Consider the following 54,663-nt stretch of genomic DNA (forward strand, 5'->3'; position numbering starts at 1 on the left):
TCTTCTTCCTTCTCTCAATTGCTAAGCGTTCAACTAAGTCATCCGCATTTGGTTTCAATTTCCAGCGCTGGAAGGTTGGAGGCCGCGGTTGCGATTGAAATGTTCAATGAAGAAAAAAGCTTCTATTGGCCTTCCTGCTACGAACGCGGACTTCGTCGCGTTATTCTCGCAGCGGGATGGCTTCACAAACGACATTGTATCCGTTTGTAAAGTTGACCAACCGGGAGATGCAGCCATAGAGGTGCTTCGGATTTCGATCTCGGGACAAGGGTGGAAGCGAGCCAAAAGATGATGCGAACCACGTTGCGCCTATTCTTCCTTCTCATGGCTTGCCTTTGGGCCTCCATGGGCTTTGCTGCATCGAGCGATACCTACGAGAATTCAACAATCACGGCCCGGCTCATCTCCGTTGAAAATGGGGTCGCGGAAACCTCCAGAACCCTTTCCCTTGGCCTGGATGTCGAGCTGGCCGAGGGCTGGAAAGCCTATTGGCGTTCGCCCGGCGAGGTGGGTCTGCCGCCTGAAATTTCATGGGATGGATCGGAAAATCTGGTGAGCGCACAGATGCTCTGGCCCGCGCCTGAGCGCTTCACGGCATTCGGCATCGAGAATTTTGGCTACAAGACCCGTGTCGTCCTGCCCATTCAGGCAGTTCTCGAAACTGCGGGCCAGTCCGCAACATTGCAGGCGCGTGTTTCATTGCTGGCGTGCTCGACTGTCTGTGTGCCGCATGATTTCGATCTCGCACTGACAATTCCGGCGGGCACCGGGATTGACGCGAAGGCGGCGGGCCTGATTTCGGAGTATGCCCAGCGGGTGCCGCTTGGTCCCGAAGAGAGCGACATCATTGTCGAAACGGCGGTGATCGCGGATGATGCGCTTTATGTGACGGCGCGCAGTGCGAATGCCTTTGTGAAGCCGGATATCTTTCCGGAACTGGGGCCGGAATTCACCTTTGGCAAACCGGACATCCGAACCGATGATGCGGGAACAGCCCTTTGGGCCAAGCTGCCTCTTCTCGCGCAAGGGGAGGATCCGCCGCCCCTGCAACTGACTTTGACCGATGGATCACGCGCGGTGACAGCGCAGCCCGCTTGGTCAGACCGCATCCCGGGTGCACCATTCGAGGTTATGGCGAACCTGCCGGATCTGACGCAAATCCTGGCGATTGCGGCCTTTGCCTTTCTTGGCGGTCTGATCCTGAATGTCATGCCCTGTGTTCTGCCTGTCCTGTCCATCAAGCTGACATCGGTTCTCAATCATGGAAACAAGCCAGCGCACGAGGTCCGGAATGGGTTCCTGATGTCGGCGCTTGGCGTTCTGGTGTTCATGTGGGCCCTCGCCGCAATCATTCTGGTTCTGCAATCCGTCGGCGTCACCGTTGGGTGGGGCCTGCAATTCCAAAGCCCTGTTTTCCTGACCGTCATGTTTCTGGTGCTTGCCGTGTTCTCTGCCAATCTGTTCGGGGTGTTCGAAGTTTCATTGCCCTCCGGGTTGCAGTCACGGCTGGCCAGATCAAGCGGTCGCGACGGGTATGGCGGAGATTTTGCAACAGGCGCCTTCGCGGCGGTGCTGGCCACGCCCTGCTCGGCCCCGTTTTTGGGGACAGCGGTTGCCTTTGCCCTGTCCGGGCGCCCGATTGATGTCATTCTCGTTTTCACGGCTCTGGGGCTTGGGCTCTCCCTGCCCTATCTGGTTCTGGCGGGGAAGCCTGGTCTGGTCCGGTTGTTGCCCAGGCCGGGACGTTGGATGGTTGTCGTCAAATGGGTGCTTGCCGGTCTTCTGGCCGGGACCGCGATCTGGCTGCTCTGGGTACTGATAGGGGTGGCGGGTGGCCGGGTGGCCATGACCGTGCTGCTTATGACGAGCCTTTTCATTCTTCTCGCAACAATACGTTTGCCGGGCAGATTGACGCGCCCGACAGCGCTGGTGGTGGTTGCTGTTCTCAGCCTTCTGGTGCCGACGGCGCTGACAATCCCGCCGCAGACGAGAGCGGTGGGCCAGGACTGGGTCGCGTTCGATCGCTCCGAGATACCGAAACTGGTGTCGCAGGGAAAAACCGTCTTTGTCGACGTGACCGCAGACTGGTGCCTGACGTGCAAGGCCAACAAGACGCTGGTGCTGGACCGTGCGCCCGTGGTCGACCAACTGCGGGGTGATAATGTCGTTGCGATGCGGGCAGACTGGACTAGGTCCAGCACTGACATTTCCCGGTATCTGGAAAGCCACAACAGGTTTGGCATCCCGTTCAACATCGTCTACGGGCCAAACGCGCCAGACGGGATCATCCTGTCCGAGGTTCTGACGTCCGAAGCCGTTCTCGACGCGCTGAGCAGGGCTGCACTTGGCGACCCTGTGACCGCTTTGAAAACGGATGGTTAGGCCTAAAAGAGGCCCATCGCACGCGCCGACATCCAGACGCCCATGAATATCATCATCAGGTTTTCGGTCAGGGACACGAAACCCAGCGGCACGTTTGAACCGCCGCCCACGCAGGCGCACTTGATCTCGCGCTTATCGATGTAGACGGCCTTGAAAACTGAAGCCGCTCCGACCGTACCGATGAACAGTGCAACAGGCGCGCTGATCCAGACCAAGGCACCGGCGACCATGAGAATACCGGCAAGTGCTTCGCCGAAGGGATAGACATAGCCATAGCGCACCCATTTCTGGGCAAGCAGATCGTAGTTCAGAAACATCGTGGAAAACGTCTCGACGTCCTGCAGTTTTTGAACAGCAAGAAAGCTCATCGAGATCGCGATGAACCACTCGAATGCCCGCAGCGTCAGGATCGAACCGTAAAACGCCCAACTGAGACCAAGCGCCATAAGGAATGCGACCGCGAATATCGCAATGACGGGTTGATAAGTCGTCTCGTCGTCATCCTTTACGTCCTGGCCGAAAAATTCCCTCAGCGCGTCATAGCCACCAATTCTTTCATTGCCGATAAAGGTCTGCGGAGTCGTTTCGACACCGTGTTCTTCCATGAAAGCATCCGTTTCCTCGCGGGTGTTCAGAGGCCGGTCCTCAATCGAATACCCCTCCCGCTCAAGCAGGTCCTTCGATTTTCAGCCCATAGGGACAAACATGCTCCTCCATCACCATTCGGTACAAAACCGCCGTCTTCGGGGTGGATTTTGCCTCTCTCGTCATGACGCGTTCCTTTAAATCCTTTAACCGTTGCAGGTCCAATACCCGGTAAATCCGACAGTCAGAGGCGTCTCTCCCGTCAATTCAAACAGCAGGGTGGCGTCTTCACCGTCCGCGTCACCCGGCGCCAGCGTGAATTGGCCACCATCGGCAGACAGGACGCCACCGGACGTCACTGTGTCTTGCGACGTGAAGTTGACCAGCGATCCGGATATCTTGGCGACGCCGTTCCCCGCCCCGTCCGTGACCAGAATGGGATCGGCGTTCACGGCGCGAATGAAACGGCATTGTCCGTCGGACCCCAGTGCGCGTGTTATTTCTTCGGCTTTGAGCGGTGCAGGACGGATTCCGGCAATCACCGGGGTTGCAATCGCTTCTTGAAGCCCCTCCATTTCAGCCGGACCGTCCGCTTCACCAAGTGGCCATTCAGGACCGGCTTCGCCATTTGCCTCAATGTCATCTATGAGGAAACGCATTTCGGAAATTTCGCGGTTTTGCGCCGTCACAATTTCCGAAGCCAGCGCCTCGACCCTTGGATCTGTCAGCTCGGCCCGTTCGCTTGTCATGATCGCAATGGAGTGGTGCGGAATCATCGCGCTCATCCAGCTTTCGTCCTGAATGGTCTCCTGGCTTCTCACGAGCCAGAGCGCGCCGGCGAACATCACGACAGACCCGAGAATGATCGCGGCGTTGACGCCCTTGTTCTTGTACATGTTCAACATGAAAAGGAGCATCACGGTCGCCATCGTCGCGCCCATGATGAACGTCATGTAAAATCGGGTTTCGCTCCAGTAGACATGTTCGAAGGAGTACGAGTTGATGTACATCAGGCCGAACATGATCGCAGTCGATGTGCCGACCATCGCCAGAAACCGGCCATAGGATGAACCTGAATGGCCTCCCGAATGTGCTGCACCTTCACTTGAACGGGTATCGGACCCGCCACGAGATTTCCCGATCGCATCTTCAGACATCTGATCTCTCCATCATGGATTCTATTTGTGGAGGAACAACATTCCAGCGCTGGAGGGTTTCAAGACGATATATCGAAACGGCATGAAACCCCATAAATGTCTGGCCCAGGCATCGTGCGTTACGGGTCTTTGGCCAGATCTTTCAGGATTGGACAATCGGGGCGGTGATCGCCCTGGCAGGCGTCAACGAGGTGAGCCAGGGTCTCTCGCATCGACTTGAGCTGGGCGATTTTTTCGTCAACGGCGGCCAGATGCTCTTGAGCGACAGCCTTGACCTGTGCACTTTCCCGCGTCTCATCTTCATAGAGATCAAGCAGCGTGCGGCAGTCTTCGATCGAGAACCCGAACGTCCTGGCGCGACCGAGAAATGCGAGCTTGTGGATGTCGCTGTCGCGAAAGGCGCGATAGCCGTTGTCGCTGCGCAAAGGCCGGACAAGGCCGATGTCTTCGTAGTAGCGGATTGTCTTCGCTGGCAAACCCGCGCGTTCTGATACTTCTCCGATGTTCACACCTGTCTCCTATTCTGCGGGCTGCGTTGCGAATTTCGTCTCCGCGTCGTGGGGCGGATCCTGTTCCGACATCGTCGCCTTGATCCGTCGCAGCCGCAGCGCGTTGGTCAGAACCGACACGGAGGACAGCGCCATGGCCCCGGCGGCAAACACCGGCGACAGGAGCAATCCAAAGGCCGGGTAAAGCGCGCCCGCCGCCACAGGGATCAGCGCGACGTTATAGCCAAAGGCCCAGATAAGGTTCTGCCGTATGTTGCGCATGGTCTTGCGCGACACGTCGATGGCATTCACCACGCCGCGCAGGTCGCCCGACATCAACACCACGTCGGCGCTTTCGATTGCGACATCCGTGCCGGTTCCGATGGCGATGCCGACATCGGCATGGGCCAGCGCTGGCGCGTCGTTGATGCCGTCTCCGACAAAGGCGATCTTGCTGTTCCCTTGCCGCAATTCGTCCAGGGCGGCGACTTTTCCATCCGGCAACACCCCTGCAATGACATGGTCGATCCCGACCTCGCGGGCGATGGCATCTGCCGTGGCCTTCTTGTCTCCGGTGATCATCGCGACCTTGATCCCTCGATCATGCAGAGCTGCGATCACTTCGGCGCTGGAGGATTTGACCGGGTCTGCCACGGCAATCACGGCCGCCAGGGATCCGTCCACCGCAGCATAAAGCGCGGTGCGTCCCTTTTCGGCCAAGGCCCTTTCGCGGTCTTCCAGCGGGCTGGTGTCAATGCCCTGCTGCACCATGAAGCGATCCGCACCGACATGAACCTTGCGGCCCTGGACAAGCGCCTCGGCACCGTAGCCGGTCACGGACCGGAATTCCGTCGCATCGGGCCAGGACAGGCCTTCGCTCTTTGCGGACTGCACAATGGCCTCTGCCACCGGGTGCTCAGACTGCGCCTCGACAGATGCGATGAGGGCGAGTGTCTCTGCCCGGTCAAAGCCGTCGGCCGTGATGAGGTCTGTCAAACTGGGTTGCCCTTGCGTGACCGTCCCGGTCTTGTCCAATGCGACAACGCCAACTTCATCCAGATGTTGCAGCGCATCTCCCTTGCGGAAGAACACCCCCATCTCAGCCGCGCGTCCTGTCCCCACCATGATCGAGGTGGGCGTGGCCAACCCCATGGCGCAGGGGCACGCAATGATCAGAACGGAGACACCCGCCACAAGCGCAAAGGTCAGAGCCGGATCGGGACCGACCAGCAGCCAGACAACCACAGTCGCAAGCGCCAGAACCAGAACGGCAGGCACGAACCACATGGTCACGCGATCCACTAGGCCTTGGATCGGCAGCTTGGCCCCCTGAGCATCTTCGACCATGCGGATAATCTGCGCCAGCGTGGTATCCGCCCCGACTCGCGTCGCCGTTATGGTCAGGCTCCCGGTGCCGTTCACCGTGCCGCCGGTCACCGGTTCGCCAGCAGCCTTTGGCACGGCGAGGGGTTCACCGGTGATCATGCTTTCATCGACGTTGCTTGATCCTTCTGTGACCTCGCCATCGACAGGCAGCCTTTCACCGGGACGCACGAGGATCTGATCGCCGATCCGCAGTTCCTTGATGTCAACCTCGGTCGCCTGCCCGTCACGCAGGACCCTGGCTGTCTTTGCCTGCAGACCAAGAAGGGCCTGAATGGCTGCACCGGTCTTGCCCTTGGCCCGCGCTTCAAGCCAGCGACCCAACAAGATCAGAACGACAATAACCGCCGCTGCTTCGAAATAGACGGCGCGCACACCGTCAGGCAGCACCTGAGGCAGGAAGGTCGCGACTACGGAATAAGTCCACGCCGCCCCGGTTCCCAGTGCGACAAGGCTGTTCATATCCGGGGCACGCTTGATCAACGCCGGAATGCCCTTCGCAAAGAACCCCCAACCCGGTCCGAAAAGAACCACCGTGGCAAGCGCGAATTGGATCAGCCATGACGTTTGAATGCCGATTGTGCTCTCAATCAGGCCCTCAAAGCCGGGTATGGTATGTTTTCCCATTTCCAGAACGAACACCGGCACGGTCAGGATCGCGGCAAGGATGACACGGCGCGCCAGCGCGTCGGCTTCTTCTGCCTTGCGGTCCGATCGGTCCTCGTGCGCATCGCTCTGCGCAATCTCGGCCGGGTACCCCGCCTCCGTACTGATCCGGGCAATCTTTTCCGGGGTGATGGCATCTGGCAGATACTCTACCACAGCCGTTTCGGTTGCCAGATTGACCGCCGCATTCAATACGCCGGGTGTCCGTACAAGCGCCTTTTCAACCCGACCGACACAGGACGCGCAGGACATGGCGTCTACGTTCAATGTTACGCGCCCCGTCCGTGCCGGGTATCCGGCGTTCGAGAGGGCCGTGACCGCCACGCCCGTGGTGGCCGGATTATCCATCTGAAATTGAGCCGTTTCGTTCACAAGGTTGACACTGACGTTCGAAAGGCCCGGAACCTCGTTCAAAGCCTTCTCAACCCTGCCCACACAAGACGCACAGTTCATGCCGGAAACGGATAGACGTATCGTATTGGGGTCGGTCATGAGGGCCTCCTCGGTTGAACTTACCCTGATATAGGGCTTCCAGTTGCTGGAAGCTCAAGAGAGTATCTAATTTTTTTTGATATTTGCTTGACCTTCCTCCCGATGGAACGACCAAGTCTGAGGTTGTACCAAAAATGGAGGCCTTCATGATTTTTTCCGTCCCGAAAATGAGCTGTGGACACTGCACATCCGCTATAGAAAGCGGCATCAAGGCAAAGGATCCATCAGCCGTTGTCACGGCCGATCTGGACCTTCGCCTTGTCACTGTCCAAAGCACATTGGAACAGGCGACCGTGCGGCAAGCCATCGCTGACGCTGGCTACGACGCTTCAGCCGCGTAGGATTGTCCTTATTCGGCGGCCCGTGCCTGATCGACAAGCTCGATCATCTGGTCCGCCTGGATCAGGCCCGGCGCAAGACTGTCGCCGATCACAAATGAAGGTGTGCCACTGAACCCCAGAGATTGCGCAAGCCGCATGGAAGTCTGTATGTGTTCTTCGATTTCCGGTCCGTTCATGTCGCGACGCAACTGTGCAACATCGAGGCCGATGTCTTCCGCAGTGCGGAGAATCGATGCTTCCTCTGCGCGTTCCTTCAGTTGCATCATGGCCCAATGAAACTCTTCATATTTGCCCTGGTTTCGGGACGCCAGCGCCGCGCGGGCGGCAAAAACCGACCCGTCCCCCAGAATGGGCCATTCCCGGTAAACGACCCTGACGTTGGGATCAGCAGCGAGCAGGGCCTCCATTTCAGGTTTAACCCGGCGGCAATAGGGGCAGTTGTAGTCGAAGAATTCGACAACCGTGATATCGCCATCCGGATTGCCCAGAACGGGCGCATTGGGATCATTTTCAAGCGTGGCTTTTTCCGTATCGAAAACCTGCGCTGCGGCTTGCGCCTGCAACGCCTGCTGTTGCTGTTCGAACAACTGCGCGGCCTCGAACACGATGCCCGGATTCTCGCGGATGGCTTCCAGCACCAGTTCCTTGATCCGGTCTTCGTCCATGCCGTCTGCAATCGCAGCGATCGGAAGCATTAACAGTGCGGTGGTAGCCAAGAATCTTTTCATTATCCGTCTCCTTGTGAGGCAATATCCTGGGCCGTGCGCTCGGCTTGCGTGGCGCGTTCACGCTCCGGCCATGTTGACTTGATGTATGCGAGGATGTCCCAGATTTCCCCGTCGCTCAGTTGGTCGCCGAAACCGGGCATGCCGCTGTTGAAGTCAACGCCTTGCGCCGCGAGAACCTCGGCGCCCCCCAGCTTGGTGTAGGCGAACAGCATGCTGTCCGCGTGGTGCCAAGTGTGGCCGCTTGCATCATGCGGCGGTGCGGGCAGGCTTCCGTCATCACGCGGACTGCGCCAGTTTTCTTCACCTTCCAGATTTGCGCCATGGCACGCGGCGCAATTTTCGGCATAGAGGACTTCGCCCGCGGCCACATCGGCTGAGGAGTTGATGAGGTTTTCCGCCGTATGGTCGGTTCCGCCGGACCGGGTCCACAGGAATATGGTAGCCACCGCAACGGTAACTACGCCCAACGCAAGATAGACGGATCGCGGGGTCATCCAACGACGATCTTGGTCATCATGCCCGAAGCCGCATGCGACAGCATGTGGCAATGTAGCAGCCATTGGCCCGGGTTGTCCGCCACAAAGGCAATCTCGCGCGTCTGACCCCGTTCAAGAAGGGTCGTGTCACGCAGCGGTCCGAGGGTGCCGTTTTCGGCGACCTCGTGGAAGTGAATGCCATGCAGGTGCATCGCGTGCGGAAACGCCGTGTCGTTCACGATCTTCAATCGTACATTCTGGCCGCGGTCCAGCCGCGCAAGGGGATCACCGTTGATCCCGTCCACTTTGCCGTTGAACGACCAGAAATACCCGGCCTCGACGATCTCGCCGATCGGCTTGAGTTCGCCCCCAAGGGAAGCGGACCTCATCCGCCCCATGGCACCGCCTTCCATACTCAGGCTGAGCATCGTGGCTTCACTCAAGTCGACCATCCTGTGGTCGTTCGGCGGCAAGGCCAAAGGCGCGTCTCGACGATTTTTCGAGCCCCACTCAACGACCTCGAATGTAACCTGGCTGAAGGCCTCTTCCCGGCCGAACTGAAGAATATGAGCCGTTTCACCAACATCCGCGACCACATCGACGATCAGGTCGATCCGTTGAGCCGGAGCGAGGATCATCGGCTCCGTCACCTTAATGGGTGCAGCCAGGGGCATGCCGTCCAAAGCAACCGCCCAACCGTCAAGGCCTTCCAGCCCCAGTTGGAAATTGCGCGCATTGGCAGCATTGATCAGCCGCAAGCGCAGTCTTTCGTTCTTGCGTGCACTCAGGCCCAGATTGAAGGTTCCATTGGTCGTCAGCAGGTTGCCGATGCGCCCTGCGTGGCTGAGATCATGAGGCGCTCCGAAGTCGTCTTTGATCTGCGCGGTTTCGGGGTCAATAAGCCAATCATCCAGGATCAGGACTTCCTCGCGATCAATGTCGAGAGGCTCGGCCTCTTCCACGATCAGTGCACCGTAAAGCCCTCTGCCCACCTGCTCAAACGACCTATTATGGGCATGGTACCAATAGGTCCCGGCATCCGGGACAGTAAAGTCATAGTCGAATGTTTCCTCCGGCTGGACCACATCCTGTGTCAGGCCGGAAACGCCATCCATCGCATTGTCGATGCGGATGCCGTGCCAATGCGTCGACGTTCCCTGAGAAAACCGGTTGACCAATCTGCGCTGGACACGCCCCCCCTGCGCCACGCGAATCTCCGGACCGGGTGAGCCGCCGTCAAAGCACCAAAGCGATGTCTTGCCATAGTTGCCGGGCAGCAGCTGCACGTCGCTTTGCTGGGCTGTCAGGGTCGCGAATGGCGTGCCCGCAAATCCAGTGCTGGCCGACAGACCACTGAACGCAGCAGATGTTGCCAGAAATTGGCGGCGATTGAGCGTGATCATTCGTGGGTTCCCAAGATTATGATTTGTTGTCCAGCAGGTAGGTGGCCATCGCATTCAGGTCTGCGTCGCTCAGAAAGCCCGTGCCATAGCGCACGACTTCGGCCATTGATCCACCAAATACGTCGCCAGACGGCGTTATGCCAGATCGCAATGCATAAGCCATATCGTCTGTTGTCCAGCCTTCGGACACAAGATCGCGCGTCCGGATCGAAGGTGCTTTGCCACCTCCCGGCAAGGCGTCGTTGCCGGAAAACCTCTTCGATACTATGCGTGCGCCTGCAAAGTTCCGCGTTGTGTGGCAGGCAGCACAATGTGCCGCCCCGTTGACCAGCAGCTTGCCCCTGTTCCAAGCATCGCTTCGGTCCGCCTCTGGTGCGGTGTCAGGCTTTGTCAGAAAAGCCGCCCGCCAAAGTTTCATCCCCCATCGCTGATCGAACGGAAAAGGCACCTCATGGGACGGGGTCGGCACATTCACGGCTGGCACGGTCTGGAACGCGGCCCACAGATCGGCAATGTCCTGATCCGTGTAATTTGCATAAAACGGGTAGGTGAAGGTGGGATAATAGGGGTCTCCGTCCGGGGAAATTCCCTGCCTTACCGCTTTTGCAAACTCTTCTACTGTCCAGCCGCCAATCCCGAATTCGACATCGGTGGTCAGATTTGGCGGATAGAATGTCCCGAAATCGGTCCGGAGTGGCGCTCCTCCTGCCAATGGCGCCCCGCCAGCTTCAAAGTTGGTGTGGCACGCAATGCATCCACTGGCGCGCGCCAGATACGACCCCCGCTGGGCATCGCCTTGCAGGGTCAGGTCCGAGACTGGCGCACCGATCGGCCAGGCTATCGTTGCCGCGACAACGCCGATGCCGCCGACGACCCCCGCACCGATGATCCAACGCCACCACCGCATCTGATCACTTGTCCTCTTTGCGGAACTTCTGGTGGCAGGCCGAACAGGTCTGGGCGACCATCGCGAACGCACGGTCGGTCGGCATGTCCGCAAACATCTCGGTCGTCATGGGAAGGTCCGATCCCATCATGCCCCCTCCCATTGCAGGCGCGGACCCGCCACCCATCATCCCGTCAGTGGCGCCGCCCATCATTGATTCGCTACCGTTGCCCTGTGCTGCGGCCAACCCATTGCCTGCGCTCAACTTCAATCCTTCGGCGGCTGTTCTCAACTCTTGCGCAAGGGCCGCGAACTCTTCGCTGTTTTCCCAGACCGACGGCAACGCCTTGGACACTCCGCCACCCGAGCCTTCAGGAAACAGTCGCGTCATTTGCTCACCGGCATGGCCGATCATCGCGCCAGCTTCCCTGCGGACGACATCGGCGTCATAAGGTACCTGACCCCGCATCATGGGTGATAGCGTCTTGAGTGTTTTGGCCATCGCGGACATGCCCTGCATCCGCTCCAGCACCACGCCGGTTGCTCCGGAATGCGCCAAGGCAGCAACGCCGGTCGTCCCGATCGCAATGGCAGTAATCCATATCTTCATGTTCAAGTTGGTCATTCCTGTCAATTGATCCCGTTGGCGCGCTGAAGTTCCCGCACATATGCAACAACCATCTTCACATCGCCGGGCGTGACGCCTTCAACTGGCGGCATATTGCCAAACTTCCAATGGTGCGCTCTGACACCTTGTTTCGCGGCAAGCAAAAAAGCGGCGTCACCGTGATGGCTCGGTTCATAGATCTTGTGGACAAGCGGCGGTGCCACGCCATTCTGTCCGGCAGCATTCGCACCGTGACAAGCGGCGCAAGCGCCATCGAAAACACGCTTTCCCAATTGGGCATTTGCTGAGAATTCAGCAGGCACAACCACGTCTGCAATCGGCGCGCCCTCTTCCGTCTGCGAAAGATCAGGCGTTGTCATTGTGTGGCCGGGCATCGAAGACGATGGCTGCAATTGCTGCCAGATCACAACCGCGCCACCGACGACAAAAAACGCCGCAATCAGGATGCCGGACTTCGACATCAGATTAATCGTACCTGCGTGCCGACCGGTGTCCTTTCGAACACCTCGATGATTTGCTCGTTGTAGAGACCGATACACCCGCTTGAAGAGCGTCTTCCGATCTTGCGCGTATCATGGGTGCCGTGAATCCTGTAGTACGTCCAACTCAGGTGCAGGGCACGGACGCCCAACGGGTTATCCGGCCCGGGCGGCATATAGGCTGGCAAAGACGGGTCACGTTCGCGCATGGAGGGTGTAGGGGTCCAGTCAGGTTCGGGGTCCTTGAACGTGACTGTCGTGTAGCCGCGCTTTGTCAGCTCGTCAGACAAGGGAACCGATGTCGGATAAATGCGCATTTCGCCATCGGCCGTCCAGTGTTGCATCACGCGGGTAACGGTGTCTGCGATGATGATACCCTTGTCCAAAGCGTCAAAGTGGTCTTGCCAAGCGTGTGTACGAAACGATGAGATATTCCTTCGGACACTGGTTTGATCCACCTGCGCACGCAGGATGGACGGGGCCGCGAAAGCTGCCGATGCGGCACCTGCCGTGAATGCTCGACGCGTTACACGTGTTTGCTTGCGGGTCATCATATGGCCTCATGTTGTTGTCTGCCTATCCACTAGACTACCCGCCTGGTCGCATTTCATGAACAGTCCGGGGCCTGATATTATGTAACGATATGTATCCCGGCCAACGGACACGTCTTCGCGCTGCTGCCTCAAACCTCGATGGGTTTCAGGACAACACGCGTGTCGAGCGGGACCTTCTCATAGAGTTCGATGATCTGATTATTGGTAAGCCTTGCACAGCCGTTTGAGACACGTCGACCAATCGTCTTCGGATCCGTTGTGCCGTGAATTCTCAGGTAGGTGTCCCCACGCCCTGGCTGGTAAAGATACAAGGCGCGGGCACCGAGTGGATTGTTCAGCCCACCGGGCACACCGCCCGCAAAACGAAGATATCGGTCAGGATCTCTGGCTATCATGGCGGGTGTGGGCGTCCACCGCGGCCACTTTTGCTTGCGCGCGACATAGAACTCGCCGGATTCATAGAGCCCCTCCCGGCCAATTCCGACGGTATACCTGATTGCCCGATTGTTCGGCAAAGTCCAAAATAAAGCGAACTGGTTCGGATCGACATGTATTTCTCCCGGTTTGTCTGCCTCGGTGAACGGAACCTGGCGCGGCAACTGCTCCGGGGGCACCACAGATGGCCCGACGCGCCGGTCGTGCTCTGCGTCACTATGCGCGAATGCTGTTTTTCCACTCACCGAAAGAGCTGCAACAGAAGTCAGGAAATATCTTCGTTTCATATACTTGCCTCACTAAACTAGTCGGGTTTGAGGTGACGAACAACCCGCGCCATATGTGGCGAGCCTTCCTCTTTCGGGGCTGACTCGGCGCTTTGTTTGACGGGCAGCGTGATTTCAGCGCGCAGACCCCCATCAGTGCGGTTTTTCAGTTCGATAGAACCACCGTGCTCAAGGATGATGCTGCGCGCAATCGACAGCCCCAGGCCATGACCGCCGGTATCCTGTGATCGCGACGTCTCGAGCCTGACATAGGGTCCGAAAACAGCCTCCAGCTGATTGTCGGGAATACCGGGCCCCTGATCGTCGATGGCGACCACTACCTCACTGCCCATGCGTTGCCACGAAACCCTGGCCTCACTCCCGTAGCGGATCGCGTTCTCAATCAGGTTTCTCAACGCGCGCCCCATCGCGCTTGGTTTCACGGATACGATGAGTGGACCTTGGCTGGTCACCTGAACCTTGTCCAAGCCCATACCAGTGATCAGATCGTGCAAATCAACCGATTGGACCTCTTCATGCTGTCCGACGCCCTTCGCGAAATCGAGGGTCGCATCGACCATCCGTTGCATCTCTTCACTTGACGCCACCAAGGACGTGCGCGTGTCTTCGTCGTCCACCATTTCGGCCCGCACCCTAAGCGCCGTCAAAGGCGAGCGCAGATCATGCGCAAGCGCTGCAAGCATCTGGGTCCGGTCACTGACAAATCGCGTCAGGCGATCCTGCATGATGTTGAATGATCGGGTCAGATCCCGAACTTCCTTCGGCCCTACGACCGGCAGATCGCCCTTGGCGGCGCCGCGACCCAGACGTTCGGACGCAGTCGCGAGATCGTTGAGTGGTCCGGTCAATCGGGACAGGAGAAACCAGAAACTTGCAACCAGCAGAAGTCCCGCAGTCAGTGCAAAGGATATGTTGGACGCCAGCGACCTTTGCAGAGGCGGCCGTTCGAACCGCGTCTCGATGTTGAGCCAATTCCCACCGGACAGCGCAATGGACAGCTCCATCTCGATGGCCGCAAGGCTGCCCTGCATCATTTCGGCGTGCATTTGCGCCATTTCCGGTGACAGGTTCGGAAGGGGCAGCAGACCTCCCTCGATTTCATGAACCTCAACCCGGATATCCCGGCTGTAGCTTTCCTGAAGCAGTGCCCGTATCCGCGCTTCGACCGCTCCACCGTCATCGTGTTGTCCGTGTGCAACCGACGGCTCGTCTGTAAGGTCGAACCGTACGAGCGGAGACGTTGCCGCGCGGACGATCTGGGCATGCAATTCCGGGGGTGCGCCTTCAATCAACTGTGCGACATTTGCGGCCCTTCCGGCGGCTTCGGCACCGATGGCGGCCTGAATGGCTAACGAGCGTTCATCAACGAAAAACCAAAGACTCAGAGCTTGCGCGAGGATCAAGACACCGAGGACCAGAAGGGCAATCTGTGCACGCAACGTCCGCGGAAGCAGCTTCATTCGCAAATCTCGACATCGCAGGAAAGACTATACCCCCCATGCCGGACAGTCGCGATGATCTTCGGGCGCAAAACGTCCTCTTCCATCTTCCGGCGCAACCGGCTCACCTGATTGTCGATGGTTCGGTCCAATGGACCGGCGACCCGGCCGGTGCTCAATTTGAGCAGCTCGTCGCGGCCAATGACCGTCCTTGGCCTTTGCAGGAACAGGGTCAGGAGTTTGAGTTCACCGGATGTAAGTTGCGTACGCGAACCGCCTTGGTCAATCAGTGTGCGGCCATCGAAATCCAGCTTTAGGTGTGCAAACTTCAACGTTTTCCCCGCAAAACCATTCGGTTTTGGGATCAGCTGCGTCCGACGCAATATCGCGTTGATCCGCGCCACCAGTTCCTTGGGATTAAACGGCTTGGCGAGATAATCGTCTGCCCCGCCATCCAGACCCGCGATGCGGTCTTCGTCGTCACCCAATGCGGTCAGCATCAGGATCGGAATATGCCCTTCCTTGCGCAATCGCCTGCACGCGGACAGCCCGTCTTCCCCCGGCATCATCACATCGAGGACAATCAGATCGAAATGCGCTTCCGCCAGCCTTGCGTCCATCTCAACTGCATTTTCCGCCGCTGAAGCACGCATGCCGTTGCGTTCCAGATAACTGGTGACGGATTTCCGAATCTCTGAATGGTCATCGACGACAAGGATGCGTGGCAGATCGCTCATGCCGCCAACATAGTCATTTTCACCAAGGGACGCCCATCCCGTGTTTGTAGCCAAATGTAACAGCGCGGGCAGTCGACTTCGGGATACCGAGCAACTATTTAAGGAAGAACATCGAGGAGTTTTAAGTGAACCGACGTGAATTTGGCCTTACGGCACTCAGCCTGGCCTTGGCCGGGCCTGCTTTGTCGCAAACCGCCGCACCCACGTTGCAGGTGACAAAGACACCGACCTGCGGCTGCTGCGGCGCTTGGGTAAATGAGATGATCGCTGCCGGTTTCAAGGCATCGGTCGAGGACGTGGATTACGACACGCTTCAGGTTCTGAAGCAGAAACACGGCATCGCGCCGGAACTGGCAGGATGTCACACTACGTCCGTGGGCGGATATTTCGTCGAGGGTCACGTGCCTGCGGCTGACATCGGGCGGTTGCTGAGCGAAAAACCTGTCGCGCGCGGACTGACAGCACCGGGAATGCCCATGGGTTCGCCCGGCATGGGCCCCCAAGGTGATCCCTATGATGTGCTGCTTGTACTGATGGATGGGTCGACGCAAGTCTTCGCAACCCACGGCTGACGTGTTTGCCCGCGATACGTTCCGACAAAGTTTTTCGCCGACCTTACCATTCGGCAGATTTTGTTGGAACGTATCCGTTCTGAGCTTGGCAAGCATATTGCCGTTCCTGCTTGTCTACATCCTCGCAACGCCTGGTTTTGCGACGCTGCTGCTGACGAATGGGACCGCGCTCTCGCGCTTCCTCCGGCAGGTCTTTACCAATGGGTTTGTGGTCGTTTTCCTCGTGAATTACTTGGGGTTCGTTTCCGCATCGGTCGCGCTGAAGCAGTACCAGCATCGGCCGATTGTTTACCTGGTTTTAGATGGCCTGCTGCGGAGTGTCGCATTCATTGGGGTTCACATTGCCGTCTATGTGATGTCGGCCGATCTGTTCGGCTCGTTCAACGGCAGCCGTGCAACAGCTTTGAGCGTGGTCGGACCAACGCTCGAGCGGTCGTTCATGTTTGGGAACATCTCGGGCGTATATCTCTATGCCCTGGCGCCCGGCACCTTCATCGCGCTTCTGGTGGTTCTGACAGAACCTTCTGGCGAGGCATCGAAGCCTACCATGTTCAGGACAATGAGCATGGCCTTGCTGTTCAGCCTGACCCCGATCCCCCTCGTCACATTCCTGTCCTATGCGTTGGATCTGGCAACCTGACGGGCCAACTTGGTCAACGACCCGCAGGCTGTCATCTGATCAAATTGTATCCGAATGTACCCTTGACCTTGCCTCACTGGAATGTCGCAGAAGAACACGAGCATATTCTGGAGAGCTACATGTCTGACAATCAAAGTCAAAAATCCACCGGTTCATCGAAACTGATGCAGTATGGTATGATGGCCTGTTGTGCCGTTATGTTGTTTCCAGTCGCCGCATTCTTTATTGCAGGCGGCACGATCGCGGGTCTGTGGGGCAACGTCGGCCTTTTTGCGCCGCTCGCACTTTGTCTTGGTGCGCATGTCGTCATGCACAGGATGATGGGAAAGTCGTGTCACGGGTCAAGAGTTGAACAGGCGAACGAGGCGACTGTGGATGCAGAATTTGAAGATGGCCAAGCTCCCGAACGAGAACTGGTACGCGCCCGCTAGAACGCGGCTGACAATCGGAATTCCGATTGCAGGTATTCTGGCCCTCGGCGGTTGTGCCCAGTCGGCCTCGGGCAAGCTTTGCCCACTTGAGCCCCCTTCCGTGACACGGGATGCGGCACACGACGTCATGCTTCCCGTAGGATGTCGCTTGGTCGGTCAGTCTGAAGGTACTACCCACGAAATAGTCTGTGACGACGGCCGGACCGGATGGGCTTTCGATTAAGCGCCAAACCTTGATCCTGCCTCACATTCACCTGCACAGCGACGGTCGCCCACGCCACTACGGGCGCAACCGTTCCAACGCGCTTTGCACGGCTTGACGGCGCGGGTCATCTCCCGGCACCTCCGACAACAGGATTTCAGCGTGTTCAAACGCCGCGATTGCCGGCGCGGTATCACCCAGAACCGAATAGGCATTGCCAAGCCGCATCCATCCATCAAGATCGTCAGGCTCATCTTCCAGCCGCGTGGCCAGCCGTTCGACCATCGAGCGGATGAAATCCTGTCGTTCCTCCACACTCATGTCCTGCGCGTTTTCGATGTCTTCCTGTGTCGGGCCGGACGCACTGGTCTTCGGGGCATAGTCGGCCAGCGAGATCGGAGCCTTGCCGATCTTCGCGCCAATCCGGTTGGCTTCGCCAACAAAGCTTTCCATCCACGGGAAAAACCTATCCGCATCGTCCAGCCGGGCCACCAGCGTTTCGTGAGCCCGAGCCTCATCGCCCTTCTGCTCGAGCGAGACTGCCTTGAAAAAGGCAGCACCGGGATTGGAAGGATCCAGTTCGTACGCCCGATCAATCGCGGTGTCCGCTTCAGGTGTCACCACACCTTGCTCTGCGTAGATCAGAACCTCGGCCAACATGGAGAAGACGGCGGAATCGGCCTCCGGTCGTTGTGCGACAACTCTATATGCATCGGCTGCATCCGCATACCGGCCCATTTTCGAATAGGTTTGCCCCAGCAGCATCCAGCCTTCCGAAGGCCCGCCTTCGGGGTCTGAACTGAGCCGGACGTACAGACGATCTGTCAATTCGGCGATTTCCGCCGCTTCCTGCCGTTCAGTGGCACGTTCGGCAAAGGCGACACCTGGGATCTCTGGCGAGCCCATTGCGGAGTAATATCCAAAAGCGAAGACCGGCACGAACACTGCGCTCAGAACGACCATCAAGCGGCCCCCTGCCGCCGGTTTCCCATCTGACAGAACGGACCGGCGCGACTGCACGAGGATCCGTCTCTTGATCTCCTGCTCCGCCGCCGTGGCCTCGGTGTCGGAAATGACACCGCGCTCAAGATCCCGCCGAACCTCATCCAACTGATCCATGAGGACCGCATCCGTGGCGTCAGCCGGGACGGGTGTCCGCGACGACCGATGGCGCAGCGGCAGGCCCATGAAAAGCAGACCTACAACGGATAACAGGGCGAAAACCAACCAGATCATGAACCGTCCTTTGAAGCGTTCTCTTCAATGAAACGCGCAATTTCCGCTTTTTCGTCATCGGAAAATCCCGTTGCGGCAGCCCTGCGCCGGCTTCTCGAAATGACGGTCCAGCCGACAAGCAGCGAAACAAGCGCAAACACGAAGGGCGCCATCCAGAGCGCGAGAGTGGCGCGATTCAGGGGCGGGCGCATCAGGACATAATCGCCATACCGGGCGTGGATGTACGCGATGACCTCCTTGTCGCTGTCACCGGCAACAAGCCTTTCGCGCACCAGTATGCGCAGGTCCCGCGCAACCCCGGCGTTGGAGCTGTCGATGTCCTGATTCTGGCAGACAACGCAGCGCAGTTCCCGTGATATTTCACGGGCGCGTTGCTCCAGTACAGGATCCTGCAACATCTCGTCTGGCTCGACCGCCAAGGCCGTCACCGGAAGCAGCAGGAGGAAAGCAAATGCGATATACCTCATCCGTTCTGGCCCCTTGCTAACGCGCCAGCCTGGATCAATGCTTCCCTGAATGTGGAAATCGCCGTTTCGCCCACGACGGGGCCGACATATCTGAACAACACCGTCCCGTCAGAGCCGACAATGAATGTTTCAGGTACGCCCGAAAGGCCCCATTCAATCCCCACTCTGCCGCTCAGATCAGACCCGATCCTTTCGTAGGGATTGCCAAGCTCAGCAAGCCATTTAGTCGCATCCTCCGGCTTGTCCTTGTAATTGATCCCGAACAACGTCAGCCCGTCCTTTTCGACCATCTGGGTCAGAACCCCGTGTTCGGCCCGGCAGGGCACGCACCACGAGGCAAACACGTTCACGATGACCGGTCGCGGGTTCCCGACCAGATCGGCGCGGGAAAGCCCTGGCGTCTCCAACCCGTCGACAGCGGCCAGATCGAATTCGGGTGCCGGCTGCGAGATCAGAACCGAAGGAATGTTGTTCGGGTCCCGGTCCGGGTTCAAGCCCCACAGAAAAAACCCCCCGAAAATGGCCGCGATTGCCAGCGGAATGAATGCCAGTATACGTCCCATGCCTACTCCGCAGGAAGTGCTGCGGGCGCTGTCGCCTTGCGACGGGGTGCCCCGACGCGCAACCGCCGGTCAGACAGCGAAAGACCCCCACCAAGCACAAGCATCGCCGATCCGATCCAGATAAAGTTGACCAGAGGTTCATACAGGATGCGCAGGGTCCAAGCCCCTTGCGTGCTCTCGTCCTCGGCGGCCGGATTTGCGATGGACGCATAGAGATCACCGGCCATTGTCGATCTGATGGCGCTCTCTGTGGTGGTGGTTTGCGCGACCGGATAGGTACGCCGCTCCGGGAAGAGATCGGTGACATAGTTCCCCTCCCGGGCCACACGAAGCGTGCCACGATCCGCGAAGTAATTTGGCCCACGCACACGTTCGGCCCCCTCAAAGGTGACATCGAACCCACCAATGCTGACCTCTGTACCGGGCCGGACAAAGATGATTTCCTCGGATTTCCAGACCGTCGAGCCGATAAATCCGAACATCGCCATCGCGAGCCCCGCATGAGCCAGTGTCATCCCATGAGAGGATCTGGGCAGGTTGCGTGCACGGCGCACCGATTCCGGGAACGGTGCCTCAAACAGCTTTATGCGCATCGCCCATTCCCGCAGGGTTGAGAAAAACAGCCAGAATGCAAGCATCAGCGACAGATACCCCAACACCGGACCGCCCTCGGCGAGATACCAGGTCACCAATGTCGCGAGCACGGCCAGAACGACCACGAAACGCAACCGCTGCAGAACGCCCGCCAGATCGGCACGTTTCCAGGACAGGTAAGGCCCCAGCCCCATCGCAAAGACGAGCGGCAGCATCACGGGAATAAAGGACGCATTGAAGAAGGGCGGCCCCACCGACAGTTTTTCACCGCCCGTCGCGGCTTCGTAGAAGAGCGGGTACAAGGTGCCGAACAGCACAATGCCGGTGGCCGTGGCCAGCAGCAGGTTGTTCACCAATAGCCCCGCTTCCCGGCTGATCGGCTTAAACAGGCCGCCGGGCTCCATTGTCGGCGCGCGCCAGGCAAACAGAGCAAGGGAACCGCCGATCGAAACGGCCAGCAATCCAAGGATATAAAGTCCCCTTTCCGGGTCGACCGCGAATGCATGCACAGAGGTCAGCAGGCCCGATCGGACAATGAACGTGCCCAAGAGCGATAGGGAAAAAGTCAGGATCGCCAGAAGGATTGTCCAGCTTTTGAACGCATCCCGTTTCTCCGTCACGATTGCGGAATGCAGCAGTGCCGTGCCCATCAGCCATGGCATGAAACTGACGTTCTCAACGGGATCCCAGAACCACCAGCCGCCCCAGCCAAGCTCATAATAGGCCCACCAGGATCCCAGCGCGATGCCTGCGGTCAGGCTCATCCAGGCAGCCAGCGTCCACGGACGTACCCACCGTGCCCAGGCCGCGTCCACCCGCCCTTCGATCAGGGCGGCAACCGCGAACGAAAAGACAATCGAGAACCCGACATACCCGAAGTAGAGAAGCGGCGGGTGCATGGCGAGACCGACATCCTGCAATAATGGGTTGAGGTCCTGACCGTCGTCTGCCGGAGGGAAAACGCGGTCGAAGGGATTGGACGTCAGCAGCATGAAAGTCAGGAAACCGACACTGATCCAGGCCTGCACCGACAGCGTTCTTGCCTTCAGCGACAGAGGAATGTTCGATCCGAAGAGGGCGACCGCCGCACCAAACACCGTCAGGATAAGGGTCCACAGCAACAGGGATCCTTCGTGACTGCCCCAGGTGCCTGCCACCTTGAACAGCATCGGTTTGAGTGAATTGGAATTCTCCACCACGTTCTTGACCGTGAAGTCGCTTGTGACGAAGGCTTGCATCAGCGCCAGAAACGCGATGCCGACAAAGAAAACCTGACCGAACGAGGACCATCTGGCAGACTGCATCCACAGGATGTTTCCGCGCCCCGCACCGAGGATGGGCAGCACACTTTGAACAAGCGCCATGGCCAAGGCCAGTGCCAGCGCGAAATGACCGATTTCAGGTGTCAAAGGATCATCAGCCTCTTCAATGAATTCACTGGATCGACGTCTGTCTAGCAAATCGTCCGGCGAACTGTGAGTGGTTGCTTTGTCACCGTTTGTAACAGGATGCTGTGACAAATGATTACAAAACGGCCCGCGCTTGGCCTTTAATCAAAGCGCTATAACGCCAATGTATCTAGGGTAAGTCTGAAAGGAATGAGAGATGAAAAAACAAGAAATTATTGCGCTTGGCGTGGTGATCGCGGTTGGCATGGCGCAAACAGCATTTGCGGAATCCGACGGGGCTGCCGACAGCAAGCCTGACAGCGGGAATATGTCCGGCATGGCGATGGGCGATGGCGACAATCAGATGGGCATGATGGGCGGGGACATGATGCCGATGATGCGAAAAATGATGAAGATGCATGCCGCTATGATGGGTGGCCAGGGCAACATGATGGGAATGATGGATCGGGACATGATGTCGACAATGATGTCCGGTGGACAGCCTCATGAAATGGCCGCGCAGATGTCCGAAAAAATGCGGGAGTTCGATGCGAATTCCGATGGAGCGTTGACACTTGACGAGTTCGAAGCCTTGCATATGGACGCAATGCGCGCGCGCATGGTAGATCGCTTTCAGCATCTCGATGCGGACGGTAACGGCCAGATCTCTCAGGACGAGATGGAAGATGCCGGTACACGGATGAGCAAAATGAACGGTACTTCCACCGGAACGGACATGGAAGGTCATCATGACAGCGAATAAGGGTCAAGCCTGCGGCACTCAGCTTGATGGGGGCAAATTATGGCCTTCTTTCTGACGCGCCGCGGCGCAAGCCTTGCGATGTTGGCCAGTTCCGTTGCACCTTTCTCGGCTGTCGCCCAGACCGCCGAGGTCTGGTCGGCGGACATGGCAGCAGATGCGCTGCAACAGGACCTGATCCGGATGATCGACGTTCGGTCGCGACCGGAATGGACCGACACCGGCGTTGCCGACGGTACCTGGCCCATCAGCCTGCATGAGGACCGTTTCGCCGAGCGGCTTTTTGCCGCCCGGGAACGGGCCGAAGGGCGGCCTGTCGCGCTCATCTGTGCGACAGGCGGGCGGTCTGGCCGCGTCATGCGAAGTCTTCGGCAGGCTGGCTACAGCGGCTTTCTTGACGTATCCGAAGGCATGCTCGGTTCTGCCGCCGGACCGGGCTGGATCGCGGGCGGTTATCCGGTCGTCAGTGTCGATATGGCTCTGGCGGCGCTGCCAGAGGAATTGAGTTGAAGTGAAACTGTTGAACCGTCGAGAACTGTTGGGCCATGCCGCAGGCTTTGGGGCTGCATTTGCCCTGCCATCGGCTGCATTCGCGGCATCGGACAAGAGGCTCGCGTATCCTCCCCTTCTCGATGCGACGACATCCCGGCTTTTTCAGCTGGAAGCCCGCACGGGCGAGACCCGTTTTGACGACGGTGCCGCCAGCGAAACGTTCGGCTACAACCAGGGATACCTTGGCCCGACGATCCGGGTGCAGGCCGGGGTCGAGACACGGGCAGAGGTGCACAACACGCTTGGCGAGCCGATGTCGGCGCATTGGCACGGGTTGGTTGTTGCCGGTGAGTTCGATGGCGGACCACATCAGGCCATCGCACCGGGAGACACCTGGAAGCCGGTGCTGGACCTTGACCAGCCCCCGGCAACGGCCTGGTATCACAGCCACATTCACGGCGCGACGGCACGGCAGGTCATGCTGGGGCTGGCGGGTGTTCTGCAGGTGACGGATGACGCGGATGACGCCCGTGGATTGCCATCCGCCTACGGGGTCGATGATCTGACCCTTGTATTGCAGGACCGTCAGTTCAACTGGCGCGGACGCCTGAAATACGATCCCGGCATGCACCAGTCCATGAACGGGTTTCAGGGCGACACAATGGTTGTGAACGGTCAAATCGGCGCGTCGGCAGCGGTTCCGAAGGGGATCGTGCGGTGCCGTGTCGTCAACGGCTCGAATGCGCGGGTTTACCGCCTGTCCATGTCTGACAGCCGGTCGCTTCATCTCATCGCGACAGATGCCGGATTTCTGGATCGACCGATTGCGCTGAACCGCCTGACCCTTGCACCAGGAGAGCGCGCAGAAGTGCTTGTGGATTTCACAAGCGGGCGGGACAGTGTTTTGAAGTCCGACGATATCATTAATTCGGCCATGGGCGGAATGATGGGCGGCGGCGGTTCCGGCAGTCCATTCACCGTGCTGCCTTTCGCTGTCGACACAACCCTTCCGGTTCGCATCGACGCCCTGCCCGGCTCTCTGGACGGGCAGTTGCCTGATCTTGCGGTCAAGGACGCGCCAGTCCGACGTCTGTCACTGGATATGTCGATGGGCATGGGGATGATGTTCTCGCGGTCCGGTAACCGATTTTCGATCAACGGCGCGTCATACGATTCGGGAACGCTCAATTTTTCCACCAAACTCAACAGCATCGAGCGTTGGATTGTGCGTGGGGCCATGATGATGCACCCGTTCCATGTTCACGGCGTCCGGTTTCAGGTCCTGTCGGAAAACGGTACGGCACCGCGTGCAGAGAACAGGGGTTGGAAGGATACGGTACTGGTGGATGGTGAAGTGGAGCTTGCGATGAAATTCGAAAAACCTGCCTCAGCGGCTGCGCCCTACATGTATCACTGCCACATTCTGGAACACGAAGACGGCGGCATGATGGGGCAATTCAGTGTTGCTTAGCGCAGAAATCCCTTTACCCTCCGCTGACAGGAACCTTTAGGGGAATCCTATTCCTCGATAGAGGTTTGAGATGAAAACCGAATTGCACATCAAGCGGCTGACCCTCGCCGGCGGGCTGTTGATCGTCATCTCTGCGCCTATGCATTTCATCTTGCCCGAGCAAAGGCCAATTGTCTTCGCAGCTCTCTTTCTTTTGGTGCTCCATGCCGCTTAGCAAACCGCGCCTGCATCGGGTTGGGCTATGGTTGGTGGTTGCGCTTGGCGTACTTTTGATAGCCATATGGGCAATGGGATATGGCCCGGCGATAGCCCGCGAGACTATCGAGGTCTGGATAGAGCGGGCCGGCGCTTTGGGACCGTTGCTCATCATCGTGCTCATGATGGTTTCGATCGTGGCAAGCCCCATTCCAAGTGCACCGGTCGCACTGGTGGCAGGCGCGGCGTATGGTCATGTTGCCGGAGCTGTCTATGTCGCCATCGGGTCGGAACTGGGTGCACTCGTGGCATTCATCATCGCCCGCTATATCGGGCGCGACCACGTTGAGCGCTGGCTTGGGGATAAGGCCGGTTTCGGGTTATTGGGCTCTCAAAATCTGTTGATGTTGACGGTGTTCGCGTCTCGCCTCTTGCCCTTCATCTCGTTTGACGCAATGAGCTACGCTGCCGGTCTCAGCCGCCTGCGCCTTTGGCGGTTCCTGATCGCAACTCTGGCAGGCATTCTTCCAGCCAGTTTCCTGCTCGCGCATTTCGGAGCAGAGGCCATGTCGGGAGATTTCGGCACTGCTGAGTGGATCATCATCGGTCTTGGATTGATGACTGCCGCACCGTTGCTGGTCGCAGCGCTCTGGCGAACAAATCGGTCAACCAACGCTTCCTAAGTCTGAGTATGTCAGCAAAAATGAAAACCGTGATTGCCTACTTTACCATTGACCTTCCCCCACAGGAAGCTGCGACCGTGAATCGCTATGGATACACAAACACCACAACTCCGCCGGGATTTCCTGTACTACGCCACCGCCGGAACGGGCGCGGTTGCCGTAGGGGCTGCGGTCTGGCCATTGCTCAATCAGATGAACCCATCCGCCGATGTCCGCGCGCTGTCCCAGATCCGCGTCGATATCTCCGGTGTGGAACCCGGAACGCAATTGACTGTCAGTTTTCTCGGCAAGCCGGTGTTCATCCGGCACAGGACCGACGCGGAAATCACGCAGGCCCGTTCGGAAGATGTGCTTTCCCTTCCTGATACCGTCGCCAGAAATCCCAACATATCCGGAGATGACCTGGCCACCGATGCAAACAGGGCAGTGGCGGGAAATGAGAATTTCTTGGTCATGATAGGCGTTTGCACGCATCTGGGATGTGTACCACTTGGTGACGGAGCCGGCGATTTTGGTGGTTGGTTCTGTCCCTGTCATGGCTCCCATTATGATACAGCAGGACGCATTCGAAAGGGTCCGGCACCGGAGAACCTGCATATTCCCACGATGTCCGTTTCGGAAGACATGATACTGACCCTGGGCTGACAGGAGCTTCGCGCATCGCGAAGGCCCATAAAATTCATACGCAGCGTTGTCGGAAGAGTCTTGACCCTCCAGTAACTGGAAGGGTTATGTGTTCAATTGTCTTGAAAACGGGAATTAGAAGATGGCCACGGACCAAGAACATCATCACGACATGACGCGCACCTCGACCGCATCAGACCCAGATACAGCGACCGACCCGGTGTGCGGCATGACCGTCGAGATAGACGAAGACACGCGCAGTGCCGAGTATGATGGAGAGGTCTTTCATTTCTGCTCGGAAAACTGCGAAACCAAGTTTGGCAAAGACCCATTTTACTATGCGTCGGGAAACGCCCAAAAGACACCAGCACATGGCGAGGCCGGTACGCAATGGACCTGCCCGATGCATCCGCAAATCCTGAAGGATGAGCCCGGGTCCTGTCCGATCTGCGGCATGGCGCTTGAACCGATGCTTCCATCGGACGAGCCGTCAGAAGAGTTGTCCGATTTCACAACACGCATGTGGATCAGCGCGGCAGCCGCCGTTCCGCTGGTTATCCTGACGATGGGTGAACTGGTCGGCCTACCTGTGCGGGAATGGATCGGACATCAGACGGCTGTCTACATCGAATTCGTCCTCGCAACCCCGATCATTCTCTGGGCGGCTCTTCCCTTCTTCAAAAGGGGGTGGGAATCGATCAGGAATATATCGCCGAACATGTGGACCCTGATCGCGCTTGGCGTCGGGGCTGCCTATATCTATTCGCTTGCCGCAACATTCCTGCCCGGCATTTTCCCCGAAGCGTATCGAAACGGCCAAAGCGTCGGGACATATTACGAAGCTGCGGTTGTGATCGTTGCGCTGATCTTTGTCGGTCAGGTGCTCGAGTTGCGCGCCCGCGAACGGACGGGTGATGCCATCCGTGCATTGCTCGATCTCGCACCAAAAACGGCGCGGCGGATCCTGCCGGACGGGACGGAATATGACGCACCTCTCGAACACATTGTTGAGGGTGACAGGTTGCGGGTACGCCCCGGCGACAGCATACCCGTCGATGCCGAGGTCCTCGAAGGGCATTCATCTATCGACGAAAGTATGATCACCGGAGAGCCGTTGCCGGTCGAGAAAACACAAGGCGACCGGGTCACAGGCGGCACGATCAACAAGAACGGCACATTGGCGATCCGGGCCACACAGGTCGGTGCGGACACGGTCCTGTCCCAGATCGTGGACATGGTGGCAGGTGCAAAGCGGTCGCGCGCGCCGATTCAGGGTCTGGCGGACCGGGTATCGTCCGTCTTTGTTCCGACGGTTGTCGTCATTGCGATCATATCCTTCGTTGTCTGGCTGTTCTTAGGGCCCGATCCCGCGCTCGCCTTCGCTGTTACTGCAGCCGTATCCGTTCTTATCATTGCTTGCCCCTGTGCCTTGGGCCTTGCGACGCCCATTTCGATCACAACGGCGGCGGGCCGCGGGGCACAGGCTGGCGTTCTGATCAAAGACGCCGAAGCACTGGAACGCATGGCGCGTGTCGATACCGTCATCGTTGACAAGACCGGAACACTCACCGAAGGGCGCCCCAAGCTGACAGACGTGGTGCCCACGGGGGACAAGGCTGAAAATGACCTGCTGACAATGGCTGCGGCCCTCGAACGGGGCTCCGAACATCCGCTGGCCGAAGCAATAGTCGAGGGTGCGCTGGCACGGGGGCTGACGCTTCCGAACGCAACGGAATTCGAAGCCGTGACTGGCAAGGGCGTGAAAGGCATGGTCGATGGCCAGGTCGTGGCACTTGGGAATCCCGCCATGATGGCAGAGATCAACGTTGACGCTTCGATTGCGGAATTTGCTGCGGACGACCTTCGTGAATCTGGAAAGACAGCAATGCTTGTGGCGATAGATGGCACTTTTGCCGGCATTGTCGCTGTTGCCGATCCCATCAAGGAGTCCACGGCAGACGCCATCGATGACCTTCATCGCCTCGGTCTCAGGGTCATAATGGCAACCGGTGACAATCAGAAAACCGCCGAAGCCGTCGCCGCAAAGCTGGGTATTGATGAAGTCCACGCAGGCGTCTTGCCCGAAGACAAGAAGGCATTGGTGGACTCCCTCAGACAAGAAGGGGCCCGGATCGCCATGGCAGGAGACGGCGTGAACGATGCCCCTGCCCTGGCGGCGGCTGATGTGGGCATTGCGATGGGCACCGGTGCCGACGTTGCCGTGGAAAGCGCAGGCATCACCCTTCTGGGTGGTGATCTTGTCGGCATCGTGCGTGCGCGCCGATTGGCAAAGGCAACGGTGCGAAACATCAAGCAGAACCTGTTTTTTGCCTTCGCCTACAATACCGCAGGTGTGCCCATCGCGGCTGGTATTCTCTACCCGTTTTTCGGCCTTCTTCTGTCGCCGATGATCGCCGCCGCCGCGATGAGCCTGTCTTCGGTCTCCGTCATTAGCAATGCACTGCGGCTGCGACGGGTATGGCTTTAGTCGCAAACTAAGGAGATAGATGATGGCAGGCGGACATCAGGGGCATATGCCGTCCGGCGGCAAGGGGCTGGCGATATCAGCCTAGTTGACCGGCATCTATTTTGTGATTGAACTGGCGATTGGCCTATGGACAGGGTCAATCGCGGTCATCTCCGACGCGTTCCATACCTTTTCGGCCGTGGGCGGTGTGCTGGTCGCCATTGTCGCGGCGCGTATGGCGTTGCGTCCGGCGGATGAAGAGCGGAGCTTTGGCTGGGCGCGCGCCGAAATCATCGGCGCCCTTGTGAATGGCGGCTTCTTGCTGGCCATGGCGGTTGTTGTCATCGCGATGGCTGCCATGCGCATGTCTGCGCCAATTGATCTTCCAACGGGTCCGATGCTGATTGCGGCTGCCGGGGGGCTCTTTACGGAGTTCATTTCGCTTGCGCTGATCTGGAAGCAAAGCAAGGAAGATCTGAACACGAAGGGAGCGTTCTGGCATATCATCCAGACCTTTGTTGGCAGTCTGTTGATCATCGTGACCGCCCTCGCAATCGAATTCACCGGGTTTCTGCTGATCGACCCGCTGCTTGGCATGGCGTTCGGGTTTGTCCTGCTATGGGCGAGCTGGGGATTGCTGAAAGAAGCGGCGCATCTTTTGATGGAAGGCACGCCTCCCGAAGTGAGTCTGCCTGAAATCAAACGTACCCTTGAAGAACTGCACGAGGTTTCCGATGTTCACCATATTCATGCCTGGGCGCTGACAAGTGGCAAGCATGTCTTCTCCGCGCATCTGCGTGTCACAGATCAAGAAGAGGTCCTGCAAACCGCCTACGACATGCTGCGTAAGGACTTCGGGTTCTTTTTCGCAACCCTGCAGATCGAAACACGGTGCTTCGACGAAAGCGGCGCTGAGGCAATCGACCTTTCAGCGGCGAGCAGTAAGACAGGGCATAACGGCGATCTTTGAAAACAGGTCATCGTCGCGGGCAGCAATTCTCATTGTTATCGGGCAAGCGAAATACCCGCCAAGCTTTGCTACCGCACCTTTTGTTATCTCGAACCGGGCATGGTCCGGCTGATCCATTCAGGGGCGCAAATGATACGTTCCCCGGGTCGGATTTGCGATCCGGCCATCATTCACAAGCTTTCGCAAGGCCCGATAGGTGGCCTCGTGCGAAAGGTGCAGCGCGCTGGCAAAATCGACAACGGAGCTTTCAAGCAGGCCCGCCACCATACCGGCATAGACCCGTTCTTCTGCGCGGCGGATGCCTACGATCTCAAGCGCCTGACGTTGCGCTTGTATCTGCTGTGCCGCTTGCCGCGCATAGGCGCGTGCAAAATCCGGATCTGCAAAGGCAGACAAGACCGCCGCTTTGTCGATCTGTACAAACGCCCCAGCCTCCGCCACGACCGCATCGCAGTGGTATCTATCCGAAAACACCGATGCTTCGGCAAGGCTCATCCCGGGCTCGGCACGGTAGATGATAAATCGTTCGCCATCCGGGCCGACACGCTCAAGATGAACGCGCCCGCACTTAACAACATAAAGGCCGCAGGTCCGCGCGCCCTGACGAAAGACCGTATCCCCTGCGGCCCTCGTCAGCGGACGCAAGGCGGAGGGCGGTATGAGATTATAGGGTTCAGGCATCATATGATCCAAATCATATTTCAGGGTCCGATCAGGTACTAGGCTGAATCCGAATACACTCAGGAAAGGCTGGTCCATGCGACTGATACCCGTTCTCTTCGCTGTCTTGCTTGCGACACCCGTTACGCCGCAACAAATGCATTCATCCATGGGTCACGCGTCCGACGCCCCAGGAAACCGGCCAGTCCGCCTTCGCCGCATTGGCCGAAATAGTTGTGCTGCTCCAGGCCGATCCCGAAACCGATTGGGGCGCCGTCAATATCGACAAACTGAGGGACCATCTGGTCGATATGGACCTTTTGACACGAAAGGCAGAGGTCACCCGCATTCTGCGGCCCGACGGGGCACGGTTCGAAGTGCGTGGCAGCCCGCGTGTCCTGTCGGCCATCAACACAATGGTTCCCGCCCATGCACCGTTCCTTGCCGGTGAAACAGGCTGGAGTGTTGCGTCAGAAGAAATGGAGGATGGTGTCGCACTGATCGTGGGTGGCGATGGTGAACAAATACAGGGCCTTGGTTTCTTTGGTCTGATGACAATCGGTGTACATCATCAAGAGCACCATCTGATGATTGCGAAAGGACGCAAGCCGCATCATTGAGCACGCGCCCAAGGCTCATATGCGGACCCAGGCCGCAATGGTCACTTCGCCAACACTACGCTCGGATATTCACAAAGAATCTGATGTCGACACCAGATCCGCAGAATTAACCGTCACACGCCTGCGGGACCATACGATCAGGGCCGCGCCAAGGATAATCATCGGCAACGACAGCAGTTGGCCCATTGTCAGCCCATAGCCCGCCCAATGAACCGCATGTCCAATCGGGTTGTCCTGCGTGACGAACTGCATATCAGGCTGCCGGAAGAACTCGACAAGGAACCTTGCGCTTCCGTATCCCGCCAGGAACAGGCCAGTAAGGCTTCCGGGAAAGCGCAGCCAACCGCGTTTCCAGGCCAGAAAGATCAGGACCGAGCCAAGCAGGATACCCTCCAGAAGAGCCTCATAAAGCTGGGACGGATGGCGGCCACACAGGCCCACGACGCCCGCACAGGACTGGGCCGCCTCGCCGGGGAATGCCACCGCCCAGGGCACATCGGTCGGACGGCCCCAAAGCTCGTTATTGGTGAAGTTGGCCAGCCGACCGAGGAAAAGACCCGGTGGTGTTGCAACAGCGAGCAGATCCGCCGTTGATAGAACGGGTGCGCCGTTGCGATAGCAAAAAAGCAAGGTGGCCACGACCACGCCGAAAAAGCCGCCATGAAATGACATACCACCCTGCCAGACCATGAAGATTTCGACGGGGTTCTGAAAATAGTACTGAGGTTGATAGAAAAGCACGAACCCCAGCCTGCCCCCCACGATCACGCCCAGAATGATCCATGTCAGCAGGTCTTCCAGTTGCTTGGGTTGCAGCGGCGGCGCCCCGGCCCCCCAGACTGACGAAGAGCGGACCAATGCGACACAGATGCGCCAGCCGATAAGGAGGCCAACAATATAGGCCAGCGCATACCAACGCAGGGCAAAGCGGAACGATCCGATATCAACGGCAAAAATCTCTGTTCCGATGTCAGGAAATTGGATAATCGAAGTCAGCATTCTTTGTTACCTTTGCCTGTTTCACACAAGGCCACATTTTGTTTCCCGCAACGGACGTTGGCGCGTTCAACCCTGTTGTCCCCAGCCCAAAGCGCTGTGGTGAATGTGCCATCCTTGCGTGCGGGAGTCGGTTCCGTTGAACCAGAGATGACGCACATCGGCACCCGCGTCCATGTGTTCAGGCGCTTGTATCCCATGAGTTTTGTACTTGTTTGTAACGGTTGGAAGCTCCGCCGCCTACTGGATCCGTCCGTCGCGGGAAATCAGCCGATCAAGGTCGCGCTCCATGATCTGAATTCGCTCCCGCGTCCTGCAACGACCATTGCGCAACCACATCTATGATCACGGATATGTTCATTGAAGTTGCGCGCGCCCGGCACAATTCAACGGATCATGACGGCACATAATGGTGATAACCGGGATCAAAGCAGGACCAGCGGCATCGCAAAAGGAGTTCAGATGTTTATACGGTCCCTCGCAGCGACACTTTTCATCGCTTTTGTTGCATTAGCTGCAAACGCCCCGCCCCTCTATGCGCAAGGAAAGACAATTCCATTCGATGGAAGCTGGAAAGAACAGGGCCTCTTGCGGCTCTTTTCGAACGAGTACGGCCTGCAAGGTCGGCGGCTGGACGTGATTTCCGATGGCACGGTTTCGGTTCTCTGGCGTCCGGTCAGCGCAGCCCTTGGCACCGCAAAGGCAGCAATGTGGGAATGGTCCGTCACGCAGGGTGTTAAGGGAACCGACCTCACACGGCGCGGCGGCGATGATCGCAATCTTGCTTTGTACTTCATATTCGTCGATCCGCAGACCGCAAGCACGCTTGGCCGAACAACGGCGCGCAAATTGCTGCGTGATCCCAATACGCGGGCGCTGGTTTATGTCTGGGGTGGCAATCATGCGAAAGGCGCATTGCTGAACAGCCCCTACTCGACGGGTCTCAAATCGAAAATTCTGCAAACGGCACAAACCGGCAACTTCACCGAGAATGTGAACCTGGATCGCGATTTCGTGCGTGCGTTCGGGGACATGCCAAAGGTTCTGGTCGGTCTTGCGGTGACAGCCGACAGCGATGATACCGACGGAAAGATCCTTGCGGCCATTCAGGACCTGCAGATACGTTAGGTGCTCTCCGGTATTCCGCCAAACCTGGGCGCCGATCTGCAATGTATCAATATATCTCGCCGGGACGCCCTTCCGCAACGGTGGGGGATGTGGGTTGCAGGCCCCAGAAACGGAATACACGGAAACCCATGCTTAAGCGTCTTCAGATGATGGTTGCGCTTGGCGCAGCCACGCTCCCCCTGCCCCTGAGTGCGGCTTCGGTGCCTGTCACCCTGACGCCCGGCCTTCACCCGGATCGGGTCGCGGGACATTGCAATGCTTGGATTCAATGGCACCTGTCCCGGCCCCGAAATCAGACAGCGCCAGAACGATATTCTGCGGGCGCGGGTGGAAAACGGGCTGGAGGACGGGACCCTCGTACACTGGCATGGCATTCGGTTGCCCAACGCGATGGACGGCGTAAACGTGCTGACACAGGATGTCATCATCCCGAATGAGGGTTACGAGTACCGGTTTCCGGTTTCCGGTTCCCGATGCCGGAACCTACTGGTATCACTCCCACTACCTTTCCTACGAACAGGTCGCCCGCGGACTGTTCGGCCCCTGATCGTCGAAGAACCTGCCCCGCCAGACGTGGATCAGGACATCACGGCCATCCTCTTCGACATTCGGCTTGATGACACCGGCCAGTTCGACATGGAATTCGACCGCGCTGATTTCATAACAGCAGGTAGGCTGGGGAACTTGATGACCACCTTCCTGTCGTCTGAGCAGGCGCGGCTGGGGGATCACATCCGGTTGCGTCTGATCAATCCGACACCGGATCGCATTTTCGAGATACGTATCGACGGGCTGACGGGCTTTTGTGTGGCCTATGACGGGATGCCGCTGCCCGAGCTGGTTTCGCTGGGCAATCTAAAACTCGCACCGGCGCAGCGCATCGACATCATCGCAGATGTGACGGGTGATGTGATCCTAAGAGAAACCGTGCCTTCGGGTGGCGAGGAACTGGGGGGCATTATGTTGAACGGTCAGCGACAAATCCGGTCTGCGCCGATAGCTCCCCTCCCCGCGAACCTCGTGCCCGCGCCCGGAGAGATCACGCAAACGGCAGATCTCTTCATGCAAGGCGGTGCCGGGGACGGCGCGCACGGCGGGTTCGGGGGCTGGGCCTTCAACGACGTGAGCGGTCTGCCGAACAAACCGCTGATTTCGGCAAGACGTGATGAAGCAGTGCAGGTGCGGATGGTGAACGACACTGCTTTTCCGCACGGTATCCACCTGCATGGCCACCATTTCTGGGAAACCGATCAGAATGGTGCGCGAACCCACCTTCGCGACACGACCCTCGTAGCGCCGGGCGAGACGATGACGATTCAGACAGGCAGTTTGGGAGGGAATGGATCAAGCGACGGATTCGTGCCGAGTGAGATCAGAGGTTCGGCACCCCGGACGGCAGTACCAAAAGGCCTCGTGAGCCGCGCTGACGGCATCTTGGCAAGGAGGCCAGAAGTACCGCTGGAGGCGCAAGGAACAGGACACCCACCTTCACAGGCAGTGCCCTCAGCAAATCCGGTGGGATCGCACCCGCCGCAACGGCCATCCGCGCTTTCGGTGGGTTCCATCTGCGCCATAGCCGTGATTGACATACTGGCCGACGACATATCCGGCGCAGTCACTGCACCGAAGGTCAGCATGAGAATCAAAACAAGGCGAAAAACGCAGGTCATACAGTTACTGCTACAACCTTCCAGCAAGGGGAGGTCAAGTGACATTCTGTAACTTGGACGTGATACCCCTGTAGTGTATCCGCCTCAGACCTTCCCTACTGCCCTTCGCAGCCAGTTGCTCATGCAAAGGTTCATCAGTCCACTTGACGTTGGTCGACGTCAACTTGCCGTCGCAAATGAGGAAATGATATCCTCATGCTCGGTCAGCTTTTTTCGTGAGTATGAGTTTCCTCCCCATCTCTCGAATTACCGTGACCATAGAGATCGGCGTTCTGATGAGCGCGATCCTCGTGCTCGAATTCGAGGCTGGAATGGCTGATGCCGAATTCTCCCTTCAGCCGCTTCTTGATCGCGCTCTTGATCTCTTCAATCTTCGACCACCCCTCGGCTGCCACGACGACATGGCAGTCGAGCGCAGCCTCGTGCTCTTGCATTTGCCAGAGATGGACGTGGTGGACGTCGGCGACGCCTTCGACTTTCCGCATCGCTTCGACGACGGCCTCGTTGTCGATGTCCGGCGGGCTCCCGAGCATCAGGGTTCGGATTGGGCCGCCTATTTCAGTGAAAGACAGATACAGGATGTAGATGGCGATGCCGATGGTGATGGCAGGATCGACCCAACGCATGTCGTAAAGGATGATCAGCGACCCAGCGACGATAACCGCGACCGAAGCAAGCGCGTCCGACAGGTTATGCAGGAAAAGCGCGCGGATGTTCACGCTGCCCTTCTGCATCGAATAGGTCAGCATTGCGGTCAGCGTGTCGACCACAAGCGCAATTCCACCGAGAATGACGACGGTCCAACCCATGACTTCGGGTGGATCAATCATGCGCATGCCACCTTCGTAGATCAGTTAGAAGCCGATCAAAATCAGGGTGGTGTAGTTAACCAGGGCTGCGACGATTTCGACCCGACCATAGCCGAAGGTCATGCGCTCATCGGCTGGGCGGCGCGCGATCTTGCGTGCGGCGAAGGCAATGACAAGCGAAGCCATATCGGAAAAGTTGTGCAGCGCATCGGCGATCAGTGCCAGGCTGCCCGACAATATGCCCCCGACGATTTGCGCAACGGTAAGAAGCCCGTTCGCCCAGATCGCGATGGCAACCCGCCGATCGCCAGAATCCGGATCGATATGCGCGTGCCCGTGGTCATGTAGCATTGGCAGGCTCCTCATGCGCGTGTGTCGCGCGTCGGTCAGTCTTGAGGCGGTCGCTGCGGAAACCACGAACGCGCGCATTCATCCAGTGGCGTATGATATGACGGTAAAGGGCACCACGCAGCCATCCAAAGGATTGCTCATGGGAAAAATAGAAGGCGTCCGGCGTATCAAACACGCCGAAATCCTGCACGATGCCGGTTTTCTGAATGTAGGTATCTTCTCCGTTCCAGGCGACGGGAGGCGCGCCAAGGCAATCCGTGCCCGCGCCATAACCGCAGAGACTGTCCGTGTCCGAGAAAGACGTTTGCAGGACTTTGAGGAAAGCGTCATCCAGGATGAAGCCTTCAAGGTTGATCCAGGCACCTTGAAATTCGATCTCGACCCATGAGTGGAGAATTTCCTGCGGAGCAAGCGGATACACCAGCTCAGGTACAACACCGCGCTGCAAGCCTTTATGGATCGTAAACCCATGCAACCGGCAACGAATGCCGACACCACGCAGCAGCGCCATCAAGAGCGTGCCTTTGGTATTGCACTGCCCGTAGCCGTCGGAAAGCACTTCCGATGCGGGGATGTCGTCAGCTCGATTGTATCCGAACGCGATTTCATTCCGAACGAAATCATAGGCAGCTCCGATCCGATCGTATTCGGATAAGCCGCGCCAGCTGCGGTTCTCAATTAGATGCGCAAGAGGCGCGGCATCAAAATCCAGTAGTTTGGTGGGTACAAGTAGGGGGTCGGTCATATGCAACGGGTCGCTCCTCGAATGTAAGCGCTGTCTGCGCCCCACGCGGGATCAGCTTGACGTGGTGAAGTTCCAGGGCATCAGCTCGTCGATCCTGCTGGCGGGGTGACCGGCGGTGATCGCTTCGAGGGTCGCCTCGAGGTAGGCGAAGGGCTCCACGCCGTTGATCTTCGCGGTGGCGATCAGGGAGGCGATGCGGGCCCAGGTGCGGCCGCCCTCGTCGTGGCCGGCGAAGAGTGCGTTCTTTCTTGTCAGGGCGATCGGGCGGATCAGGTTTTCGACGGCGTTGGAGTCCATCTCGACGCGGCCGTCGTGGAGGAAGGTCTGCAGGCCGCCCCACTGGCGGTGGATGTAGGTCAGTTTCTCGCCGAGGCGCGACTTAACCGAGATACGCAGACGCTGTGCCTGCAGCCAATCACCGAACTCGGCCACGAGGGGCGCGCTGCGGGCCTGACGGGCCGACAGACGTTGGCCCGGGCCCATGCCCCGGATCTCGAGCTCGATGCGGTAGAGCTCAGCGATCCGGCGCAGGCCCTCGGCGGCGATTTCCGAGCCGTCGCGGTCGAAGACCTCCTTCAGCTTGCGCCGCGCATGCGCCCAGCAGTGGGCCACCGTGATCGGCGCGCCGCCCTTGCGGGAGGGGCGCGTCAGTCGATCGTAACCGGTATAGCCATCCAGTTGCAGGATGCCGTCGAAGCCCTGCAGGATCTGCTCGGCATGGGCGCCAGCACGGCTTGGACGATAGGTGAAGACCACGCCGGGCGGGTCATCGCCGCCCCATCCACGATCATCCCGGGCAAGCGCCCAGAGGTAGCCGGTCTTGGTTCGGCCACGGCCCGGATCCAACACCGGGGCGGTCGTCTCGTCCATGAACAACTTGCCGGAGGACTTGAGATGCTCGGTTAGCCTGTCGACCACGGGGCCGAGGTGGAAGGCCGCTGTGCCAGCCCAGTCCGCCAAGGTGCTGCGATCGATCTGGATGCCGGAGCGGGCAAGGATCTGGCTCTGTCTGTAAAACGGCAGGTGGTCCGCGAACTTGGACACCAGGACATGTGCGATGGACCCTTCGGTCGGCAGCCCGCCTTCAATCAGCCGGGGTGCGGCGACAGCCTGAATGACCCCATCCGAGCAGATGCCGCAGGCATACTTCGGCCGAATGTCGACCAGCACCCGAAGCTGCGCGGGCACGATGTCCAGCCGCTCGGTCCGATCCTCGCCGATCCGGTGCATGCGGCCGCACCCACACGGGCACTCAAGGCTCGCCGGTTCGATGACACGTTCGATGCGCGGCAGATCAGCGGGCAGATGGCCGAGATTGCGCTGCCGTCTCCGGCGCGGCGTCGTGGTGGATGGCGCGGCCTGCTCCTTGCGGGCCTCGACCTCCGTGACGGCGGTTTCCAGGTCTTCGAAGGCCAGCTGCCGGTCGTCTTCGCTCAGCTTCTCGGACCGTTTGCCATGCACGACATGGTTCAACTCGGCGACGAGATGCTCGAGGCGCCGGTTTGCGTCCTTCAGCGCACCATTCTCCTGCAGCAGCGCCAGAACGGCGGCGCGCTGGCTCTCGGGGATCGCGGACAGGTCGATGGGCGGGGCGTTGGACATGCGCAGATTATACCGCGCCAAATGCGTCGATGCCCTATCATTCCCTGGGGCGAGTCACTCTGCCACAGCTGGTCTGCGCACCTCCAGCGATCGCACACGGCGCCAGTCCAGGCCGGCAAACAGGGCCTCGAACTGTGCCCGGTTCAGCGTCATGGCCCCATCCCTGATCGCAGGCCAGGTGAAAGTGCTTTCTTCCAGCCGCTTGTAGGCCATCACGAGCCCGCTGCCGTCCCAGAATAGGATCTTCATTCGGTCGGCGCGCTTCGAGCGGAAGACGAAGACCGTTCCGGTAAACGGATCTTCCGCCAGAGTAGACTGGACCAGGGCCGCGAGGCCGTCATGGCTTTTGCGGAAGTCGACCGGCTTCGTCGCCACCAGAATCCGCACACCCTGCGAGGGCATCAGCATGGATGCGCCTCGAGCGCGTGGACGATCTCAGCGACCCGGGCGACGGGCATGTCATGCGCCAGTTCGATCACAACAGCCCCCGAATGATCCTGATCGGGGCCGCCTGCGATGTTACCTCCGGACGCGCTTCCTCCTCGGCGACCTCGCAGACGACGAGCGGCGCAAAGACAGGTTCCTCGACTTCGGCTGCAGGCAGCACCAGCTTGCCCTGTTTGGCCTCTCGTCGCCACGCCGAAAGTTGATTGGGCAGAATGCCAAACCGCTCCGCTACGGCATTTACAGTCGCTCCAGCTTCCAGGGTCATCGAGACGGCCAAGGCCTTTGCTTCATCCGGCCACCGACGATGACCCGACGCGTAGATCTCGACGCCCAGCGATTTGAGAAACGAATTTGTAGCGCACATTGCGAAACGCACTCCCCATCATGAGATGGAGATCACTTCGCAGCCGAAGCCATCAGCAGCAACGTGGGGTCGAGACGACGCTTACCCTCGAATCGTCTTGGAACAAAACTAATTTCTATAGTCACTGTAGCTTCAATCCTTTCTTTCAGAAAGAATCTCCCGCAACTATTTGTCCGTGTGAACCGCTTTGTGGTGTTCGCCGTGTGCGTCGCGCAGAATGTCGATACCTCCCCAGGCCGCGATCTCGGCGACAATCACGCCGACGACGAGGTCCGGCCAGTTGGTTCCTAGCCAGGCGACGAGGCCACCGGCCACGACGATCCCAAGGTTCGCGGCGAAATCGTTGTAACTGAAGGTGTTGGCCGCGCGGATGTTGACGTCCGGATTTTTGAGCTTAGCGAGCAGCCAGACGCAGACCGCGTTGATGGCTGCTGCGATCAGGGCCATGGCGATCATGATCGTCCCGAGCGGATCTGACCCACCGATGTAGCGGCGCCACGCATCGTAGAGGATGCCTGCAGCGAACAGGATCAGCAGCCCGCCGGAAACGTTCGCCGCCCCGCGTTTCCATTTGGCGGATCGGGACAAAGCGAAAAGGCTGATCGCGTAGACGAAGCTGTCGGAGAGGTTATCGAGCCCGTTGGCGATCAGGGCACTTGAGTCGCCGAAGGCGCCTGTTGCGAAAAAGGCCACGGCCAAACCAATATTGAGCGCCAGAACGATCCAAAGCGTCCGTCTCTCCATTGAATCTTGTCTAGCGGCCATTTTGTGGTTCCAGCTTGTGTTGTACGACACATTAACTTCTGCGGCTGATCTGCGTTCCAGCCGGATTGTTGGCTGAATTCCTTCAGGCCCCGATTTCCTCGTGTTCGGTCAAGCATTCCGAATGGTCCCGCAACACCTCAAGCACCTTGCAATCTCCCGTCCGCCCGCCGCTGCATTCGTGAACCATGCGTTTCAGTTCCGTGCGCAGCGCCTTCAGGCGGGCCATGCGCTGCTCCACCTGTTTGAGCTGGCGACGCGCGATGGCATCAGCCTCATCACAGGGCCGGTTGGGATGGTCGCTGAGGTCGAGCAGCTCGCGGATCGCATCGAGCGAGAAACCGAGTTGTCGCGAGTGGCGGATGAAGGACAGTCGATCAAGCTGTGCATTGTCGTAGCGCCTCTGTCCGCCTTCGGTCCTGCCAGGTTCGGGCATGAGTCCGATCTGTTCGTAGTACCGGATGGTCTGCACTTTTGTGCCAGTCTTCTTTGACAGAGTACCGATCGTGAGCATTTTCGCCTCCATGAAAAAGATACAGTCTGTGTAGGTTTTGCCGTCGGAATAAACAAGTGTCGGATTCACAGACGCGTGAGTTCAAGCTATACCATGATTTCGTGCTTGAACCTCTAGCGGCTAGAGGATGTATCCGCACAGGCAATAAGAATCAAAATCAGGCGAACAGGATTGTCCCTTACATCGGCACAGAAGTTTCTTTGGGTTTTGGCAGGCGTGGCAGCGCTTGCCTTCGTGTGGCTTCTGCTCTGGTCCGACTATCGTTCCGATAGCGCCCGAACCGACGCCGAACCGCCTTTTTTCGCTGAGTTCGAACTGACGGACCACCAGGGTATGGTTCGAACCGAGGAGGACTTTGCGGGGCGCTGGATGCTGGTTTTTTTCGGCTTTACCAACTGCCCCGACGTCTGCCCGACGACCCTATCCGAGGTCGCGGCGGTGATGGACGGTCTGGGCGACGATGCCGCCAAGGTCCAGCCGATTTTCATAACAATCGACCCTGAACGAGACACGCCCGCAGCACTCGCCGAATACGTCCCGCTGTTCGATGCGGGCATCATCGGGCTGACCGGCATGCCGGAACAGATCGCCGCCACATCCGAGACCTTTCCGATCTTCTTCGAACGCGTCGAAGAGGCTGCGGCGCCGGATGGTTACACGATGGGCCACACGTCGCATCTGTTCCTCTTCGATCCCGACGCGGGCTTCGCCGACTCGTGGCCCTACGGCACCTCCGCCGAAGAGATCCTCGCCGACCTGGAAGAGAGGATCTGACCGACATGAACCGTATGTCCGGAGAAACAGCCCTCGGGCTGGCGTGGATCATCGCGCTCGTCGCCTCGCTTGCCGTGCTTTTCATCGGCGAGGTGCTGGGGCAGACGCCCTGTGTGCTGTGCTGGTTCCAGCGCGCCTTCATGTTCCCCTTGGCCATTATCCTCGGGCTGGGCCTTTGGTGGCGGGACGGCCGCGTGGGGCGCTATGGCATCGCATTGGCGCTTGGCGGCGGCGCAGTCGCCCTGTGGCACATGGGACTGTACGTCGGTCTTGTTCCCGAACGCATCCAGCCCTGCACGGCGACCGGCCCCTCTTGCACCGATGACAACCAACTGGTCTTAGGCATCCCTATCCCGCTGATGGCGCTCGCCGCCTTCGCGCTGATCGGGGCGCTTTCGGCCCTTTCATTGAAGGACACACGAACATGAACCGACGCGGCCTGATCCTGTCCGTTCTCGCCCTCGGCGTCGCCGGTTTCGGCGGAGCCACCTGGTTTGCAACCCGCCCCGGCCCGGTGGCCGAAGCGGAGCCTGTTGCGCCGGAACTCGCGGACGCGATGATCCGCCCCTACTCGCCCATCCTCGGGCCTGCGGAAGCGCCCGTCACGATCGTCGAATTCTTCGATCCGGCCTGCGAGGCCTGTCGCGCCTTTCATCCCATCGTGAAGGACATCATGGCCGAGCATGGGGATGCTGTCCGCGTCGTGATCCGCTACACGCCCTTCCACGGCGCGGCATCCGAGGAAGCGATCCGCGTGCTCGAGGCGGCGCGCATGCAGGACATTTACGTGCCGGTGCTCGAGGCCGTTTTGCGGGAACAGCCGAGATGGGCGTCGCACGGTGCCCCGGAGCCTGGTCTGATCCTTCAAATCGCCGCCACGGCCGGACTCGATGCCGAGGCCGCGCGCACGCAAATGCTGGCACCCGATGTCGTGGCGATCCTGAACCAGGATCGTGCTGACGTCGAGACCGTGGGAATTCGCCAGACGCCCACATTCTTCGTGAACGGCAAGCCGCTCGATCCGTTCGGGGAGGCAGAACTGCGGCGATTGGTGGCTGCCGAAGTCGCTGCCGCGTAAAGCTGAATGGAAAGGGCAGGATCAGAACGATGAAAAAGTATATTTTGACCGGCACACTGGCCGTGCTTTTGACCTTTGGAGGGCTCTCAGTGCCCGCGCTGGCCGGACCAGAGGATGTTGTCGTCGAGAACGCGTGGTCCCGCGCCTCCATCGGGATGAACCGCCCCGGGGCCGCCTACATGGCGATCCGCAACACTGGCGACGAACCGGTGACGCTGATCGGCCTTACAACACCGCTCGCGATGATGCCCGAAATTCACGAGACGAAGACCAATGCCGAAGGTGTGAGTTCCATGAGCCCGGCGGGGGAGATCGCGATCGCCCCTGGCGAAAGCGTCGCGCTCGAGCCGGGCGGCCTGCACGCGATGCTGATGCGGCTGAAAGAACCGATGACGGAAGGGGACACCTTTCCGCTGACCCTGCTTTTCGACGACGGAGGCGAAGTGACGGTCCATGTGCCGATCCTCGGCATCGCCGCGCGAGGGCCGGAGGACTGATGCGGCGACGGGCGATCCTGGGGTACGGCGCGGCTGGTGTCGGGGCGGTCGCCCTGATGCTCTTCGTCGGTTGGTGGCAGGTCGATGGACCCGGTGGACCCGAACCTGTCGGGCAGCGGCCTATGGCCCTGACCGAGATGGATTTCCGTCTGACGGATCATGAGGGCAACGCGGTCGGGCCGGAAACCCTGATCGGTCGCCCGACGATGGTGTTCTTCGGCTTCACCTACTGTCCCGATGTCTGCCCGACCACGCTCTCGGACATTTCGGGATGGCTCGACGATCTGGGAGACGAGGCCGACGAGATGAACGTGGTCTTCATTACGGTCGACCCCGAGCGCGATACCGTCGAGGCGATGGCGGAATATGTCGGCTACTTCCATCCTGGGATACGTGGCTGGACGGGACCGGAAGAGCAGATAGCGCGCGTCGCGGACGGCTTCCGCGCCACCTACGAGCGAGTACCGGCGGAGAGCGGCGATTACACGATGAACCACACCGCGAGCGTCTTCCTGTTCGCAGCCTCTGGGCGATTCGTCACCATGATCGACTATCACGAGCCCAAAGAATTCGCGGTGCCGAAGATCCGCCGCGCGCTGGAAGAAGAAATGGAGGGGGCGACATGAGGCTCAGATCTTTGGCGGCTTGTGTCGCAATTGCGGGGACGGTTTCGGGAGCGGCTATCGCCATCTCTGATTCCATGTCGAAAGAACCCGTGCCGCCGGAACTTGCCCAGGCAGGTAGCTGGATGCCCCAAGGTCCTGAAGCCCCCCAGAACGTTGACATCCCCGTGACGTTGCCCGCGGCGGCATGGGCAGACGATGCACCCGACCTCAGCCCGCTGCCCCTTCTGCAGGCCGCGTTTGCCGACAGGCCGGTGCAAGCGATCGAGCCACCCCTGTCGACGTGGTCGCGCGACATTGCTCCGGGCGAAACGCTCGATTTCTTGCTGTCAGAGGCCGGTCTTGCGGCACCTGACAGAGCCGAAGTTGCCCTCGCGCTTGGTGCGGAATACGATCTGCGACGGCTGCGGCCGGGGCACTCGGTCACTGTCGCTTCGACCGTGGACGGCAGCCCCCGCACCGTCTCACTCGCCGTCGAGGACGGGGTTCGGATCGAGGTGGTTTTCGGCGAGCAGTTGTCCACACAGGTCGTGGCTCCGGATCCGGAGATCGTAACCCTTGCCGGCGAAGCCGTGATCGACAGCTCGATCTTCGCGGCACTCGACGAAGCCGGCATACCCGCCCGTTTTTCCGTGGACCTTGCGCAGATGCTGGGTGGGACCGTGGATTTCCGCCGCGAGATGGCCGGTGGCGAAACACTAAGGCTTCTCTGGCGTGAGGCGCGGGTCGGAGAGGACAGGATCGGACAGCCCGAACTCGCCTTCGCCGCACTGGAGGTCGGCGGTTCGCTTTACGAGATCGTATGGCCGGACGACGGCAGCGGTCAGGCGACGATCTACGTCGATGGCGAGGTGCTGCGCGTCTTCGCACAGCCGGTCGAGGGTGCGCGCCTCAGCTCGGTGTTCGGACGCCGCACGCATCCGGTCTTTGGCAACGTCCGGATGCACACCGGCGTCGATTTCGCAGCGGCACGTGGGACACCGGTTCAATCGACGGCACCGGGGCGGGTTAGTTTCATTGGCTGGCGCGGTGGCTATGGCCGTGTGGTCGAAATCTCGCACGGCTCCGACACCATGACGCGCTACGCGCATCTGAGCGCCGTGCCGGAAGACCTGGCACAAGGCCAACGCGTTGCGGCGGGAGATGTGATCGGCCGCGTCGGCGCGACTGGCACGGCGACAGGTCCGAACCTGCACTACGAAGTCCTCGTGGATGGGCGCCCGACTGACCCCCTCACTGACGACCGGCTCGCCGAAGCAGCCGAGAGCGAAGCGGATGATACCGCCGCGCTCTCGCGTCTGGCCGAGGCGCGCGCGCTTCTGAATGAAAACCTCGGCAGCGAGATTGCCAAAACGACAACCGAAAGGCTCTGACCCATGAAACGCATGACCCAAGCTCTCGCCATCACGCTCGCCCTGTTCCCAGCGGCCCAGGCCCTCGCAGAGGCAACGGCGATCGACGTCCGCAAGACCAACGGATGCGGCTGCTGCCTCTCGTGGATGAAACATCTCGAAGAGAACGGGTTTGTGCCGACCGGCCAGGACATGTTCGGCGGGCTTCTCGTGCGCTTCAAGCTAGACAACGGCGTGCCGCAGCGCATGGTCTCCTGCCACACCGCGCTCATTGACGGCTACGTGATCGAGGGCCATGTACCGGCCGCTGACATCCGCCGCCTTCTCGAGGAGCGCCCGGACGCCGTCGGCCTCGCTGTTCCGGGGATGCCCTATGGCTCGCCCGGCATGGGGCCAGAAGACGACCGTGAAGCCTATGATGTCTTCCTCATCCGCAAGGACGGGTCGACGGAAGTCTTTTCGAGCTACGCCGAAGGATAATCTGGCCCGCCCATGGGAAATCTGTCTCCGATAATGCTCGGCTTTCTCGGAAGTCTTGCCGCCGGATCGCTCACAGCAGTCGGAGCAGTTCCCGTGCTGTTCGGGCGCATCCCGTCTCGGGCCACACGCGCTCTGTCGCTCGGCTTCGCTGCCGGTGTGATGCTCGCCGCTTCTTTCTTTTCGCTGATCATCCCGGCATTGGATGCGGCGGAGCCGATGTTCGAAAACGGCGCGATGCCTGCGGCCATCGTATGCGTTTCGATTCTTCTGGGCATGGGGGCTGTCGCCCTGATGAACGAAAAGCTGCCGCACGAGCACTTCAAGATGGGACGCGAAGGGCCCGAAGCGGCGTCTTTGCGGCGGGTCTGGTTGTTCATCATTGCGATCACGATCCACAACTTCCCCGAAGGCCTTGCCGTGGGGGTCGGCTTCGGATCCGGAGGTATGGAGGGCGGTTTGCCGCTTGCTGTCGGCATCGGGCTTCAGAATGCGCCCGAAGGATTGGCCGTCGCTGTATCTCTGCTGGGCGAGGGATATCCGAAGCTGCGCGCCTGGGGCATCGCGGCGCTGACGGGCATGGTCGAGCCGATTGGCGGCCTGCTCGGGGCCGGGATCATCACACTGTCGGAACCGCTGCTGCCATGGGGACTGGCCTTTGCCGCGGGCGCAATGCTCTACGTCATCAGCCACGAAATCATCCCCGAAACCCATCGCAGCGGCCATCAGAACAGGGCGACGCTCGGTCTCGCAGTCGGGCTCGTTCTGATGCTGTTTCTCGATGTCTGGTTGGGATGAGGCAATGTCACTAAACAAGGTATCTCCGGTGATCGGCGTCTTCGCGGCGCTTGCTGCGTTCGCGATTGATCAGATCACCAAAGCCATTGTTGTTGCGGATGCCGCCACTTTAAGCGCCGGGATTTCCGTGTTTCCGGGATTCAACCTCGTCTTTTATCGTAATGACGGCGTGACTTTCGGGATGCTGGGCGGCGCTCCGTGGTGGAGCCTAATCGCTCTCGCTCTTGCCATCTGTGTTTGGCTAGGGGTTATGCTGTTTCGCGCCGACAATGCGGTGGAAATGCTTGCCTACGGTGCGATCATTGGCGGAGCCCTGGGCAATGTCATCGATCGTGTGCGGTATCGGGCTGTAACAGACTTTCTCGATTTCTACATTGGCACAACACATTGGCCTGCCTTCAACTTGGCCGATGTATTTGTCGTCAGTGGCGTGGGGCTCTTGCTCGCCGCGCCATGGATCAGCGCGCGGCGTTCGATCAAGTCGTGAAGCCGGAAATTCTGAACCGCATCGCTCTGCGCCACCGTTTTCTTTCGCGGATGACGCTTGGTTTCGCCGCCGGGGCGATGACCGTTCTGACTTTCCCGCCTCTTTCGATTCTCCTGCTTGTTCCCGTTGCCTATTCCGCGTTGTTTGTCGGGCTTCGCGATCTCTCCTTCGGGCGTGCTTTCCTCGTCGGCTGGGCGTTTGGTCTCGGCCAGTTCGGTTTCGGGATTTGGTGGATCGCGGAAAGTTTCTACGTCGAGGCCGAGCGGTTTGGGACGATGGCGATTCCGGCGGTCGCGGGATTGTCCGCAGGTCTCGCGATTTTCCCAGCCATTGCCGCTGCGCTTTTTGCCGAAATCGCGCGGCGCGGAGCCATGGGCAGTCTCTTGGCCTGCCTCCTGTTCGCGACCTCCTGGACCGTGGCCGAGTGGTTGCGTGGTCACGTTCTGACAGGGTTTCCCTGGAATCTGGCCGGTTACGCACTTGTAGACTACGCCGCCCTTCGCCAGACCGCCGCCTGGGTCGGAAGCTATGGGCTAAGCTTTCTCACCGTGTTCGTCGCGGTACTCCCTGGCGCGGCTGCTATGGCGTCCGGGCGGCAACGATTGACCGTTTCGCTCATGGCGCTGGCCGGAATCGCGACGATGTGGGCTGTCGGCACGCTGCGCCTCCAGTCGGATGCACAACAGCCACCCGGTGTCGACCTGCGCATCGTCCAGGGCAACATTCCACAAGAGGAGAAATGGGCGCCCGAGAACCGCGAGGCGACATTCGCGCGCTATCTTGAGCTTTCAACCCGGCGCGGCGATTTCGACGTGCTTCTCTGGCCGGAAACCGCCTTTCCGGGTTTCCTCGACGAGGATACGGAGGCGCAGGCCCGCATTGCCGCTGCGCTCACAGAGGGCAGGGTGCTGCTCACCGGTGTGCCGGACCGTGTACCGAGCGAGGATGGCACCCGATATTTCAACACGGTCCAGGCTTTTGGCGCGACCGGCAGAATCCTGACCGGATACGCGAAACACCATCTCGTACCCTTCGGCGAATATGTGCCATTCCGTGGCTGGTTGCCCATCGAGCGGCTCACGGCGGGTCTGGGCGACTTTACGCCCGGACCGGGCCCGCGAACGCTTGCGCTTCCGGGTGTGCCGCTGGTCGCCGTGGCGATCTGCTATGAGATCATCTTCCCAAGCCATGTGGTCGACGATCTGTTCCGGCCGGACTGGATTTTCAATGCGACCAACGATGCTTGGTTCGGAACCAGCATTGGACCGGAGCAGCACCTCGCGTCCGCACGCATGCGCGCTGTCGAGGAAGGGCTTCCCATCGTCCGGGCCGCAAACACAGGGATCTCCGCGATCATCGACGCAAACGGTGACCTCGTCGCGCGGCTCGGCAACGGAGAAACCGGTGTCATAGATGCGGCTCTGCCCTCTGCTCATCCGTCAACGCTCTATGCGCGCTTCGGTGACTGGGCGCTGCTGGCTCTCATCTTCACTACTTGGGCCGTCGGACTGGCTGCAGGTCTGGTCGGCACACACCGGTGCAACAAGAGAACAAGAACGGAGAAAAAGTCATGCTGGTAATCGCGGGCATTGTCGCGGGTGCGATCTGGGGTGGATATCTGGCGCGACGCCGAAAAGGAAACCGGCTGGATATCCTCCAGTATGCGGCGAGTTCGGCGATCGCCTTCGGTCTTCTCACCTATTTCATATCGGTGGTCCTCTTGCGCATCTTTTTTTAAGAAGGGTTTCGAAACAGCACCGACATGAGACGGCTTTTCAACATATTGCTGTACGGGTTTCTGGCAATCTGCATCACGGTATCGGTTGGTTCCGGGTTGGTCTATTTTCTGCTGAGCGCATCCGTTCCCGACTACGACGAGGACTTCACGGTCGCAGGCTTAGGCGGACCGGTCGACATTCTGCGAGATTCTTCGGCAGTCCCGCACATCTCCGCGACTTCCGCTGCAGATGTCTACTTCGCGATCGGCTTCGTTCACGCCCAAGACAGGCTCGGTCAACTGTTAAGGGCAAGGCGAAAAGCGGAAGCTTCGTGGCCAGCCGATGGGACATTGTCCGTTGCGCCAGCGGTCTCAGACGCGCTCGCGTCCTATGCCGCGGGCGTCAATGCGTGGCTCGAGCTTGTGTCGGAAGGCGGGCGTGGCAGAGGCTCTCCGGAGCTGCTGATCGCAGACGAACGGTCGATCGCGGCCTGGACACCCGGCGATAGCCTGAGGATTGCCCGGTCTTTCCTGAATGGCCTGCGACCGGGAAGCGCACGGGAAGGAATGCCGAGTATATCAGGTGCCATTATACCGACGGATCGCCCGAGAGCGCCCGAACTACTGGCGACTGATCCGCAGCAGCGCCTCAATGCGTGGGCGATGGACGGTGACCGAACCGCTACCGGGACGCCAATTCTCGCCGCCGAAATCAGCGGTTCCCTGTCGCTTCCCTCGGAATGGTATCTCGCTGATCTTCAATTTTCGACGGGGCCGGCCATAGGGGCCACAATGCCGGGCGTACCTTTCGTTATTGTTGGTCGCAACGCGCGCGTCGCCTGGGCCTTCCGGTCACTTCCCGTGCCAGACGAGGAGGCGCCAGGGGGGCCATCACCCATGCAGACGGCAGGTTTCCTGACGATGCTGGAGCTGTTTGCGCGTTCAGCCGACGCGAACGATGCCACTAGAGTTGCCGCAGACATGTTGCCGAAGGGCATGGAGGCATTGGTAATTGATCGAGAGACCGTTGACCGTTGGCCAAAAGAGGAAGCCGTACGGGCGTCGTCATTTCGCGACATTCGACTGGCGGAGCTTGAAACGCGGCAATCGATCTTCTCGACAGAAGGCGTCATGGGTGTTCAAAGGGACACCGTAAGTTCCGTGGCGCGAACCCTCCTGCCCCTAATGGCGAAAGAGCTTTGGTTCGTGCAGTCCAGAGACAGCATCGAAGGCACCGATACGGACGACCTTCGTCGTGAGCTACTGGACAGGCTTGCGTCGTGGAATGGCGAAATGGATCGATATGCGCCGGAACCTCTGCTGTTTTGGACCTGGGTCTGGGCTTTGCAGCAGCGCATTTTGAAAGACGAGTTTCCGACAGCGAAGCAACTCTGGACCCGTCCGAACCCGGACTTTCTTTATGCGGTACTCAGCGATCGTCGCGGCAGCGCGATCTGGTGCGACATCCGTCCATCGTCACCTCGAGAGACATGTGAGGAGCAGGTTCGCGTGGCCTTGGATGATGCCCTTGGCTGGCTGGTCGATCGATATGGGCGCGATCTTTCGACCTGGACCTGGGGGGAGGAGCATACATTGGACATGCAGTGGTCGCCGATCAGTTCACGTGGGTTGCTGACCGACCTGCTGTCCCTTCAAGCGCCGATCTCAGGCGATCCCTTTACGCAATTCTTGACGTCATTTGGTGTTGAAGAAGACCGTCCATTCCTTGTAAGTGCCGGAAGCAATTTTCAGGCGGTCATGTCGATATCGGGAGCAGCGGGATCATACTACATCTCGCCCGCCGGACAGTCGGGACATCCGCTATCTCGATTCTACGACAATCTTTTTCCCTCGTGGATACAAGGCGAATACCTCGCCATGTCGACCGATCTGTCACTAGCCCGTGGCGGCGCTTCCGGGATATCGCGGCTCACACCGGCTACCTCCGACAACCCTCGGATGAGCGAGGGCCAGAGCGAATGATCACGAACTTCTTCTTCCTTTACGACCCTTTCGGCTATGTGCTGTCACCGGTGTCGCTCATTGTTGTCGGTCTTACAGCATGGCTGTTTTTGCGTGGGCTCAAAATACACGCTCGCTGTCTCGGAAGGGTTTCTGGCTGGCGTCGAGCCGTCTTCTTTGTCGGCCTCGCGGCCGTCCTCGTCGCGACGAATGGGCCGCTCCCGCCATTGGGGCACAGTCTGTTTTCGGTACACCAGGCCGAGCATCTTCTTCTGCGACTGGCAGGACCCATTCTCATTGCGGTTTCTCAACCCTGGCTTGTCCTTCAAGCCGGATTGAAAAGGGAATGGCGCCGACGCCTTGCCGCGATTGGGCGTGCGCGCATCCCGCGATTCTTGGCGCTTCCTGCATCTGCCACCTCCTTGTTGATTGGTGCGCTTTTCGTCTGGCAGATCCCGATGATCTACGCCCTTACACAACGTATTGCGGCGATGGAAGCGCTAGCACATCTGTCTATGGTGCTGGCTGGGCTTTGGTACTTTGCTATGCTGTTCGATCTGCGTGATCCGCCTGAAGGAGCGCGGCGCGGTGCTCGGCTGATGTCAGGGTTCGTGGTGATCGTTTCCAACATCTTTCTGGGCTCCCTGACAACGCTCAAAGAGGTGCCTCTCTATGGATCAGAAATCATCGCAGCGAGCGGTGGCCGACTTCGCGCCCTGGCTGACGAGACAATCGGTGGCTACGTAATCTGGGTCCCGTCGTCGATGGTTCTCATCGCGGCAATCATTCTGGTGCTGAACGGCTGGAACGCGGCGGAGGAACGGCGCTGGACGTCCCGCTACGACCTGATGCGCCAATCGAATGCGGCGGCGCTCGAGTTTCCGGAAACCGCGGAGGAACTGCGTCTGAAAGTAGGGAAGCCGAACCGAGACATGGGCCGTACGCTCGCCCTTGGCGCATTCTCCATGTTCATGGTTGTCATGGTTACCGTCGTGACCATCGTCTATGCCCTCGGATAGATTGAATTCGACATGAGACCAGACGTATTCTTCTCCGCTAGGGCCCGCCTGTCTCGCCACTGCCACGGCTGGACACATATTGTAGTGTCCTTACGCGTACCGGGTGCTTGCGCTGGCCCACGGCGGCAAGTGTCACTTTGGCCGTGATCGCCATCGAAGCGATCAACGTGGCCCTGTGCCGACGATTTGCCTGATCTGACGGAAGATCATCTCCTCCCATCAGGCGTAGATGTCGATCGGTGTTCCGTCTTTCACCATTGCATAGATGTCCTCGATCTGCCGATCTGTGACCGCGATGCAGCCAGCTGTCCAGTCGCGGACGTCCGTTGGGTCGATGCCTGGGCGTGGACCACCATGGATGAAGATGTCGCCGCCGGGGGAAAGGCCCTGCGCTTCAGCAAAGGCGATGTCGGCCTCATTCGGATAGGAGATGCCAACCGAAAGATGATACGTACTGTCGGGGTTGCGCTTATCGACTACGTAAGCGCCCTCAGGGGTCCGGCCGTCTCCCTCGAATTGCTTGTGACCCTCAGGAGCGAAACCCAGCCCGACCGGATAGGTTTGCAATACGCGATCGGCTCCGTCCAGAACAAGCAAACGCTGCCCCTTGTAAAGCCGAACACGGGTCACTTCGGGTCCGCCATAGCTGCGGAACTTGCTGGCACAGCCAGACAAAAACGCTGCCAATCCGCCCAACAGGACGGCGCGGCGGGGAAATCGGATGGTTTTCACTGCTCGATGCCTCTTTCGTGAGGTCTGATATGGACATTACGTTACCTTGCAAATGCTGCGTGATCAATGTCCGTGGGCAAGCGCGGCCTTTGCCATCTCTGGACCAACCTGCTCACCGCTGAATGCCTTGCGGGCCTACCGCAGCGCCTTGAGGGCGACCGGCAGGGAGACCACGGCAAGCCTTAATCGAACAACTCGTGAAGCCAGGATTTGCGTCGATAGCCGTGCTTGCGGTCGCCGCCGCCGTGCTTTCCGCGCCGGTAGCCGCGATCATCGTCGTAGCCGCGCGGCTCAGGCACCCGCTGAGGCGCCACATCGGGTGCCGAACGCTCGATGATCTTGTCCAGTTCACCCCGGTCGAGCCAGACACCCCGGCAATCGGGACAGAAGTCGATCTCGATCCCCTGGCGGTCGGTCATGCTCAAGGGCACCTCGCAAACCGGACACATCATCCTGCCCTTCACGCTCATGTCTCGTCTCGGCTCCTTTCCGGGTTCTCCCAGTTCAATGACCATGTGCCAGCGCTCCTTTGGCCAAGCCTTCGCCAACCTGTTCACCGCCAGACGGCGGCGCCTTGGCCTCTTGGCTGTTCAGCAGGCGCAGGGCGTTGGCCACCACCAGCAATGACACTCCTACATCGGCTGCAATAGCGCCCCACATCGATGCCACTCCGAAAGCGGTAGCGACAACGAAAACGCCCTTGGTCGCCAAGGAAATACCGATGTTCTGATGGATAATCGACATTGTCCGGCGCGAATGACCGATCAGCCAAGGCACCTTCCCGAGGTCGTCTGTCATCAGGGCAATATCCGCCGTCTCGATTGCCGCGTCCGAACCAACGGCACCCATTGCGATGGCGTAATGCGCGCGCGCCATGGCCGGGGCGTCGTTGACCCCGTCGCCGATCATGGCCACCATGTCATGCGTTTCGACCAGTTCTTCGATAGCTGTCACCTTGTCTTCGGGCAGAAGCTCGGCACGGACCTCGTCGATGCCGACCTCGGCTGCAACAGCGCGCGCTGTCCGCTCGTTGTCGCCCGTCAGCATGACGATGGTCTTCACGCCCTGCGCGTGGAGCTGTGCCACGATGCCCTTGGCATCGGGGCGGATACGGTCGCGCAATTCCAGGATGCCGGTGACGCCGGTGTCGTCGCCCACGGCAACAAGGGTGCTGCCGGCCCCTTCGATGCGGTCGCGCAGATCCTTCGGAATGGCGTCGCCGAAACCCTTCTCCTCGGCAAACCGGTCGGACCCTAGCCAGATCGACCGGCCGTCTGTGCGTCCTTCAAGTCCCCTACCTGGAACGGTTCGGGTATCTTGCGCGGCGGACACATTGATGCCTTCGGCTTCTGCCCGCGCGAGAATGGCGCGCGCCAAGGGATGCGAGGAACGTGCCTCCAGCCCAGCGGCGAGGGTCATCAGATCTTGCGCCGATGCTTTGCCCAGCGGATGCACCGCCGCCACCTCCGGCTCGCCCATGGTGATCGTGCCGGTCTTGTCCATGGCCAGTGCAGTGGTCTTGCCCGGTGCCTCAACATATGCACCGCCCTTGATCAGCACCCCAGCCCGCGCTGAGGCGGTGAGTGCGGCGACGATGGAGACCGGTGTCGAGATGACCAGAGCACACGGGCAGGCGATCACCAGCAGCACGAGTGCATTGTAGAACCAATAATCCCAGGCCCCACCGAAAATGAGCGGCGGCAGCAGGGCAATTGCAATGGCGAGAGCCATGACGATAGGCGTGTAGATGCGGGCGAACTTCGCCACCCACTGCTCCACCGGCGCACGGCGGGCATGGGCGTCGCCGACCATGCGGATAATCTTGGCCAACACGGTGTCCGAGGCGGCCTTCGTGGCGCGCACCGTCAGTGTGCCTTCGCCGTTGATCGTACCGGCATAGACTTCGTCGCCCCGTTCCTTTGGGACCAGCGCACTCTCTCCGGTGATTGGCGCCTGATCGACGGCCCCTGCCCCATCGACAACCTCACCATCCAATGGGATGCGATCTCCGCCGCGCACGACGAAACGTGCGTTGATAGCAACCGCGGAAGCCGGTACGTCCGCTTCCGAACCGTCATCATAAAGAATTCTTGCCGTCGGCGGCGCCAGGTCCAGCAGAGCTGAAACCGCATTCCTCGCACGCCCGACGCTCCAGCTTTCGAGGAAAAGCGAGAGCGAGAAGAAGAACGCAACCGTCGCCGCCTCGAAAAATTCGCCGAGGCCAATTGCACCCGCGACTGCGACGACCATGAGCAGGTTCATGTCGGGCGACAGCCGCCGTGCGGACGACCATGCCTTGGGCGCCACGAGCCAAACACCGAACAGGATCGCGACCGCGAATAGCCCTGCCTCGACCAGTGGCATCGGCGCTTCGCCGTGCCCTGCGAAGAGGCCAAGTGCCCCCCCCATGCCGGTCTCGATGATGTGCCACAGAAATCCCGCGGCCCAGAAGCCACCACTGAGCGCCGTAAACAGCCGCTGGCGTGCAAGATGGGCCGCCTGGTCGACCGACGCGTTTTCGGCATCCCAGGGCTTGGCGGTCATGCCGGTGCTTGCGACCAGTTCTGCAATTTCGCCGTCCGATACACTCTTGGCGCTGTCGAGGATAGTCATCCGTCCATTGATCACGTCGAACGCAAGATGTTCGGCCCCGCCGATCTTCGGGCCGACCACCTTGTTCAGGATTGCTACCTCCTCGGCGCAATCGAGGCCGGACACCTGAAAACTGCGCCCGCCCGCTGGCGCGGGGGTCGCCGGAACGATGTCGCCGCACGTTCCGGCGCTCCCGCAGCAGCTGCCGCCGCTTGTCTGGGCATCTTCGGCGTGATCGTGGTCGTGACGATGGGTGTCGGACGGCATGAATGGACCTCTGGATTCGGGTGCTTTACCATGACATAGCCCCTACAGTGGCTAGAGCTTCAAGAGCAAAATACGGTGGTATTTCAGATTGTTTTATTGCTAGAGGATGCGGTGACTGGCTCTATCACGCCTTGAGGCATGAACAGCCGCTGCAAAGAAAAACAGTCACGAAAGGAAACTTAATGCGGGTTTTGATTCTGAAGCAAAAAATGATGGTTGCAGTGGCGCTGTCGCTCACGGCCGGGTGCGCAGTCCAGCCGACTGGACCGGGCGACGTGGCAAAACAGGGGGGCAACGTTCCCGAAGCCGTGATTGCAAT

Annotated in this window: 60 protein-coding genes and 3 pseudogenes (1 of these 63 only partly in view); 33 read left to right on the forward strand and 30 right to left on the reverse strand. The window is 59.5% G+C overall.

Translation table 11 applies throughout. The features are described 5' to 3' along the window. Together ACGYLX_RS16540 and ACGYLX_RS16545 are read left to right on the forward strand one after the other, a co-directional pair. Positions 1 to 210, forward strand: a 210-nt coding sequence (locus ACGYLX_RS16540) for a hypothetical protein (protein ID WP_394377333.1), incomplete at its 5' end; no start/stop codon positions are given. Positions 211 to 291: 81 nt separating this feature from the next. Beyond that, positions 292 to 2,382 carry a protein-disulfide reductase DsbD family protein gene (locus ACGYLX_RS16545; RefSeq protein WP_394377334.1) on the forward strand — a complete coding sequence of 697 codons (2,091 nt, stop codon included), beginning with the start codon at positions 292 to 294 and terminating at the stop codon, positions 2,380 to 2,382. 2 nt (positions 2,383 to 2,384) lie between these two features. Here the strand turns inward: ACGYLX_RS16545 and ACGYLX_RS16550 are convergent. The 4 genes and pseudogenes from ACGYLX_RS16550 to ACGYLX_RS16565 form a co-directional block, all read right to left on the reverse strand. Then, positions 2,385 to 3,105: pseudogene (locus ACGYLX_RS16550) on the reverse strand (MauE/DoxX family redox-associated membrane protein). Between the two features lie 68 nt (positions 3,106 to 3,173). After that, positions 3,174 to 4,124 carry a DUF305 domain-containing protein gene (locus ACGYLX_RS16555; protein ID WP_050686576.1) on the reverse strand — a complete coding sequence of 317 codons (951 nt, stop codon included), beginning with the start codon at positions 4,122 to 4,124 and terminating at the stop codon, positions 3,174 to 3,176. A 119-nt stretch (positions 4,125 to 4,243) separates the two neighbouring features. Beyond that, positions 4,244 to 4,633, reverse strand: a complete 390-nt coding sequence (gene cueR, locus ACGYLX_RS16560; RefSeq protein WP_005619161.1) for a Cu(I)-responsive transcriptional regulator — start codon at positions 4,631 to 4,633, stop codon at positions 4,244 to 4,246. 9 nt (positions 4,634 to 4,642) lie between these two features. Further along, on the reverse strand, positions 4,643 to 7,153 hold the full coding sequence (locus ACGYLX_RS16565) for a heavy metal translocating P-type ATPase (RefSeq protein WP_394450885.1): 2,511 nt from the start codon (positions 7,151 to 7,153) through the stop codon (positions 4,643 to 4,645). Positions 7,154 to 7,299: 146 nt separating this feature from the next. On the opposite strand from ACGYLX_RS16565, the gene ACGYLX_RS16570 reads away from it, so the two are divergent. Further along, complete coding sequence (locus tag ACGYLX_RS16570; protein WP_043847225.1) at positions 7,300 to 7,494, forward strand: heavy-metal-associated domain-containing protein; 195 nt, start codon at positions 7,300 to 7,302, stop codon at positions 7,492 to 7,494. Between the two features lie 8 nt (positions 7,495 to 7,502). On the opposite strand, the gene ACGYLX_RS16575 is transcribed toward ACGYLX_RS16570, so the two are convergent. The 10 genes from ACGYLX_RS16575 to ACGYLX_RS16620 form a co-directional block, all read right to left on the reverse strand. Next, on the reverse strand, positions 7,503 to 8,222 hold the full coding sequence (locus ACGYLX_RS16575; protein WP_043847202.1) for a DsbA family protein: 720 nt from the start codon (positions 8,220 to 8,222) through the stop codon (positions 7,503 to 7,505). Then, positions 8,222 to 8,716: a cytochrome c gene (locus ACGYLX_RS16580; protein ID WP_005619169.1), complete on the reverse strand. Its 495-nt coding sequence runs from the start codon at positions 8,714 to 8,716 to the stop codon at positions 8,222 to 8,224. Before ACGYLX_RS16580 ends, ACGYLX_RS16575 begins: the two co-directional genes overlap by 1 nt. Further along, positions 8,713 to 10,101 carry a multicopper oxidase family protein gene (locus ACGYLX_RS16585; protein WP_050686572.1) on the reverse strand — a complete coding sequence of 463 codons (1,389 nt, stop codon included), beginning with the start codon at positions 10,099 to 10,101 and terminating at the stop codon, positions 8,713 to 8,715. Before ACGYLX_RS16585 ends, ACGYLX_RS16580 begins: the two co-directional genes overlap by 4 nt. 16 nt (positions 10,102 to 10,117) lie before the next feature. Continuing rightward, on the reverse strand, positions 10,118 to 11,008 hold the full coding sequence (locus tag ACGYLX_RS16590; protein ID WP_009824485.1) for a cytochrome c: 891 nt from the start codon (positions 11,006 to 11,008) through the stop codon (positions 10,118 to 10,120). A 4-nt stretch (positions 11,009 to 11,012) separates the two neighbouring features. Then, positions 11,013 to 11,612 (reverse strand): cytochrome c, encoded by a 600-nt coding sequence (locus tag ACGYLX_RS16595; protein ID WP_009824484.1) that lies wholly within the window; start codon positions 11,610 to 11,612, stop codon positions 11,013 to 11,015. 5 nt (positions 11,613 to 11,617) lie between these two features. Next, a complete protein-coding gene (locus ACGYLX_RS16600) occupies positions 11,618 to 12,076 on the reverse strand; it encodes a cytochrome c (RefSeq protein WP_005619178.1) in 459 nt (152 codons plus the stop codon). Then, complete coding sequence (locus tag ACGYLX_RS16605; RefSeq protein WP_043847205.1) at positions 12,076 to 12,648, reverse strand: L,D-transpeptidase; 573 nt, start codon at positions 12,646 to 12,648, stop codon at positions 12,076 to 12,078. The genes ACGYLX_RS16600 and ACGYLX_RS16605 overlap by 1 nt, the downstream gene beginning before the upstream one ends. A 128-nt stretch (positions 12,649 to 12,776) precedes the next feature. Continuing rightward, positions 12,777 to 13,370 carry a L,D-transpeptidase gene (locus tag ACGYLX_RS16610; RefSeq protein WP_005619183.1) on the reverse strand — a complete coding sequence of 198 codons (594 nt, stop codon included), beginning with the start codon at positions 13,368 to 13,370 and terminating at the stop codon, positions 12,777 to 12,779. A 17-nt stretch (positions 13,371 to 13,387) separates the two neighbouring features. Next, the gene (locus ACGYLX_RS16615; protein ID WP_050672446.1) at positions 13,388 to 14,830 is read right to left on the reverse strand and encodes an ATP-binding protein; all 1,443 of its coding nucleotides are present in this window, start codon (positions 14,828 to 14,830) and stop codon (positions 13,388 to 13,390) included. Continuing rightward, positions 14,827 to 15,546 carry a response regulator gene (locus ACGYLX_RS16620; protein WP_050672447.1) on the reverse strand — a complete coding sequence of 240 codons (720 nt, stop codon included), beginning with the start codon at positions 15,544 to 15,546 and terminating at the stop codon, positions 14,827 to 14,829. The genes ACGYLX_RS16615 and ACGYLX_RS16620 overlap by 4 nt, the downstream gene beginning before the upstream one ends. 125 nt (positions 15,547 to 15,671) lie before the next feature. On the opposite strand from ACGYLX_RS16620, the gene ACGYLX_RS16625 reads away from it, so the two are divergent. The 3 genes from ACGYLX_RS16625 (at position 15,672) to ACGYLX_RS16635 (ending at position 17,189) form a co-directional block, all read left to right on the forward strand. After that, positions 15,672 to 16,118: a DUF411 domain-containing protein gene (locus tag ACGYLX_RS16625; protein ID WP_043847208.1), complete on the forward strand. Its 447-nt coding sequence runs from the start codon at positions 15,672 to 15,674 to the stop codon at positions 16,116 to 16,118. A 97-nt stretch (positions 16,119 to 16,215) separates the two neighbouring features. Beyond that, complete coding sequence (locus tag ACGYLX_RS16630; RefSeq protein WP_050672448.1) at positions 16,216 to 16,758, forward strand: hypothetical protein; 543 nt, start codon at positions 16,216 to 16,218, stop codon at positions 16,756 to 16,758. Positions 16,759 to 16,877: 119 nt separating this feature from the next. Beyond that, positions 16,878 to 17,189, forward strand: coding sequence for a DUF2933 domain-containing protein (locus ACGYLX_RS16635; RefSeq protein ID WP_037953520.1), 312 nt, complete (start codon positions 16,878 to 16,880; stop codon positions 17,187 to 17,189). A gap of 280 nt (positions 17,190 to 17,469) precedes the next feature. Here the strand turns inward: ACGYLX_RS16635 and ccmI are convergent, their stop codons facing one another. From ccmI to ACGYLX_RS16655, 4 genes are read right to left on the reverse strand one after another with little or no spacing between them, the layout of a single operon-like run. After that, positions 17,470 to 18,627 carry a c-type cytochrome biogenesis protein CcmI gene (gene ccmI / locus ACGYLX_RS16640; protein WP_043847209.1) on the reverse strand — a complete coding sequence of 386 codons (1,158 nt, stop codon included), beginning with the start codon at positions 18,625 to 18,627 and terminating at the stop codon, positions 17,470 to 17,472. Then, complete coding sequence (locus ACGYLX_RS16645; RefSeq protein ID WP_009824475.1) at positions 18,624 to 19,094, reverse strand: cytochrome c-type biogenesis protein; 471 nt, start codon at positions 19,092 to 19,094, stop codon at positions 18,624 to 18,626. The genes ccmI and ACGYLX_RS16645 overlap by 4 nt, the downstream gene beginning before the upstream one ends. Then, complete coding sequence (locus ACGYLX_RS16650) at positions 19,091 to 19,657, reverse strand: DsbE family thiol:disulfide interchange protein (protein ID WP_009824474.1); 567 nt, start codon at positions 19,655 to 19,657, stop codon at positions 19,091 to 19,093. The genes ACGYLX_RS16645 and ACGYLX_RS16650 overlap by 4 nt, the downstream gene beginning before the upstream one ends. A gap of 2 nt (positions 19,658 to 19,659) precedes the next feature. Next, complete coding sequence (locus ACGYLX_RS16655) at positions 19,660 to 21,660, reverse strand: heme lyase CcmF/NrfE family subunit (RefSeq protein ID WP_043847210.1); 2,001 nt, start codon at positions 21,658 to 21,660, stop codon at positions 19,660 to 19,662. Positions 21,661 to 21,856: 196 nt separating this feature from the next. On the opposite strand from ACGYLX_RS16655, the gene ACGYLX_RS16660 reads away from it, so the two are divergent. The 8 genes from ACGYLX_RS16660 (at position 21,857) to ACGYLX_RS16695 (ending at position 29,301) form a co-directional block, all read left to right on the forward strand. Beyond that, complete coding sequence (locus tag ACGYLX_RS16660; RefSeq protein WP_043847211.1) at positions 21,857 to 22,402, forward strand: calcium-binding protein; 546 nt, start codon at positions 21,857 to 21,859, stop codon at positions 22,400 to 22,402. A 39-nt stretch (positions 22,403 to 22,441) separates the two neighbouring features. Further along, the gene (locus ACGYLX_RS16665; protein ID WP_043847215.1) at positions 22,442 to 22,909 is read left to right on the forward strand and encodes a rhodanese-like domain-containing protein; all 468 of its coding nucleotides are present in this window, start codon (positions 22,442 to 22,444) and stop codon (positions 22,907 to 22,909) included. Position 22,910: 1 nt separating this feature from the next. Beyond that, positions 22,911 to 24,362, forward strand: coding sequence for a multicopper oxidase family protein (locus ACGYLX_RS16670; protein ID WP_043847217.1), 1,452 nt, complete (start codon positions 22,911 to 22,913; stop codon positions 24,360 to 24,362). 70 nt (positions 24,363 to 24,432) lie between these two features. Further along, entirely contained in the window at positions 24,433 to 24,576 is a 144-nt protein-coding gene (locus ACGYLX_RS16675) for a hypothetical protein (protein WP_009824469.1), read from the forward strand. After that, positions 24,566 to 25,240 carry a TVP38/TMEM64 family protein gene (locus ACGYLX_RS16680; protein WP_043847219.1) on the forward strand — a complete coding sequence of 225 codons (675 nt, stop codon included), beginning with the start codon at positions 24,566 to 24,568 and terminating at the stop codon, positions 25,238 to 25,240. The genes ACGYLX_RS16675 and ACGYLX_RS16680 overlap by 11 nt, the downstream gene beginning before the upstream one ends. Before the next feature lie 87 nt (positions 25,241 to 25,327). Then, positions 25,328 to 25,885, forward strand: coding sequence for a ubiquinol-cytochrome c reductase iron-sulfur subunit (petA, locus tag ACGYLX_RS16685; RefSeq protein ID WP_394450887.1), 558 nt, complete (start codon positions 25,328 to 25,330; stop codon positions 25,883 to 25,885). A gap of 121 nt (positions 25,886 to 26,006) precedes the next feature. Continuing rightward, a complete protein-coding gene (locus ACGYLX_RS16690) occupies positions 26,007 to 28,352 on the forward strand; it encodes a heavy metal translocating P-type ATPase (RefSeq protein ID WP_394450889.1) in 2,346 nt (781 codons plus the stop codon). 85 nt (positions 28,353 to 28,437) lie between these two features. Then, on the forward strand, positions 28,438 to 29,301 hold the full coding sequence (locus ACGYLX_RS16695) for a cation diffusion facilitator family transporter (protein ID WP_227512169.1): 864 nt from the start codon (positions 28,438 to 28,440) through the stop codon (positions 29,299 to 29,301). 117 nt (positions 29,302 to 29,418) lie between these two features. On the opposite strand, the gene ACGYLX_RS16700 is transcribed toward ACGYLX_RS16695, so the two are convergent. Further along, positions 29,419 to 30,060, reverse strand: a complete 642-nt coding sequence (locus ACGYLX_RS16700) for a Crp/Fnr family transcriptional regulator (protein WP_108895363.1) — start codon at positions 30,058 to 30,060, stop codon at positions 29,419 to 29,421. Between the two features lie 137 nt (positions 30,061 to 30,197). Here ACGYLX_RS16700 and ACGYLX_RS16705 point away from each other — a divergent pair, with 137 nt between their 5' ends. After that, complete coding sequence (locus ACGYLX_RS16705; protein WP_009824461.1) at positions 30,198 to 30,581, forward strand: hypothetical protein; 384 nt, start codon at positions 30,198 to 30,200, stop codon at positions 30,579 to 30,581. A 69-nt stretch (positions 30,582 to 30,650) separates the two neighbouring features. Here ACGYLX_RS16705 and lgt read toward each other — a convergent pair whose 3' ends face one another. After that, positions 30,651 to 31,580, reverse strand: a complete 930-nt coding sequence (gene lgt, locus ACGYLX_RS16710; protein ID WP_050672452.1) for a prolipoprotein diacylglyceryl transferase — start codon at positions 31,578 to 31,580, stop codon at positions 30,651 to 30,653. A 357-nt stretch (positions 31,581 to 31,937) separates the two neighbouring features. On the opposite strand from lgt, the gene ACGYLX_RS16715 reads away from it, so the two are divergent. The 4 genes and pseudogenes from ACGYLX_RS16715 (at position 31,938) to ACGYLX_RS16730 (ending at position 34,427) form a co-directional block, all read left to right on the forward strand. After that, positions 31,938 to 32,705, forward strand: coding sequence for a DUF3047 domain-containing protein (locus tag ACGYLX_RS16715; RefSeq protein ID WP_231886351.1), 768 nt, complete (start codon positions 31,938 to 31,940; stop codon positions 32,703 to 32,705). Between the two features lie 255 nt (positions 32,706 to 32,960). Further along, a pseudogene (locus ACGYLX_RS16720) lies at positions 32,961 to 33,086 on the forward strand (multicopper oxidase domain-containing protein); the annotation flags it as partial. A gap of 52 nt (positions 33,087 to 33,138) precedes the next feature. Then, complete coding sequence (locus tag ACGYLX_RS16725) at positions 33,139 to 33,252, forward strand: multicopper oxidase domain-containing protein (protein ID WP_233152357.1); 114 nt, start codon at positions 33,139 to 33,141, stop codon at positions 33,250 to 33,252. A 26-nt stretch (positions 33,253 to 33,278) separates the two neighbouring features. Continuing rightward, entirely contained in the window at positions 33,279 to 34,427 is a 1,149-nt protein-coding gene (locus tag ACGYLX_RS16730) for a multicopper oxidase domain-containing protein (RefSeq protein ID WP_346348277.1), read from the forward strand. A 151-nt stretch (positions 34,428 to 34,578) separates the two neighbouring features. On the opposite strand, the pseudogene ACGYLX_RS16735 reads toward ACGYLX_RS16730, so the two are convergent. The 7 genes and pseudogenes from ACGYLX_RS16735 to ACGYLX_RS16765 all read right to left on the reverse strand — a co-directional run bounded on the left by ACGYLX_RS16735 (position 34,579) and on the right by ACGYLX_RS16765 (position 39,969). Next, positions 34,579 to 35,535: pseudogene (locus ACGYLX_RS16735) on the reverse strand (cation diffusion facilitator family transporter). Continuing rightward, positions 35,525 to 36,280: a transglutaminase family protein gene (locus ACGYLX_RS16740; protein WP_100161091.1), complete on the reverse strand. Its 756-nt coding sequence runs from the start codon at positions 36,278 to 36,280 to the stop codon at positions 35,525 to 35,527. The pseudogene ACGYLX_RS16735 and the gene ACGYLX_RS16740 overlap by 11 nt, the downstream one beginning before the upstream one ends. A gap of 51 nt (positions 36,281 to 36,331) precedes the next feature. Further along, on the reverse strand, positions 36,332 to 37,882 hold the full coding sequence (gene tnpC / locus ACGYLX_RS16745) for an IS66 family transposase (RefSeq protein ID WP_271690355.1): 1,551 nt from the start codon (positions 37,880 to 37,882) through the stop codon (positions 36,332 to 36,334). A gap of 54 nt (positions 37,883 to 37,936) precedes the next feature. Continuing rightward, positions 37,937 to 38,290, reverse strand: a complete 354-nt coding sequence (tnpB, locus tag ACGYLX_RS16750; protein WP_271690354.1) for an IS66 family insertion sequence element accessory protein TnpB — start codon at positions 38,288 to 38,290, stop codon at positions 37,937 to 37,939. A 67-nt stretch (positions 38,291 to 38,357) separates the two neighbouring features. Beyond that, positions 38,358 to 38,693, reverse strand: a complete 336-nt coding sequence (locus ACGYLX_RS16755; RefSeq protein ID WP_276154111.1) for a transposase — start codon at positions 38,691 to 38,693, stop codon at positions 38,358 to 38,360. A gap of 165 nt (positions 38,694 to 38,858) precedes the next feature. Then, positions 38,859 to 39,437, reverse strand: a complete 579-nt coding sequence (locus ACGYLX_RS16760) for a cation transporter (RefSeq protein ID WP_271690428.1) — start codon at positions 39,435 to 39,437, stop codon at positions 38,859 to 38,861. A 103-nt stretch (positions 39,438 to 39,540) separates the two neighbouring features. Next, positions 39,541 to 39,969 carry a helix-turn-helix domain-containing protein gene (locus ACGYLX_RS16765; RefSeq protein WP_013959865.1) on the reverse strand — a complete coding sequence of 143 codons (429 nt, stop codon included), beginning with the start codon at positions 39,967 to 39,969 and terminating at the stop codon, positions 39,541 to 39,543. A gap of 207 nt (positions 39,970 to 40,176) precedes the next feature. On the opposite strand from ACGYLX_RS16765, the gene ACGYLX_RS16770 reads away from it, so the two are divergent. The 13 genes from ACGYLX_RS16770 to ACGYLX_RS16830 are packed head-to-tail and all read left to right on the forward strand — an operon-like array spanning position 40,177 to position 50,753. Then, positions 40,177 to 40,743, forward strand: coding sequence for an SCO family protein (locus tag ACGYLX_RS16770; protein ID WP_088635930.1), 567 nt, complete (start codon positions 40,177 to 40,179; stop codon positions 40,741 to 40,743). Positions 40,744 to 40,748: 5 nt separating this feature from the next. Beyond that, positions 40,749 to 41,171, forward strand: coding sequence for a disulfide bond formation protein B (locus ACGYLX_RS16775; RefSeq protein WP_088635910.1), 423 nt, complete (start codon positions 40,749 to 40,751; stop codon positions 41,169 to 41,171). Then, complete coding sequence (locus tag ACGYLX_RS16780) at positions 41,168 to 41,821, forward strand: thioredoxin domain-containing protein (RefSeq protein WP_088635911.1); 654 nt, start codon at positions 41,168 to 41,170, stop codon at positions 41,819 to 41,821. The genes ACGYLX_RS16775 and ACGYLX_RS16780 overlap by 4 nt, the downstream gene beginning before the upstream one ends. Positions 41,822 to 41,850: 29 nt before the next feature. Further along, positions 41,851 to 42,318, forward strand: a complete 468-nt coding sequence (locus tag ACGYLX_RS16785; protein WP_088635912.1) for a copper chaperone PCu(A)C — start codon at positions 41,851 to 41,853, stop codon at positions 42,316 to 42,318. Next, positions 42,318 to 42,944, forward strand: a complete 627-nt coding sequence (locus tag ACGYLX_RS16790; protein ID WP_088635913.1) for an SCO family protein — start codon at positions 42,318 to 42,320, stop codon at positions 42,942 to 42,944. Before ACGYLX_RS16785 ends, ACGYLX_RS16790 begins: the two co-directional genes overlap by 1 nt. Beyond that, positions 42,941 to 44,314: a M23 family metallopeptidase gene (locus ACGYLX_RS16795; RefSeq protein WP_271690352.1), complete on the forward strand. Its 1,374-nt coding sequence runs from the start codon at positions 42,941 to 42,943 to the stop codon at positions 44,312 to 44,314. Before ACGYLX_RS16790 ends, ACGYLX_RS16795 begins: the two co-directional genes overlap by 4 nt. Positions 44,315 to 44,317: 3 nt before the next feature. Next, positions 44,318 to 44,773 carry a DUF411 domain-containing protein gene (locus tag ACGYLX_RS16800; RefSeq protein ID WP_043772538.1) on the forward strand — a complete coding sequence of 152 codons (456 nt, stop codon included), beginning with the start codon at positions 44,318 to 44,320 and terminating at the stop codon, positions 44,771 to 44,773. Between the two features lie 12 nt (positions 44,774 to 44,785). Next, the gene (locus ACGYLX_RS16805) at positions 44,786 to 45,568 is read left to right on the forward strand and encodes a ZIP family metal transporter (RefSeq protein ID WP_088635914.1); all 783 of its coding nucleotides are present in this window, start codon (positions 44,786 to 44,788) and stop codon (positions 45,566 to 45,568) included. After that, on the forward strand, positions 45,552 to 46,055 hold the full coding sequence (lspA, locus tag ACGYLX_RS16810; RefSeq protein WP_369824853.1) for a signal peptidase II: 504 nt from the start codon (positions 45,552 to 45,554) through the stop codon (positions 46,053 to 46,055). Before ACGYLX_RS16805 ends, lspA begins: the two co-directional genes overlap by 17 nt. Next, positions 46,022 to 47,635: an apolipoprotein N-acyltransferase gene (gene lnt / locus ACGYLX_RS16815; protein ID WP_088635916.1), complete on the forward strand. Its 1,614-nt coding sequence runs from the start codon at positions 46,022 to 46,024 to the stop codon at positions 47,633 to 47,635. Before lspA ends, lnt begins: the two co-directional genes overlap by 34 nt. Beyond that, positions 47,626 to 47,793 carry a hypothetical protein gene (locus tag ACGYLX_RS16820; protein ID WP_009815492.1) on the forward strand — a complete coding sequence of 56 codons (168 nt, stop codon included), beginning with the start codon at positions 47,626 to 47,628 and terminating at the stop codon, positions 47,791 to 47,793. The genes lnt and ACGYLX_RS16820 overlap by 10 nt, the downstream gene beginning before the upstream one ends. Positions 47,794 to 47,817: 24 nt before the next feature. Beyond that, on the forward strand, positions 47,818 to 49,755 hold the full coding sequence (locus ACGYLX_RS16825) for a penicillin acylase family protein (protein ID WP_088635917.1): 1,938 nt from the start codon (positions 47,818 to 47,820) through the stop codon (positions 49,753 to 49,755). After that, positions 49,752 to 50,753 carry a cytochrome c oxidase assembly protein gene (locus ACGYLX_RS16830; protein ID WP_088635918.1) on the forward strand — a complete coding sequence of 334 codons (1,002 nt, stop codon included), beginning with the start codon at positions 49,752 to 49,754 and terminating at the stop codon, positions 50,751 to 50,753. The genes ACGYLX_RS16825 and ACGYLX_RS16830 overlap by 4 nt, the downstream gene beginning before the upstream one ends. Before the next feature lie 219 nt (positions 50,754 to 50,972). Here ACGYLX_RS16830 and ACGYLX_RS16835 read toward each other — a convergent pair whose 3' ends face one another. From ACGYLX_RS16835 to ACGYLX_RS16845, 3 genes are all read right to left on the reverse strand, one after another. Continuing rightward, complete coding sequence (locus ACGYLX_RS16835; protein WP_035367119.1) at positions 50,973 to 51,485, reverse strand: murein L,D-transpeptidase family protein; 513 nt, start codon at positions 51,483 to 51,485, stop codon at positions 50,973 to 50,975. A gap of 182 nt (positions 51,486 to 51,667) precedes the next feature. Continuing rightward, complete coding sequence (locus ACGYLX_RS16840; protein WP_071974146.1) at positions 51,668 to 51,955, reverse strand: zf-TFIIB domain-containing protein; 288 nt, start codon at positions 51,953 to 51,955, stop codon at positions 51,668 to 51,670. 34 nt (positions 51,956 to 51,989) lie between these two features. Continuing rightward, positions 51,990 to 54,344 (reverse strand): cation-translocating P-type ATPase, encoded by a 2,355-nt coding sequence (locus ACGYLX_RS16845; protein WP_271690351.1) that lies wholly within the window; start codon positions 54,342 to 54,344, stop codon positions 51,990 to 51,992. Positions 54,345 to 54,526: 182 nt separating this feature from the next. Here ACGYLX_RS16845 and ACGYLX_RS16850 point away from each other — a divergent pair, with 182 nt between their 5' ends. Beyond that, on the forward strand, positions 54,527 to 54,663 hold the 5' portion of the coding sequence (locus ACGYLX_RS16850) for a hypothetical protein (RefSeq protein ID WP_088635920.1). The gene runs 148 nt beyond the window's last position; the window shows 137 of its 285 coding nt (coding positions 1–137); it begins with the start codon at positions 54,527 to 54,529; its stop codon lies beyond the right edge, outside the window.

Origin of the sequence: Sulfitobacter sp. 1A13496, assembly GCF_043557225.1 — a bacterium.
Taxonomy (GTDB): Bacteria; Pseudomonadota; Alphaproteobacteria; order Rhodobacterales; family Rhodobacteraceae; genus Sulfitobacter; species Sulfitobacter faviae.

What these genes read in the sequence shown, in the direction of transcription:
- ACGYLX_RS16545 (WP_394377334.1), top strand. Translation starts at nt 292, where the DNA reads ATGCGAACCACGTTGCGCCTATTCTTCCTTCTCATGGCTTGCCTTTGG.
- ACGYLX_RS16555 (WP_050686576.1), bottom strand. Translation starts at nt 4,124, where the DNA reads ATGTCTGAAGATGCGATCGGGAAATCTCGTGGCGGGTCCGATACCCGT.
- ACGYLX_RS16565 (WP_394450885.1), bottom strand. Translation starts at nt 7,153, where the DNA reads ATGACCGACCCCAATACGATACGTCTATCCGTTTCCGGCATGAACTGT.
- ACGYLX_RS16570 (WP_043847225.1), top strand. Translation starts at nt 7,300, where the DNA reads ATGATTTTTTCCGTCCCGAAAATGAGCTGTGGACACTGCACATCCGCT.
- ACGYLX_RS16575 (WP_043847202.1), bottom strand. Translation starts at nt 8,222, where the DNA reads ATGAAAAGATTCTTGGCTACCACCGCACTGTTAATGCTTCCGATCGCT.
- ACGYLX_RS16580 (WP_005619169.1), bottom strand. Translation starts at nt 8,716, where the DNA reads ATGACCCCGCGATCCGTCTATCTTGCGTTGGGCGTAGTTACCGTTGCG.
- ACGYLX_RS16585 (WP_050686572.1), bottom strand. Translation starts at nt 10,101, where the DNA reads ATGATCACGCTCAATCGCCGCCAATTTCTGGCAACATCTGCTGCGTTC.
- ACGYLX_RS16590 (WP_009824485.1), bottom strand. Translation starts at nt 11,008, where the DNA reads ATGCGGTGGTGGCGTTGGATCATCGGTGCGGGGGTCGTCGGCGGCATC.
- ACGYLX_RS16595 (WP_009824484.1), bottom strand. Translation starts at nt 11,612, where the DNA reads ATGACCAACTTGAACATGAAGATATGGATTACTGCCATTGCGATCGGG.
- ACGYLX_RS16600 (WP_005619178.1), bottom strand. Translation starts at nt 12,076, where the DNA reads ATGTCGAAGTCCGGCATCCTGATTGCGGCGTTTTTTGTCGTCGGTGGC.
- ACGYLX_RS16605 (WP_043847205.1), bottom strand. Translation starts at nt 12,648, where the DNA reads ATGATGACCCGCAAGCAAACACGTGTAACGCGTCGAGCATTCACGGCA.
- ACGYLX_RS16610 (WP_005619183.1), bottom strand. Translation starts at nt 13,370, where the DNA reads ATGAAACGAAGATATTTCCTGACTTCTGTTGCAGCTCTTTCGGTGAGT.
- ACGYLX_RS16615 (WP_050672446.1), bottom strand. Translation starts at nt 14,830, where the DNA reads ATGAAGCTGCTTCCGCGGACGTTGCGTGCACAGATTGCCCTTCTGGTC.
- ACGYLX_RS16620 (WP_050672447.1), bottom strand. Translation starts at nt 15,546, where the DNA reads ATGAGCGATCTGCCACGCATCCTTGTCGTCGATGACCATTCAGAGATT.
- ACGYLX_RS16635 (WP_037953520.1), top strand. Translation starts at nt 16,878, where the DNA reads ATGTCTGACAATCAAAGTCAAAAATCCACCGGTTCATCGAAACTGATG.
- ccmI (WP_043847209.1), bottom strand. Translation starts at nt 18,627, where the DNA reads ATGATCTGGTTGGTTTTCGCCCTGTTATCCGTTGTAGGTCTGCTTTTC.
- ACGYLX_RS16645 (WP_009824475.1), bottom strand. Translation starts at nt 19,094, where the DNA reads ATGAGGTATATCGCATTTGCTTTCCTCCTGCTGCTTCCGGTGACGGCC.
- ACGYLX_RS16650 (WP_009824474.1), bottom strand. Translation starts at nt 19,657, where the DNA reads ATGGGACGTATACTGGCATTCATTCCGCTGGCAATCGCGGCCATTTTC.
- ACGYLX_RS16660 (WP_043847211.1), top strand. Translation starts at nt 21,857, where the DNA reads ATGAAAAAACAAGAAATTATTGCGCTTGGCGTGGTGATCGCGGTTGGC.
- ACGYLX_RS16665 (WP_043847215.1), top strand. Translation starts at nt 22,442, where the DNA reads ATGGCCTTCTTTCTGACGCGCCGCGGCGCAAGCCTTGCGATGTTGGCC.
- ACGYLX_RS16675 (WP_009824469.1), top strand. Translation starts at nt 24,433, where the DNA reads ATGAAAACCGAATTGCACATCAAGCGGCTGACCCTCGCCGGCGGGCTG.
- ACGYLX_RS16680 (WP_043847219.1), top strand. Translation starts at nt 24,566, where the DNA reads ATGCCGCTTAGCAAACCGCGCCTGCATCGGGTTGGGCTATGGTTGGTG.
- petA (WP_394450887.1), top strand. Translation starts at nt 25,328, where the DNA reads ATGGATACACAAACACCACAACTCCGCCGGGATTTCCTGTACTACGCC.
- ACGYLX_RS16690 (WP_394450889.1), top strand. Translation starts at nt 26,007, where the DNA reads ATGGCCACGGACCAAGAACATCATCACGACATGACGCGCACCTCGACC.
- ACGYLX_RS16700 (WP_108895363.1), bottom strand. Translation starts at nt 30,060, where the DNA reads ATGGACCAGCCTTTCCTGAGTGTATTCGGATTCAGCCTAGTACCTGAT.
- lgt (WP_050672452.1), bottom strand. Translation starts at nt 31,580, where the DNA reads ATGCTGACTTCGATTATCCAATTTCCTGACATCGGAACAGAGATTTTT.
- ACGYLX_RS16725 (WP_233152357.1), top strand. Translation starts at nt 33,139, where the DNA reads ATGAGGGTTACGAGTACCGGTTTCCGGTTTCCGGTTCCCGATGCCGGA.
- ACGYLX_RS16740 (WP_100161091.1), bottom strand. Translation starts at nt 36,280, where the DNA reads ATGACCGACCCCCTACTTGTACCCACCAAACTACTGGATTTTGATGCC.
- tnpC (WP_271690355.1), bottom strand. Translation starts at nt 37,882, where the DNA reads ATGTCCAACGCCCCGCCCATCGACCTGTCCGCGATCCCCGAGAGCCAG.
- tnpB (WP_271690354.1), bottom strand. Translation starts at nt 38,290, where the DNA reads ATGCTGATGCCCTCGCAGGGTGTGCGGATTCTGGTGGCGACGAAGCCG.
- ACGYLX_RS16755 (WP_276154111.1), bottom strand. Translation starts at nt 38,693, where the DNA reads ATGTGCGCTACAAATTCGTTTCTCAAATCGCTGGGCGTCGAGATCTAC.
- ACGYLX_RS16760 (WP_271690428.1), bottom strand. Translation starts at nt 39,437, where the DNA reads ATGGAGAGACGGACGCTTTGGATCGTTCTGGCGCTCAATATTGGTTTG.
- ACGYLX_RS16765 (WP_013959865.1), bottom strand. Translation starts at nt 39,969, where the DNA reads ATGCTCACGATCGGTACTCTGTCAAAGAAGACTGGCACAAAAGTGCAG.
- ACGYLX_RS16775 (WP_088635910.1), top strand. Translation starts at nt 40,749, where the DNA reads ATGAACCGTATGTCCGGAGAAACAGCCCTCGGGCTGGCGTGGATCATC.
- ACGYLX_RS16780 (WP_088635911.1), top strand. Translation starts at nt 41,168, where the DNA reads ATGAACCGACGCGGCCTGATCCTGTCCGTTCTCGCCCTCGGCGTCGCC.
- ACGYLX_RS16785 (WP_088635912.1), top strand. Translation starts at nt 41,851, where the DNA reads ATGAAAAAGTATATTTTGACCGGCACACTGGCCGTGCTTTTGACCTTT.
- ACGYLX_RS16790 (WP_088635913.1), top strand. Translation starts at nt 42,318, where the DNA reads ATGCGGCGACGGGCGATCCTGGGGTACGGCGCGGCTGGTGTCGGGGCG.
- ACGYLX_RS16795 (WP_271690352.1), top strand. Translation starts at nt 42,941, where the DNA reads ATGAGGCTCAGATCTTTGGCGGCTTGTGTCGCAATTGCGGGGACGGTT.
- ACGYLX_RS16800 (WP_043772538.1), top strand. Translation starts at nt 44,318, where the DNA reads ATGAAACGCATGACCCAAGCTCTCGCCATCACGCTCGCCCTGTTCCCA.
- ACGYLX_RS16805 (WP_088635914.1), top strand. Translation starts at nt 44,786, where the DNA reads ATGGGAAATCTGTCTCCGATAATGCTCGGCTTTCTCGGAAGTCTTGCC.
- lspA (WP_369824853.1), top strand. Translation starts at nt 45,552, where the DNA reads ATGTCTGGTTGGGATGAGGCAATGTCACTAAACAAGGTATCTCCGGTG.
- lnt (WP_088635916.1), top strand. Translation starts at nt 46,022, where the DNA reads ATGGATCAGCGCGCGGCGTTCGATCAAGTCGTGAAGCCGGAAATTCTG.
- ACGYLX_RS16820 (WP_009815492.1), top strand. Translation starts at nt 47,626, where the DNA reads ATGCTGGTAATCGCGGGCATTGTCGCGGGTGCGATCTGGGGTGGATAT.
- ACGYLX_RS16825 (WP_088635917.1), top strand. Translation starts at nt 47,818, where the DNA reads ATGAGACGGCTTTTCAACATATTGCTGTACGGGTTTCTGGCAATCTGC.
- ACGYLX_RS16830 (WP_088635918.1), top strand. Translation starts at nt 49,752, where the DNA reads ATGATCACGAACTTCTTCTTCCTTTACGACCCTTTCGGCTATGTGCTG.
- ACGYLX_RS16840 (WP_071974146.1), bottom strand. Translation starts at nt 51,955, where the DNA reads ATGAGCGTGAAGGGCAGGATGATGTGTCCGGTTTGCGAGGTGCCCTTG.
- ACGYLX_RS16845 (WP_271690351.1), bottom strand. Translation starts at nt 54,344, where the DNA reads ATGCCGTCCGACACCCATCGTCACGACCACGATCACGCCGAAGATGCC.